Annotated in this window: 54 protein-coding genes and 2 tRNA genes (1 of these 56 running past the window's edge); 36 read left to right on the top strand and 20 right to left on the bottom strand. The window is 34.0% G+C overall.

All coding sequences use genetic code 11. The features are described 5' to 3' along the window. The 3 genes from Q4566_RS05635 to Q4566_RS05625 all read left to right on the top strand — a co-directional run. On the top strand, positions 1–1,241 hold the 3' portion of the coding sequence (locus Q4566_RS05635) for a family 16 glycosylhydrolase (RefSeq protein WP_303419431.1). 415 nt of this gene lie to the left of the window's left edge; only the last 1,241 of its 1,656 coding nucleotides appear in the window; the start codon falls outside the window, past its left edge; its stop codon occupies positions 1,239–1,241. Between the two features lie 4 nt (positions 1,242–1,245). Continuing rightward, positions 1,246–3,537 (top strand): beta-glucosidase BglX, encoded by a 2,292-nt coding sequence (gene bglX / locus Q4566_RS05630; RefSeq protein ID WP_303419428.1) that lies wholly within the window; start codon positions 1,246–1,248, stop codon positions 3,535–3,537. A 163-nt stretch (positions 3,538–3,700) separates the two neighbouring features. Then, positions 3,701–4,426 carry a LysE family translocator gene (locus Q4566_RS05625; protein WP_303419425.1) on the top strand — a complete coding sequence of 242 codons (726 nt, stop codon included), beginning with the start codon at positions 3,701–3,703 and terminating at the stop codon, positions 4,424–4,426. Between the two features lie 165 nt (positions 4,427–4,591). Here the strand turns inward: Q4566_RS05625 and Q4566_RS05620 are convergent. The 3 genes from Q4566_RS05620 to Q4566_RS05610 all read right to left on the bottom strand — a co-directional run bounded on the left by Q4566_RS05620 (position 4,592) and on the right by Q4566_RS05610 (position 5,312). Continuing rightward, positions 4,592–4,662 (bottom strand) — tRNA-Cys (locus Q4566_RS05620). Between the two features lie 77 nt (positions 4,663–4,739). Continuing rightward, entirely contained in the window at positions 4,740–5,102 is a 363-nt protein-coding gene (gene folB / locus Q4566_RS05615) for a dihydroneopterin aldolase (RefSeq protein WP_303419423.1), read from the bottom strand. Positions 5,103–5,105: 3 nt separating this feature from the next. Beyond that, complete coding sequence (locus Q4566_RS05610) at positions 5,106–5,312, bottom strand: zinc ribbon domain-containing protein (RefSeq protein WP_216066487.1); 207 nt, start codon at positions 5,310–5,312, stop codon at positions 5,106–5,108. Between the two features lie 275 nt (positions 5,313–5,587). Between Q4566_RS05610 and Q4566_RS05605 the strand changes: the two genes are divergently transcribed. Then, the gene (locus Q4566_RS05605) at positions 5,588–7,582 is read left to right on the top strand and encodes a glutamine--tRNA ligase/YqeY domain fusion protein (protein WP_303419416.1); all 1,995 of its coding nucleotides are present in this window, start codon (positions 5,588–5,590) and stop codon (positions 7,580–7,582) included. 104 nt (positions 7,583–7,686) lie between these two features. Further along, on the top strand, positions 7,687–8,796 hold the full coding sequence (locus Q4566_RS05600; protein ID WP_303419414.1) for a YgcG family protein: 1,110 nt from the start codon (positions 7,687–7,689) through the stop codon (positions 8,794–8,796). A 64-nt stretch (positions 8,797–8,860) separates the two neighbouring features. Here Q4566_RS05600 and Q4566_RS05595 read toward each other — a convergent pair whose 3' ends face one another. After that, positions 8,861–10,339 (bottom strand): T9SS type A sorting domain-containing protein, encoded by a 1,479-nt coding sequence (locus tag Q4566_RS05595; protein ID WP_303419412.1) that lies wholly within the window; start codon positions 10,337–10,339, stop codon positions 8,861–8,863. Between the two features lie 165 nt (positions 10,340–10,504). Between Q4566_RS05595 and Q4566_RS05590 the strand changes: the two genes are divergently transcribed. The 5 genes from Q4566_RS05590 to Q4566_RS05570 all read left to right on the top strand — a co-directional run bounded on the left by Q4566_RS05590 (position 10,505) and on the right by Q4566_RS05570 (position 14,977). Next, positions 10,505–10,633, top strand: a complete 129-nt coding sequence (locus Q4566_RS05590) for a hypothetical protein (protein ID WP_303419410.1) — start codon at positions 10,505–10,507, stop codon at positions 10,631–10,633. A gap of 40 nt (positions 10,634–10,673) precedes the next feature. Further along, a complete protein-coding gene (locus tag Q4566_RS05585) occupies positions 10,674–11,657 on the top strand; it encodes an acyltransferase family protein (protein ID WP_303419408.1) in 984 nt (327 codons plus the stop codon). Beyond that, positions 11,638–13,188, top strand: coding sequence for a phosphoethanolamine transferase (locus Q4566_RS05580; protein WP_303419406.1), 1,551 nt, complete (start codon positions 11,638–11,640; stop codon positions 13,186–13,188). Before Q4566_RS05585 ends, Q4566_RS05580 begins: the two co-directional genes overlap by 20 nt. Positions 13,189–13,246: 58 nt before the next feature. Beyond that, complete coding sequence (locus tag Q4566_RS05575) at positions 13,247–13,735, top strand: DUF1761 domain-containing protein (protein WP_303419403.1); 489 nt, start codon at positions 13,247–13,249, stop codon at positions 13,733–13,735. Positions 13,736–13,816: 81 nt separating this feature from the next. Further along, positions 13,817–14,977 (top strand): GNAT family N-acetyltransferase, encoded by a 1,161-nt coding sequence (locus tag Q4566_RS05570; RefSeq protein ID WP_303419400.1) that lies wholly within the window; start codon positions 13,817–13,819, stop codon positions 14,975–14,977. Between the two features lie 610 nt (positions 14,978–15,587). Here the strand turns inward: Q4566_RS05570 and Q4566_RS05565 are convergent. Then, positions 15,588–16,520, bottom strand: a complete 933-nt coding sequence (locus Q4566_RS05565) for an SPFH domain-containing protein (protein ID WP_303419398.1) — start codon at positions 16,518–16,520, stop codon at positions 15,588–15,590. Between the two features lie 73 nt (positions 16,521–16,593). Between Q4566_RS05565 and Q4566_RS05560 the strand changes: the two genes are divergently transcribed. After that, on the top strand, positions 16,594–17,277 hold the full coding sequence (locus Q4566_RS05560; RefSeq protein WP_303419395.1) for a hypothetical protein: 684 nt from the start codon (positions 16,594–16,596) through the stop codon (positions 17,275–17,277). Between the two features lie 74 nt (positions 17,278–17,351). Here the strand turns inward: Q4566_RS05560 and gltX are convergent, their stop codons facing one another. Beyond that, the gene (gene gltX, locus Q4566_RS05555; protein WP_303419392.1) at positions 17,352–18,869 is read right to left on the bottom strand and encodes a glutamate--tRNA ligase; all 1,518 of its coding nucleotides are present in this window, start codon (positions 18,867–18,869) and stop codon (positions 17,352–17,354) included. Positions 18,870–19,022: 153 nt separating this feature from the next. Here gltX and Q4566_RS05550 point away from each other — a divergent pair, with 153 nt between their 5' ends. From Q4566_RS05550 to Q4566_RS05515, 8 genes are all read left to right on the top strand, one after another. Then, complete coding sequence (locus Q4566_RS05550) at positions 19,023–22,490, top strand: DUF4175 family protein (RefSeq protein WP_303419389.1); 3,468 nt, start codon at positions 19,023–19,025, stop codon at positions 22,488–22,490. Beyond that, the gene (gene ybeY, locus Q4566_RS05545; protein ID WP_303419386.1) at positions 22,483–22,893 is read left to right on the top strand and encodes an rRNA maturation RNase YbeY; all 411 of its coding nucleotides are present in this window, start codon (positions 22,483–22,485) and stop codon (positions 22,891–22,893) included. The genes Q4566_RS05550 and ybeY overlap by 8 nt, the downstream gene beginning before the upstream one ends. Before the next feature lie 78 nt (positions 22,894–22,971). Next, on the top strand, positions 22,972–24,843 hold the full coding sequence (gene mnmG, locus Q4566_RS05540; RefSeq protein ID WP_303419383.1) for a tRNA uridine-5-carboxymethylaminomethyl(34) synthesis enzyme MnmG: 1,872 nt from the start codon (positions 22,972–22,974) through the stop codon (positions 24,841–24,843). A gap of 1,360 nt (positions 24,844–26,203) precedes the next feature. Further along, positions 26,204–27,052, top strand: a complete 849-nt coding sequence (locus Q4566_RS05535; RefSeq protein ID WP_303419381.1) for a class I SAM-dependent methyltransferase — start codon at positions 26,204–26,206, stop codon at positions 27,050–27,052. Positions 27,053–27,287: 235 nt separating this feature from the next. Beyond that, positions 27,288–27,800: an OmpH family outer membrane protein gene (locus tag Q4566_RS05530; RefSeq protein WP_303419378.1), complete on the top strand. Its 513-nt coding sequence runs from the start codon at positions 27,288–27,290 to the stop codon at positions 27,798–27,800. A 91-nt stretch (positions 27,801–27,891) separates the two neighbouring features. Next, on the top strand, positions 27,892–28,782 hold the full coding sequence (locus Q4566_RS05525; RefSeq protein ID WP_303419376.1) for a LytTR family DNA-binding domain-containing protein: 891 nt from the start codon (positions 27,892–27,894) through the stop codon (positions 28,780–28,782). Positions 28,783–28,894: 112 nt separating this feature from the next. Further along, positions 28,895–31,264 (top strand): TonB-dependent receptor, encoded by a 2,370-nt coding sequence (locus Q4566_RS05520; protein ID WP_303419374.1) that lies wholly within the window; start codon positions 28,895–28,897, stop codon positions 31,262–31,264. A 6-nt stretch (positions 31,265–31,270) separates the two neighbouring features. Further along, the gene (locus tag Q4566_RS05515; protein WP_303419372.1) at positions 31,271–32,116 is read left to right on the top strand and encodes a DUF4249 domain-containing protein; all 846 of its coding nucleotides are present in this window, start codon (positions 31,271–31,273) and stop codon (positions 32,114–32,116) included. A 48-nt stretch (positions 32,117–32,164) separates the two neighbouring features. Here the strand turns inward: Q4566_RS05515 and Q4566_RS05510 are convergent, their stop codons facing one another. The 4 genes from Q4566_RS05510 to rbfA all read right to left on the bottom strand — a co-directional run bounded on the left by Q4566_RS05510 (position 32,165) and on the right by rbfA (position 35,560). Next, a complete protein-coding gene (locus Q4566_RS05510; RefSeq protein ID WP_303419371.1) occupies positions 32,165–32,560 on the bottom strand; it encodes a DoxX family protein in 396 nt (131 codons plus the stop codon). A 9-nt stretch (positions 32,561–32,569) separates the two neighbouring features. Next, on the bottom strand, positions 32,570–33,724 hold the full coding sequence (locus Q4566_RS05505) for a DNA polymerase III subunit delta' (protein ID WP_303419368.1): 1,155 nt from the start codon (positions 33,722–33,724) through the stop codon (positions 32,570–32,572). Between the two features lie 173 nt (positions 33,725–33,897). Beyond that, positions 33,898–35,103 carry an FtsX-like permease family protein gene (locus Q4566_RS05500; RefSeq protein ID WP_303419365.1) on the bottom strand — a complete coding sequence of 402 codons (1,206 nt, stop codon included), beginning with the start codon at positions 35,101–35,103 and terminating at the stop codon, positions 33,898–33,900. 58 nt (positions 35,104–35,161) lie between these two features. Continuing rightward, positions 35,162–35,560, bottom strand: coding sequence for a 30S ribosome-binding factor RbfA (rbfA, locus tag Q4566_RS05495; protein WP_303419362.1), 399 nt, complete (start codon positions 35,558–35,560; stop codon positions 35,162–35,164). 145 nt (positions 35,561–35,705) lie between these two features. On the opposite strand from rbfA, the gene mce reads away from it, so the two are divergent. The 3 genes from mce (at position 35,706) to Q4566_RS05480 (ending at position 36,655) form a co-directional block, all read left to right on the top strand. Continuing rightward, positions 35,706–36,110, top strand: a complete 405-nt coding sequence (gene mce / locus Q4566_RS05490; RefSeq protein ID WP_303419359.1) for a methylmalonyl-CoA epimerase — start codon at positions 35,706–35,708, stop codon at positions 36,108–36,110. 48 nt (positions 36,111–36,158) lie between these two features. Then, positions 36,159–36,232, top strand: a tRNA-Ile gene (locus Q4566_RS05485). 201 nt (positions 36,233–36,433) lie between these two features. Next, positions 36,434–36,655 carry a hypothetical protein gene (locus Q4566_RS05480; protein WP_303419356.1) on the top strand — a complete coding sequence of 74 codons (222 nt, stop codon included), beginning with the start codon at positions 36,434–36,436 and terminating at the stop codon, positions 36,653–36,655. A 2-nt stretch (positions 36,656–36,657) separates the two neighbouring features. On the opposite strand, the gene Q4566_RS05475 is transcribed toward Q4566_RS05480, so the two are convergent. After that, positions 36,658–37,248: a riboflavin synthase gene (locus Q4566_RS05475; RefSeq protein WP_303419353.1), complete on the bottom strand. Its 591-nt coding sequence runs from the start codon at positions 37,246–37,248 to the stop codon at positions 36,658–36,660. A gap of 65 nt (positions 37,249–37,313) precedes the next feature. Between Q4566_RS05475 and pdxA the strand changes: the two genes are divergently transcribed. The 9 genes from pdxA (at position 37,314) to Q4566_RS05430 (ending at position 44,377) form a co-directional block, all read left to right on the top strand. After that, a complete protein-coding gene (gene pdxA / locus Q4566_RS05470; protein WP_303419350.1) occupies positions 37,314–38,366 on the top strand; it encodes a 4-hydroxythreonine-4-phosphate dehydrogenase PdxA in 1,053 nt (350 codons plus the stop codon). A gap of 124 nt (positions 38,367–38,490) precedes the next feature. Beyond that, a complete protein-coding gene (locus Q4566_RS05465) occupies positions 38,491–39,036 on the top strand; it encodes a DUF177 domain-containing protein (RefSeq protein WP_303419347.1) in 546 nt (181 codons plus the stop codon). Between the two features lie 9 nt (positions 39,037–39,045). Then, the gene (rpmF, locus tag Q4566_RS05460; RefSeq protein WP_067145427.1) at positions 39,046–39,249 is read left to right on the top strand and encodes a 50S ribosomal protein L32; all 204 of its coding nucleotides are present in this window, start codon (positions 39,046–39,048) and stop codon (positions 39,247–39,249) included. 181 nt (positions 39,250–39,430) lie between these two features. Next, positions 39,431–40,432 carry a beta-ketoacyl-ACP synthase III gene (locus tag Q4566_RS05455; protein WP_303419339.1) on the top strand — a complete coding sequence of 334 codons (1,002 nt, stop codon included), beginning with the start codon at positions 39,431–39,433 and terminating at the stop codon, positions 40,430–40,432. Between the two features lie 22 nt (positions 40,433–40,454). Next, positions 40,455–40,934: an acetyl-CoA carboxylase biotin carboxyl carrier protein gene (gene accB / locus Q4566_RS05450; protein ID WP_303419337.1), complete on the top strand. Its 480-nt coding sequence runs from the start codon at positions 40,455–40,457 to the stop codon at positions 40,932–40,934. A gap of 86 nt (positions 40,935–41,020) precedes the next feature. Further along, complete coding sequence (gene accC / locus Q4566_RS05445) at positions 41,021–42,364, top strand: acetyl-CoA carboxylase biotin carboxylase subunit (protein WP_303419334.1); 1,344 nt, start codon at positions 41,021–41,023, stop codon at positions 42,362–42,364. 91 nt (positions 42,365–42,455) lie between these two features. After that, entirely contained in the window at positions 42,456–43,154 is a 699-nt protein-coding gene (mtgA, locus tag Q4566_RS05440; protein WP_303419331.1) for a monofunctional biosynthetic peptidoglycan transglycosylase, read from the top strand. Further along, a complete protein-coding gene (locus Q4566_RS05435) occupies positions 43,135–43,593 on the top strand; it encodes a 3-oxoacyl-ACP synthase (protein ID WP_303419329.1) in 459 nt (152 codons plus the stop codon). The genes mtgA and Q4566_RS05435 overlap by 20 nt, the downstream gene beginning before the upstream one ends. Positions 43,594–43,768: 175 nt before the next feature. Continuing rightward, entirely contained in the window at positions 43,769–44,377 is a 609-nt protein-coding gene (locus Q4566_RS05430; RefSeq protein WP_303419327.1) for a superoxide dismutase family protein, read from the top strand. Between the two features lie 33 nt (positions 44,378–44,410). On the opposite strand, the gene Q4566_RS05425 is transcribed toward Q4566_RS05430, so the two are convergent. The 7 genes from Q4566_RS05425 to Q4566_RS05395 form a co-directional block, all read right to left on the bottom strand. Beyond that, complete coding sequence (locus Q4566_RS05425; protein ID WP_303419324.1) at positions 44,411–45,322, bottom strand: ABC transporter ATP-binding protein; 912 nt, start codon at positions 45,320–45,322, stop codon at positions 44,411–44,413. Between the two features lie 33 nt (positions 45,323–45,355). Then, positions 45,356–47,431 (bottom strand): HAD hydrolase-like protein, encoded by a 2,076-nt coding sequence (locus Q4566_RS05420; protein ID WP_303419321.1) that lies wholly within the window; start codon positions 47,429–47,431, stop codon positions 45,356–45,358. Positions 47,432–47,434: 3 nt separating this feature from the next. After that, on the bottom strand, positions 47,435–49,591 hold the full coding sequence (locus tag Q4566_RS05415) for a prolyl oligopeptidase family protein (RefSeq protein WP_303419318.1): 2,157 nt from the start codon (positions 49,589–49,591) through the stop codon (positions 47,435–47,437). Between the two features lie 17 nt (positions 49,592–49,608). Then, on the bottom strand, positions 49,609–50,433 hold the full coding sequence (locus Q4566_RS05410; protein ID WP_303419316.1) for a glycosyltransferase family 32 protein: 825 nt from the start codon (positions 50,431–50,433) through the stop codon (positions 49,609–49,611). Positions 50,434–50,535: 102 nt separating this feature from the next. Further along, positions 50,536–51,525 (bottom strand): aspartate-semialdehyde dehydrogenase, encoded by a 990-nt coding sequence (locus Q4566_RS05405; protein WP_303419313.1) that lies wholly within the window; start codon positions 51,523–51,525, stop codon positions 50,536–50,538. A gap of 246 nt (positions 51,526–51,771) precedes the next feature. Next, complete coding sequence (alr, locus tag Q4566_RS05400) at positions 51,772–52,878, bottom strand: alanine racemase (RefSeq protein ID WP_303419311.1); 1,107 nt, start codon at positions 52,876–52,878, stop codon at positions 51,772–51,774. After that, positions 52,871–53,515, bottom strand: coding sequence for a thymidine kinase (locus Q4566_RS05395; protein WP_303419308.1), 645 nt, complete (start codon positions 53,513–53,515; stop codon positions 52,871–52,873). The genes alr and Q4566_RS05395 overlap by 8 nt, the downstream gene beginning before the upstream one ends. 265 nt (positions 53,516–53,780) lie before the next feature. On the opposite strand from Q4566_RS05395, the gene Q4566_RS05390 reads away from it, so the two are divergent. The 5 genes from Q4566_RS05390 to Q4566_RS05370 all read left to right on the top strand — a co-directional run bounded on the left by Q4566_RS05390 (position 53,781) and on the right by Q4566_RS05370 (position 56,526). Then, positions 53,781–54,617, top strand: a complete 837-nt coding sequence (locus Q4566_RS05390; protein ID WP_303419306.1) for a hypothetical protein — start codon at positions 53,781–53,783, stop codon at positions 54,615–54,617. 26 nt (positions 54,618–54,643) lie between these two features. Next, positions 54,644–55,315 (top strand): 16S rRNA (cytidine(1402)-2'-O)-methyltransferase, encoded by a 672-nt coding sequence (rsmI, locus tag Q4566_RS05385; protein WP_303419303.1) that lies wholly within the window; start codon positions 54,644–54,646, stop codon positions 55,313–55,315. 117 nt (positions 55,316–55,432) lie between these two features. Further along, a complete protein-coding gene (locus Q4566_RS05380; RefSeq protein WP_303419301.1) occupies positions 55,433–55,675 on the top strand; it encodes a hypothetical protein in 243 nt (80 codons plus the stop codon). Continuing rightward, positions 55,666–55,983 (top strand): type II toxin-antitoxin system RelE/ParE family toxin, encoded by a 318-nt coding sequence (locus tag Q4566_RS05375; protein WP_303419299.1) that lies wholly within the window; start codon positions 55,666–55,668, stop codon positions 55,981–55,983. The genes Q4566_RS05380 and Q4566_RS05375 overlap by 10 nt, the downstream gene beginning before the upstream one ends. A 198-nt stretch (positions 55,984–56,181) precedes the next feature. Continuing rightward, positions 56,182–56,526, top strand: coding sequence for a HopJ type III effector protein (locus tag Q4566_RS05370; protein ID WP_303419296.1), 345 nt, complete (start codon positions 56,182–56,184; stop codon positions 56,524–56,526). Between the two features lie 8 nt (positions 56,527–56,534). Here the strand turns inward: Q4566_RS05370 and Q4566_RS05365 are convergent, their stop codons facing one another. Beyond that, on the bottom strand, positions 56,535–56,729 hold the full coding sequence (locus tag Q4566_RS05365; protein WP_303419293.1) for a helix-turn-helix transcriptional regulator: 195 nt from the start codon (positions 56,727–56,729) through the stop codon (positions 56,535–56,537). Next, positions 56,729–57,187 carry a hypothetical protein gene (locus tag Q4566_RS05360; RefSeq protein ID WP_303419290.1) on the bottom strand — a complete coding sequence of 153 codons (459 nt, stop codon included), beginning with the start codon at positions 57,185–57,187 and terminating at the stop codon, positions 56,729–56,731. The genes Q4566_RS05365 and Q4566_RS05360 overlap by 1 nt, the downstream gene beginning before the upstream one ends. Positions 57,188–57,671 lie beyond the last annotated feature (484 nt).

The following is a 57,671-nucleotide window of genomic DNA, read 5'->3' as shown; positions in this document are numbered from 1 at the left end:
GTAGTAGAATTTGGTATCTAGCCGCAGCAGAACCTGCTCATTTAGGCCTAGGTCCTGCAAATGCAAGTATTGATGGTGAAGGTTACTGGTATCCAAAGTGGTATACGGCAGGACCTTTTGAAAAGTGTGAAGCTGAAATAAGTGCTTGTTTTTGTGATGACGAATTAACCTTTACTTTAGAGGATAATGGAGATCTTACTTACCAATTAAATAATAACGGCTCAACATTCTTTAATGGTGGAAATCAAGCCATTGTAGGTGGAGATGGCAGTGAAGATGCCTGTTTTGAATTTGATACTTCAGGTACGAGTTTAGTGTCATTAGCGCCAACATCCAATGATTGGAGTACGGTGCCAGATCCAGATTTTTCGGCAAGAGGAACTTCGATGAGTTTTTCAGACGATGCATTTATGAGTTATTATTTGGGAACATCAGATTATGAAATTATCTCATTAACGGATACCGAGTTACTTGTGAGAACATTAGATGTTAATGACTCGGCTATAGCATGGTATTTAAAATTTCAAACTAGTCCAGCAGAAGACACTTTTGAAACGGTTTTTAATGACCTTGTTTGGTCTGATGAATTTGATACAGATGGCGCTCCTGACGCTACAAAATGGACCCATGAGCTAGGTGCTGGTGGTTGGGGAAACCAAGAATTACAAACGTATACAGATGATATTGAGAATTCATATGTTTCAGACGGAACACTTAAAATAACTGCAAAAGCAAATGGAAGTGGTTATACATCAGCTAGATTAATCACCAAAGGTTTACAAGAGTTCACTTATGGAAGGGTTGAGGTAAGAGCTAAGTTACCCGCTCAAGCTGGAACTTGGCCTGCTATTTGGATGCTAGGAGCTAATTTTGATACTGTAGGTTGGCCAGCTTCTGGTGAAATAGATATCATGGAACAAACGGGTTGGGCCAAAGAAGAAGTATCGGGTACTTTACATTATCCAGGGCACTCTGCTGGCGATGGTCCTACAGCATCTACAAGTGTTGAAACTTCAACGACTGCTTTTCATAATTATTCTGTAGAATGGACTACCGATGCCATTAAAATTATGGTTGATGATAAAGTTTATAACGCGTTCGATAATACAGCAAGTACACCGTTTAATCTTGACTTTTTTATGATTTTAAATGTGGCTATGGGCGGTACGTTAGGAGGCGATATTGATCCAGGTTTTATTGAAGATACCATGGAAGTTGAATATATAAGAATTTATCAATAAAATTATGAGAAACTATTTTTATATAACTGTTCTTAGTTTTGCAGTTTTGTTAACGTCATGTGGTAAAACTGATGAAAATATGGGTATTGCAAATACGGAAAACAGTTCAAATAACATAAATAGAAAAGTAGACAGCCTGCTTGGTATAATGACCATTGAAGAAAAAGTAGGTCAAATGAACCAATACAATGGCTTTTGGAATGTCACAGGACCTACACCGTCTGAAGGTGGTGCAGCTTATAAATATGACCATTTAAAAAAGGGTTATGTGGGGTCTATGTTGAATGTTAGAGGCGTTGAAGAAGTTAGAGCTGTGCAGAAAATTGCGGTTGAAGAAACCCGTTTAGGCATTCCTTTAATCATTGGTTTTGATGTCATTCATGGTTATAAAACGTTAAGCCCTATTCCATTGGCTGAATCTGCGAGTTGGGATTTAGAGGCCATAAAAAAGTCGGCAGCAATGGCAGCTAAAGAATCTGCTGCTGCTGGAATTAACTGGACTTTTGCACCTATGGTTGATGTCTCTAGGGATGCGCGTTGGGGGCGTGTTATGGAAGGTGCAGGTGAAGATCCTTATTTAGGGGCTAAAATCGCTGTAGCTCGTGTTAATGGTTTTCAGGGGGAGGATTTAGCTTCTCCTCATACCGTTGCAGCTTGTGCTAAGCATTTTGCAGGTTATGGTTTTGCTGAATCTGGTAGAGATTATAATACGGTAGATGTAGGAACGTCAACCTTAAATAATATTATTTTCCCACCGTTTAAAGCGGCCGCAGAAGCTGGTGTTAAGACGTTTATGAACGCGTTTAATGAACTCAATGGCGTTCCAGCAACTGGAAATGCTTATTTGCAACGCAATGTTTTAAAAGACCAATGGAATTATGATGGTTTTGTAGTATCAGATTGGGGCTCATTAAACGAAATGATTGCTCATGGTTATGCGGCAAACAAGAAAGAAGTCGCAGAACTTGCCGTAAAGGCTGGCTCTGATATGGATATGGAATCCTATGCCTATGTTGAAGAATTGGCAAATTTGGTGAAAGAAGGTAAAGTAGATGAAGCGTTAATTAATGATGCCGTAAAACGTATTTTAAAAGTAAAGTATGAGTTAGGGCTTTTTGATGACCCTTACAAATACTGTGATGAAAATCGTGAGAAGGAGGTTACAGGTAGTCAAGAAATTAATGAGGCTGTTTTAGATATGGCTAAAAAATCCATTGTTCTTCTTAAGAATGAAGGCCATTTATTACCATTAAAAAAGGAGGGTCAGAAAATCGCCTTAATTGGAGCTTTAGCAAACGATAAAACGAGCCCGTTAGGAAGCTGGCGTATTGCTGCTGAAGATAGCACAGCTGTTTCTGTATTGGAAGGACTTCAGAGTTATAAAGGAAATACCATTTCGTTTGCAAAAGGTGCTGATGTTGTTACTGGTAAAACGGAGTTTGCCATCGAATTAAATGTTAATACTACTGATAAAAGTGGGTTTAACGAAGCTATTGCAACAGCAAGAAAAGCAGATGTTGTGGTTATGGTTTTAGGTGAACACGGTTTTCAAACAGGAGAAGGTAGAAGCCGCACAGAATTAGGTTTACCAGGTGTTCAGCAAGATTTGTTAGAAGCAGTTTACAAAGTGAATAAAAACATTGTTTTAGTTTTAAATAACGGGAGACCTTTAACGATAAACTGGGCTGATGCGCATGTTCCTGCTATTGTTGAAGCTTGGCAGTTAGGTACACAAAGCGGGCATGCGATTGCGCAAGTTTTGTATGGCGACTATAACCCTAGTGGAAAACTACCTATGACCTTTCCTAAAAGTGTTGGTCAAGTGCCTATTTATTACAATTTTAAAAACACAGGAAGACCTGTTTTACCTTCCGCAGGAGAAGTATTCTGGTCGCATTACACTGACCAAAGCAACGATCCTCTGTATCCTTTTGGCTATGGTTTAAGTTATACATCTTTTGATTACAGTAATTTACAAGTAACTGTAGTTTCCGAAAAAGAAGTTGAAGTTTCAGTAGACTTAAAAAACACAGGGAAAGTTACCGGAAAGGAAGTCGTGCAATTATATGTTAGAGATTTGTTTGCAAGCGTAACGCGTCCGGTCAAAGAGCTTAAAGGCTTTGAGTTGGTCGAATTAGCGGCCGATGAATCTAAAACAATCCATTTTGTTTTAAAAGTAAATGAACTTGGTTTTTATGATAATGCCGGTAAATTTATAGTAGAACCTGGTGATTTTAATGTATTTGTTGGAGGAAGTTCTGAAGCCGAGCTTCATGCTTCTTTTGAATTGAAATAACTTTAAAATAGTTTAGTTAATTGGTTTTTTGGTAATTTGGTTAAGAAATGTGACTTACGGGTCACATTTTTTTTTGCTATATAAAATGATGCCAATTCAAAGTAATAGGTAAACCTAATGTTTTAAAAATATTCCTTTTCTTTGTATAAAGCTTCTCAGGTTTATGTTTGATGATATTTTAACAGCCATTCCTTTTGGGATTATACTTGCCTTTACCATTGGTCCCGTTTTTTTTGTATTACTAGAAACTAGTGCTACCAAAGGCTTTAGAGCAGCTATAATTTTTGATTTAGGAGTGATTCTTGCCGATATTATCTTTATTTTAATTGCTTTTTATAGTACCAATAATTTAAGAGGAAAAATAGGAAACGATCCCAGTTTTTTAATTTTTGGTGGTGTTTTACTCATCGTTTACGGTATTATTTCCTTTATAAAAACCTCAAAATCTTTTAGAACCATCGTTAAAGAATACTATAAAGTTGAAATTCATAAAGACTATGGAAAGTTATTTATTAAAGGTTTTTTACTTAACTTCATAAATATCGGAGTGCTTCTAGGTTGGTTGGGATTTATCGTTTTAGGTGATTCTTTAACCACTTCAGAACATGGTGGTGCTATTTTTATAGCTTCTATGTTAGGGGCTTATTTTGTTAGTGATTTGATTAAAATAGTTATCGCTAAGCGTTTAAAAGCCAAACTAACGCCACGACTTATCTTTAAAACAAAAAAAGTGGTTGCTATTGTCATATTGGCTTTCGGAATTTTGTTATTGGTTCAAGGTATATTTCCTAAAGCCTATGAGAGGAACAAGGAGAAACTAGAGCAGCAGATTTCTGTTGTTAGTAGTTACTCAGCAACAAGTCCCTTAAATTTAACTTCACACCAATAAAACACCAGAAAACCTATCCCCTTGAGGGGATTATAGGGGTGTGGGATCACAGGGGTGTCCGCAAAACACTTGAAATATTTGGTATAAAGTTGGTCACTATCCGCCACAATCAAACATCCCAAAAAACAAAAAAAGCTTCCAGAATAAACTGAAAGCTTTTTTTTGAGGCGTCGAGCGGATTCGAACCGCTGTACAAGGTTTTGCAGACCTCTGCCTAGCCACTCGGCCACGACGCCATTTTTATGTGCGATTTCAATGGTTTTTGAAATCTGCTGCAAATGTATAAAAAATTGTGACTTTTCTATATATAAAATTACTTTTTACGCTTTTTGCGCATTTTTATAGTTACTTTTTCCACATCACCACCAATAGGCGGGTTTAATTTACTTACCCAAACGGTTGCTTTTTTAATGGATTTATTCTCATTAAAAATACGGTTTAATATGCGTTTAGCCACCGTTTCCAAAAGTTGTGAAGGGATCTTCATTTCCTCTTTTATAATGCGGTTTAGAAATACGTAATCTACAGTATCACTAAGTTTATCGGTTTTTGAAGACTTTTGTAAATTTGCTTCAACTTCTAAATTAACTGAATAATCGCTACCTATTTTTGTTTCTTCTTTTAAACAGCCGTGGTTGGCAAAAATCCTAATATTTTCAACAGTTATAATTCCCATGTGTTATGTAAATAAATCGAAAACATTACTTAATGTGCTCGTTTTCGTTTTGTAAAATTCTGTATAAGTGCATTTTTTGCAGGTTACCGAAGTGAATTTTTGATTCTGAACATCAAAAATTTTAGATAATGTCCCGCCAGTTGCCCTCATTTGTCCGATGCTATAGGTTTTGTTTGCGCATTTCGGACAAGTATAATCTAAGTTTTTCATAATATTATTTCGTTTGGTTAATACAAGTTGGATGTATTAAGATACTGAAATAAATTTAATTCTATTGTCAGTTCGAGCGCAGTCGAGAACGTTTCAGTAACAAAAATACAATCTCGACTGCGCTCGATTTGACATGCTATTAAAGTTCAGTTTTATAGTATCTAATGAACTATAGGTGTTTTCTGAAATTTTATTACGCTTGCTTAGAGATATTGGGCAAAAATAACTTGAATTTCCGTAATTTTGACCCTTATTTAGTTGAAAAAGATCAGGAAATGTCTGAAGAAAGAAAATCACTCAATTTTATTGAGCAAATTATAGAGGAAGATTTATCAAACGGAATGCCTAAAGAAGCCTTACGTTTTAGATTTCCACCAGAGCCAAACGGTTATTTACATATTGGGCACACTAAAGCCATTGGTATTAGTTTCGGTTTGGGTGAAAAATACAATGCGCCAGTTAACTTAAGGTTTGATGATACCAATCCAGCAAAAGAAGAGCAGGAGTATGTAGATGCGATTAAGAAAGATGTCGCTTGGTTGGGCTATACTTGGGATAAAGAATTATTTTCTTCCGATTATTTTCAACAACTTTACGATTGGGCTGTACTTTTAATCAAAGAAGGCAAAGCTTATGTCGATTCTCAATCAAGTGAAGCCATGGCTGAACAAAAAGGAACGCCGACACAACCTGGTGTTGACGGACCTTTTAGAAATAGAACGGTTCAAGAAAACCTTGATTTATTCGAACGCATGAAACAAGGTGAATTCGATGAAGGAGAACATATTTTACGTGCCAAAATAGATATGCAGCATCCTAATATGTTGATGCGTGATCCTATTATTTACCGTGTTTTAAAGAAAGCCCACCACCGTACCAACAACGATTGGTGTATTTACCCAATGTATGATTGGACACACGGTGAAAGTGATTATTTAGAGCAAATTTCACACTCGCTATGTTCTTTAGAATTTAAGCCCCACAGAGAGCTTTACGATTGGTTTTTAGACCAAGTAGTAGTTGAAGATAAATTAAGGCCAAAACAACGCGAATTTGCACGTTTAAACCTCAGTTATACCATTATGAGTAAACGTAAGTTGCTTAAATTGGTAGAAGATGGTGTGGTTAATGGTTGGGACGACCCTAGAATGCCTACAATTTCTGGCTTACGCCGAAGAGGATATACCCCTGCAGCCATTAAAAAGTTTGTTGAAACCGTTGGTGTAGCCAAACGTGAAAACGTGATTGATGTATCGCTTTTAGAATTTTGTATTCGTGAAGATTTAAATAAAACTGCCCCACGTGTTATGGCTGTTTTAGATCCGGTTAAAGTGGTGATTACTAACTATCCTGAAGATAAAGTAGAATGGTTAGAAGCTGAAAATAATCAAGAAGATGACCGTGCCGGTTTTAGAAAAGTACCGTTTTCTCGAGAACTATATATTGAAAAAGATGATTTTAAAGAGGAAGCTGGTAATAAGTTTTTCCGTTTGAAATTAGGTGGCGAAGTGCGTTTGAAAAATGCTTACATCATTAAAGCTGAAAGCGTGGTTAAAGATGCTCATGGTGAAGTGACCGAAATCCATTGTACTTACTCGGAAGATACTGCTAAACGTATTAAAGGGACGCTACACTGGGTATCTATTCAACATGCTGTAAAAGCTGAAGTTCGTGAATACGACCGGTTGTTTAATGATGAGGCACCAGATAGTCACCAGGACAAAGACTTTATGGAATTTATTAATCCGAATTCCCTAAAACATATCACAGCTTTTGTAGAGCCAAGTTTAAAAGAGGCCCAAATTGGTGATCGTTTCCAATTTCAACGTTTGGGTTATTTTAATGTGGATGATGATTCAACAGCTGAAAACTTAGTGTTCAACAAAACAGTTGGTTTACGTGATTCTTGGGCTAAAGCACAACCAAAACCACAGCAAAATAATGCACCTAAAAAACAGAATATGCCGCAACGTAAGGCTATTGATGTGATTCAGCAATTAGGAAAAAAATACACGAATTTACCAGAAGCCAAACAAGAAAAGGTTAAGGCTGAAATTTTAGAATTAGCCAAACAAGTGTCTTATGAAGAATTAGCGCCATTGTTTAATACGGCTGTTAAAAAAGTAGGAACACGTATTGCTGTAGCTCTTGTTTTAAGTGTTTTATTAGCAAACGGACAAGCTAAAAACGAAGAAATAAACGAATTTATAGCAAAAGCGTTAGAAGATAAGCATGTACTTTTAGTTGCTGAAGTAAAAGCTATAAATTAATAATCTCAAGTGGCTGTTTAAAAAGTAAAATTTTCCTAATTCTGAAATTAATTCAGAATGTGGTGTTTTTAATACTTTTTAAACAGCTTTTTTATACCCAAAAAGTGACTAAACTTAAATTTATTTTTCTACTATTTTTTGTTTGTATTCAAACTCTATACGGACAAATAGACTATCCTTTTTTAACTGAATTTGTTACCGACCAGGCAAAAATATTTAGTGATGAACAAAGGGTTCAACTCAATCAAAAACTTCTAGATTACGAAACCGAAAAAGGACATCAAATTGTGGTGTTAACTATCGAGGATTTAGAAGGTGTTACCATTGAAACCTATGCTTTAAAAGTTTTTGAGCAAAATGGAATCGGGCAGGCGGAACTAGACAATGGTTTACTGGTATTATTTTCAAAAAACGATAGAGAAGTAAGAATTGAAGTGGGTTATGGCTTAGAACCTATAATTACCGATGCTATAAGTTCTAGGATTATTAGAGATATTATGATTCCTGAATTTAAATCTGGACATAATTTTGAAGGCATAGACTTAGCGATATCAAAAATAATAGAGATTATCAATGATCCTGCCTATGCTCAAGAGTTTGCGGCACAAGAAAAGGAGAGTAATGAATTTCCTTTATGGGGAAAAATTTTATTTGGTGTATTTGCCTTTCTATTTCTTGGGGTTTTCAGTTTTATGGGAATTTTGCTTTTTATTAAAGGTTATAAAGAATTAATAAACATTTTTAAAGGTTTGTTTATTGGAAAAGTAGGTTTGTTTTCTGTGCCTGGATTATTAATCTCAACCGTTTTTAAAATTGTTTTTAGCCTGCCATTTATTTTGATACCTCTAGGTATGTTATTTGTGTTTGGTGCTGCCATTTTATTTAATTTTGATGTGTTTAATAGCAATTTAGAAAACCATCCGGTTTTCATTGCTTTACCGCAATATTTAACTAAAAATAATCTGATTCTTTTTGTTGTAAGTGTCTTGATTATAATACCTATAATTATAGCCTTATTCAAAAAAACATTTTTTGAGGTAGAACCTTTTAAATTGGCGTTTAAAAGTGATAAAAAATACATGAGTACGAACTTTTCATCTCATGGTGTTAACCGATCTTCATCAGGGTCTTCATATTCTTCTTCATCGTCTAGCAGTAGTTTTTCTGGAGGAGGCGGTAGTTCAGGTGGTGGTGGATCTAGTGGAAGTTGGTAGTGATAATACCCAAGGTTATTTTAACCCTACTAGTTTGTAACTAGCAGGGCTATTGGTTTTTCTTTTATCTCTTTATCAATTTCCCTTGATAAACTTTATTATCAATTATAATTTTATAGACGTATTGTCCTGGTTTTACTTCAGTTAAATCTATGGTTTTACTGTTATGAATGTCATGATTATACACTTTTCTTCCAGCCATATCAAAGAGTTTGATATTCATTTCAGAAAAACTATCAGCCACATTGATATGGATATAATCTGTTGTAGGATTTGGGTAGAATGCCAGTTTAGGTAACGAAATACCTTCTGTGTTTAAGGAGTTATCTTCTTCGTAATAATAGAATATTTTACCAGTTAATTCAAAATCTTGAATCGTTGTATTCCACGAATAATTTGATGTTATTTCGTTATAATTATTATCATATAAATAAGTAGATTTTGAGCTGTTAATCCAGCTGTTACTTCCAGAATCTTTAACTTGTACATATTGTACACTTCTATTATTATTATTATTAGCATCATAGGAAACTGTTGTTTTATAATCTTTTCTCCAATCATTCAAATGATCTTCCCAAGTATAGAATGCTAATAAAATTATTTTACCATTTTGATTAAAATCAAATTCATTTTTTGAACGATATTTCCAAGCACCCGTTGTATTAGAATAAATGTAAGCAGTTTTTAAAATCAAATTATCAGTACCAGCATAGCTATATTCTGTTTTAGAATTAGGATCCCAATAGGTTAATTCCCAATTGTACTGTAATTCTTCAATAAGATTGTTGTTTTGGTCATAATTATATTCTGTTTTTTGTTCAATAGACCAATTATTCGTGCTAGAATTCCAATTGTAGAATGTGCCTAAAATTTGGTTTTGATTACTGTCATATTCGAATTCATCTTTAGAAGATAGAGCCCAATCATTTTTTGTATCATCCCAATCGCTCCATTCTTTGGATATTAAATTATTATCTTCATTGTAATTGTTATCTTGTTTAAAACCAATTATCCATTTATTTAAATTGGTATCCCAAAAAAGTAAACTTTCATAAATTAAATTTTCATTAGCGTCATATTTATATTCATTTTTTGAAGAGATTTCCCAATCTGTTATTGAAGAATTCCAATTATAATTCAGGTCTGAGGTTAAATTATTTTTATCATCATAAGTAATTTCTCGTTTATTCCTTTCAATCCAGGTATTTTTAGTTGTGTCCCATTGATAACCCATCCTTTCTGTTGTATTATCATTTTTATCATATCGATAAATAGTTTTAAAGCTACGTATTGAATCTATAGGGCTGTTATAACTAAACCCAACCGTAGAGTCTAACAAAATGGTAGCATTCGTTTTTAAATTGACGCTTTTCTCTTGCTGTAACTTTTGGTAAACCTTATCTTGATCTAATTTTCTTGAGTGCTCAATTTTTTCTTGAGGATCAAATTCGTACTCCGAAAAATTAGGGTTTAACAACTCTTTATTTTGACTAAATGTTAATACAGTAAATAATACTAGGGTTAAGGAGATGTGTTGTTTCATGTTTTATCTTAGTTGGTTTAGCTTTTTAGAATAATACCAGATTTAAAGGGTTTTACAAATAAAAGTAAATTTATAATAAATCAGGTTTCTTTGTTGTTGAATAGGTCTGACGATATTCCTGAGTATTTTAACTACCTTTATAATCTAACCACTAAACTTTATAATATGGAAGCTTATTTAAACCTTATTGCCATGCTTGTTGCTGCTTTTTCGGCCTTAGTAGTTGGTTTTATTGGGTATAACTTAAAAGTATTTGGAAATAAAGGAATTTATAGCGAAATATTTAGAAAATAAAAATGAGTTGCTCCAAGCAGTAGTAAAAGTATTATAAATAATGAATATTAGACATGAATGGGTAGATAGAGCTAGAGGATTAGGAATCTTTCTCGTTATTTATGGTCATAATTTTCCGTTTTTAGAATCATACATTTATAGTTTTCACGTACCGCTTTTTTTCTTTATAGCAGGGATATTTCATCCAAAAGAAAGAAGAAGTGAGCATATTGTAAAAAGAGCAAAAACTATCTTAATTCCATATTTTATTTGGAGCTTTTTATTGTATATTTTTTGGTTGATAATTGGCCGACATGTTGGTGAAAGTTCTCATATTGATTTAGACCCTTTTGATGGTTTAATTGGGGTTTTCTATGCCCAGGGCGATGTGTCTTTTATGGATTGGGGTATTCCCATGTGGTTTTTACCCTCAATTTTTTTAACGTTTGCAATATTTTATATTTGTCAATTTTTTAAAGAAATAAAGTCGCAGTTATTATTGGTAGGAATCTTAATTACTGTTGGATTTCTTTACCCTATTTACTTCGAATTTAAGTTACCTTGGAGTTTAGATGTATCGCTAGTTTCATTAATTTTTTATGTTCCAGGGTTTTTATTGAAAAGAAAATTATTAGAATTTAAACCAAAGAAAAAAACTGGAGTTGTAACCTTTTGTTTTTTTCTTTTAACGTTTATAGCATTCTTTAATACTAAAGTGGATATGTACAGATCCATTTATGGAAGCATTCCTTTGTTTATTTTTAATGGATTTATAGGTGTGTTTTTTGTAACTCTATTTTGTAAACAGATTAAATTTTTCGGTTTCTTTAGTTACTTAGGGAAATGTACAATTCCATTGCTAGCACTTCATTTAAGGGCAATGAGTATCATTAAATTGGGTTTACTAACCATTGGCGTGAGTGTATTTACTTTTAGTGAGCCTACTAAGTTTGTTTTGGTTTTTGTTCAAATAGCATTAATTTGGCCTGTTATTAGTTTAGCTAATAAATACATACCAATACTAAATGGAAAGATTAAGAAATAGTTTGACTTTATTTTTACATGCTCATAAAAAGGAGATTTATTTTTATTTGATTTTAAATGCAGCTGTTTTTTTTTTAATAACATTAGCATCATATATTCATACACCTGTATCTGGGGTTACGGATCGAACACTTTATTTAGGTCATGTTATTCTCCTACAGTTTTCTATTTCTGGTTACATATACTTTTTTACTTTAAATAAGTGGGTTTTTAAGTGTTTATTTCTTCCCTTATTTTTTATTTTATGCCTGTTCTCGTTTTGGGTTTATACTCAAGATATCTCTGTAACTAATGTATTAATTACATCTGTTTTAGAAACAAAACCATCTATAGCGATTGATTTATTTTCTGTTGAGTATGTTTGTTATATGTTGTTTATTGGGCTTGTTTTGTTTCTTTTGAACAGGTTGTATAACAAAATTAGTCCTAAAAAAGTAATTCCTTCTTTTGTTTTATTATCACTTATTTCAATCTATAGCTATAGTTTTATTGAGAATAGGAGAGGAGGAACTTTTAGGAGTAGATTACCTTATAATGTTTATTTTGGTTTGAAAGATTATTTTAATACTGAAAATTTTGTATTAACAGACCTATCTAACCAACAGATTGTTAGTGCCGTTGATAATTTAAAAATTGTTTTAGTTCTAGGAGAAACGGTTAGGGCAGATCATCTTGGGTTAAATGGTTATGACAGGGAAACTACACCCATGTTAAGTCAATTGTCAAATGTAGTTAGTTTTAAAAGCATTTATACTCCGCATACTTACACTGCTTCAAGTTTACCAAGAATAATTACTGATGCTGGTATTCATACTGAACAGCTTGATGAATTAACTTCTGTTTATGATGTGTTTAATGGGAGTAGATTTAGTACCACATGGATTGGAAATCAGGAGCTTGAACGAAGTTATGAAAGTATTGTAAGAACAAATCAGAAAGTCATTTTGGTAGATAGTCTGCGATCTGTTTATAGTTTTAATAAGGCACTTGATGAGGAACTTTTAAATGTTTTTAAAAAAGAAAATATGAATTCTAATCTTGAGTTATTTAGTCTTCATATGATGGGAAGTCATTGGTGGTATGAGAATAGATATAGTGAAAAATTTAGAAAGTTTAAACCGGTAATAGACTCTAAATATATCCCTTCTTTGGATGCCAAGCATATTATAAATTCTTACGATAATACATTAGTATATCTTGATTTTTTTTTAAATGATTTAATAGGTTTTATGAAGACAATAAATGAGCCTACTATTGTGATATATATAGCAGATCATGGAGAGGGGTTAGGTGAAAATGGAAAGTGGTTACACGCGCAAAATTTAGAAGCATGTAAGAATCCTGCAATGTTGATCTGGTATTCTAATAAGTTTAATAAATTATATCCCAATAAGGTAAATGCTTTATTAAATAATAGTTCTAAACCTTTTAGTACAGATATTATTTATCATAGTTTATTAGATCTCATTGAAGTGCAAAATATAGATTATAATAAAAGGTTAAGTGTTTTTAAAGAACAGATTATCAATTAATAAACCTGTTTTTTTAAATTTTAACTACCTTTATAATCTAACCACTAAACTTTATAAAATGGAAGCTTATTTAAACCTTATTGCCATGCTTGTTGCTGCTTTTTCGGCCTTAGTTATCGGGTTTATTTGGTATCACCCCAAAGTCTTTGGAAATGCTTGGATGCAAGCTGCAGGATTAACTGAAGCAGAATTAAAAGGAGGAAACATGGCTAAAATATTTGGTCTGGCCTTACTTTTTGCATTCATGTTATCTTCGGCACTTCCTGGAATCGTTATTCACCAAGTTGGTGCTTTAAGCTTGGTAGGAGGAGATCCAACGCAAGCCTTACCTTCATATGATGCTTTTATAGCCGATTATGCTAATAATTTTAGAACCTTTAAACATGGTGCTTTACATGGTATACTTACCGGTATATTTGTTGTTTTACCAATTTTAGGTACTAATGCCTTATTTGAACGTAAAGGCGCAAAGTATATTTTTATAAATAGTGGGTATTGGATTGTAACTTTAGCCATCATGGGCGGTATCATTTGCGCTTGGAAATAATATTATCTATCACATTATTTTTGTAATCTTTTAACTAAAATAAAGACTGAGAATTGTAATTTTCGGTCTTTATTATTTCTATTGAAAACCTATAAAATTTATGACAGTAGTGAAGCACTTCCAGAATCTTGGGATGCTCTAGCTAGTCATGATATTTTCCTTCAAAAGAAGTATTTATTTGCTTTAAAACAAGGGGCGCCAGATAATATTCAGTTGTATTATGTGGGTGTTTTTTTAGAGGATATACTTATCGGTGTCGCCGTTGTTCAGCATGTGAAATTGTATTTGGAAGATATGTTTAGAAAATCTGAAGTGTCTTGTGTCAAAGAGGTGTTTCAAAAAATGATTTCTAAAGTTTTAAAAGGAAATGTCTTGGTGGTTGGTAATTTAACCCATACAGGTCAACACGGGATGTTTTTTAACGAAAAAATGATTTCTTACGCATCATATTCAGATTTGGTTATGGAAGCTTTAAACGCGCTAAAAACACGTATTAAGGTGAATCATAAGAAAACGGTGCGTTTAATGATTTTCAAAGACTTTTTTACTGATGATGTTTTGTATAACCAAGCTTCAGTTTTTCAGAAACATAAATTGCATCAAGTTTCGGTACAACCTAACATGATTTTTAAAGTACCTTCAGAATGGCAAACAATAACGAATTACACTTCCGAATTAACAAAAAAATACAGAGACCGTTACAAGCGCGCTAAAAAGAAATTAGGTAAAATTACCTGTGTTGAATTGGATTTATCTGCTGTTGAAAGTCATAATAAAACACTTCATAAATTGTATTTAAATGTTTCTAATAATGCTAAATTTAACAGTTTTAGACTTCCAGAGAATCATTTTTTAAGCCTAAAACAGCATTTACAAGACCATTTTAAGATTTTCGGCTATTTCTTAGACGAAGAATTGGTTGGTTTTTATACCCTAATTTTAAACGGAAAACAGTTAGAAACATATTTTTTGGGTTATGATTCTGAACATCAGTACCCCAATCAACTCTATTTGAATATGCTTTATGATATGTTAGAATTTGGTATTGAAAATCGTTTTACGCAGATCGTTTATGCGCGAACAGCTATGACCATTAAAAGTTCTGTGGGCGCGATAGGGCTTCCTATGCAGATGTATATGAAACACACCAATCCGTCACTGAACTCCCTTTTAAAACCCGTTTTTAAGTTGATGAACCCGAAGCAGGAATGGGAGGAGAGACACCCTTTTAAGGTTGTTTAATTGTTTATTAAAATGTTTAACTGTTGAATCGTTTATTGGTTTATTGGTGTTTATACGTTTATAAAAATGTTTATTCGTTTAACCGGATTTCAATAATTTTATTCTTATAAATATTGCAAACGTACGTCACCCAGAACTTGTTTCAGGGTCGCATAAAGTGGCTCACGTTTGGTTTGATTATAGCTTAAATTTTATCGGTATATACATAAACTAGGACAACCTTATCTTGTTTTCTTGAACCTTTCTTTTCAGGTTTTACTAAAATTTATGCACCTAAAGTAGTAATGAGATGCTGAATCAAGTTCAGCATGACGAGATTGTTGATTTACGACACTAAACAGAAAAACATTGAATCTCCTTCAAATAAAAAGCCTCATGTTTCATAAACATAAGGCCTGTTAAAATTCTATAAATATGATTTTGTTTTTTTGAATCCGTTTAAACAATTAAACGAATAAACGATTATTGGTTTCGCAAGAGACACGGCTCAACGATTCAACAAATAAACGATTCAACAGTTTTCGAAATCAACATAAAACGTCAACATCTTTCGCTAGCGACACAGTTCAACAAATAAACAATTCAACGTCTTTATAAAAGAATAAAAATTTTACTCATTATCTTCTGCTTGTTTCTTCTTCTGTGCTTTCATTGCTTCACCAATCTGGTTACTCGCGGCAAAACTAGCGACCATATCATTTAACATGTTACTTCCGGCTTGTGGGGCGTTTGGTAATAAAATTAAGTTACTGTTGGTTTCTTCACCTAAAGATTGTAGGGTATCGTAGTGCTGCGTTACAACAATTAGGGCAGAGGCTTCTTGGCTGTTAATACCCACACGGTTTAATACTTCAACCGATTCTTCTAATCCGCGTGCTATTTCACGACGCTGATCGGCAATACCTTGTCCTTGTAAACGCTTACTTTCAGCTTCAGCTTTTGCTTTTTCAACAATTAAAATACGTTGGGCATCACCTTCATATTGGGCCGCTGTTTTTTCTCTATCGGAAGCGTTAATACGGTTCATCGCTGCTTTTACTTGTGCATCTGGATCAATATCTGTTACTAATGTTTTTATGATATCGAATCCGTAATCTAACATGGCATCGTTTAATTCCGCTTTTACAGCCAAAGCAATATCATCCTTTTTCACGAAAACATCATCTAATTTCATTTTAGGAACTTCTGCACGTACTACATCAAAAACGTAAGAGGTGATTTGTTCATGCGGGTAATCTAACTTGTAAAAAGCATCGTAAACTTTTTCGCTAATTACGCGGTATTGCACCGAAACTTTGAGGCGAACAAATACATCATCTAAGGTTTTTGTTTCTATAATCACGTCTAATTGCTGAATTTTTAAACTCAATCGGCCTGCTACACGATCAACTAAAGGAATTTTTAATTGAAGTCCAGAATGACGAATACTTTGGAATTTACCAAAGCGTTCTATAATGGCTGCAGTTTGTTGTTTTACGGTAAATAGTCCTGAAATTATTATAAAGATTATAAGGACGATAATTGGAATGGTAACGAAATTCATAAAATTGAGTTTAAAAAGTTAGAAGTTTTAAGATATGGAAAATATACTATTTTAGCATTTTAATGCAAAATGTATGAAATATAAGTCATTTTTATTATTAGTAGCAACAATACTATGTTTTGTTACAAAAAGTTTTTCTCAAAGCGGACGTTATCAAATTAGAAATGGTTTTGGAATTACTGGTGGTATTACACAGTTTGATATCATAACCGATAATTTTACTACCAAAGCTTCCAATGGTTATCTAGGTGGTTTACGTGCTTCCGTAGATATACCACATAGATGGTATAATTTAAGCTATGGCATGCAGTTTTCTGAAAATAAAATTGAAATTTTAGGAAGACCAAGTTTATTAAGTCTTGAAGAAAGTTATATCGATTACAAATTGTTAGTGGTTCAATTAGACTTTTCTTTACATGTTAAGTTGATAAAAAATTACCTTACTATCGATTTAGGCCCCATGTTACAGCACAATGGAAATTTAGAATTTCGTGATGAACGTCAGGAGGATTATTATATAAATAACTATGATAATCTAACAGCCGATGCCGTTAGAGAGTTATCTAAGTTTCATGTTAATGGTGTTGTTGGTGCTTCAGTTGGGATTAGAAATTTTATGATTAAAGGTCAATATATTTACGGTTTCACCAATAGTCTGGATAAGTTAAATAAGGAAAATGTAGATCATACTGGTGGTAAATCGAAGTTTGAAGGCCATCAACAAATGTTGGTTTTAGCGGCAACATTTACTTTTTAAAAAGAATTATCCTGAACTTATTTTTTAATTCTGAAGTAAGCTTCAGTTAAAATAAGTTCAGGATAATTAGAAAATTATAGTATTGAAATGACGTTTTCAATACGTTTTATGCTTTCGTTTTTGCCAATCATGTACATGATATCGAAAACATCTGGACCTTGTAAAGCTCCAACTAAAGCTAAACGTAATGGCATCATAACTTTTCCGAAACCAATTTCGTTGGTAGTAATCCAACCCTTAATTGCGGTTTGCATGTTTTCAACAGTGAAATCTTCAATGCTTCTCACAATAGTAATGACTTCAGATAAAATGTCTTTAGTTTCTTCTTTAAAAGCTTTTTTCGATGCTTTTTCATCATATGAAGTAGGCGCCATGAAGAAATAGTGGCTTAAATCCCAAAAATCGGATACAAAAGTAGCACGTTCCTTGATTAACCCAACCGCCATACTGATGTATTGTAAATCGATATCCGAAGCTGTTTTTTCATCAACAATTGGTTTAAAAGTTTCCGCAAGTATATCGTTATGTTGCTCTTGCATGTAATGGTGGTTAAACCATTTTGTTTTATCTGGATCAAAACGGGCACCAGATTTATTAACGCGTTCTAAATCGAAGGCATTTATAAGTGCTTCAAGACTAAATATCTCTTGTTCAGTACCTGGATTCCAACCTAAAAAGGCTAAGAAATTCACCATAGCTTCAGGGAAATAACCATCTTCCTTATAGCCTCTTGATACATCATTTGTTTTTGGGTCTTTCCATTCTAAAGGAAACACTGGAAATCCTAATTTATCACCATCACGCTTACTTAATTTTCCTTTTCCGGTAGGTTTTAAAATTAGAGGTAAATGTGCAAATTCTGGAGCTTCCCAACCAAATGCTTGGTACAATTGGTAGTGCAAAGCCAGAGAAGGTAACCATTCTTCACCACGAATAACATGAGTGATCTTCATTAAATGGTCGTCTACAATATTTGCCAAATGGTACGTTGGCATCCCATCACTTTTATATAAAACTTTATCGTCTAAAATATTCGTATCTATCTTAATATCACCACGAATAATGTCTTTAAGGTGTAAAGTTTCGTCTTGAGGTGATTTAAAACGGATCACATAATCTTCACCAGCATCTAATTTCTCTTGAGTTTCTTCCGCGCTAAGCGCTAATGAATTGCTTAATTTTAATCGGTTATGCCAGTTATAAATAAAGGTTTTTCCTTTAGCTTCATGGTCTTTTCGATGGAAATCTAAAGTTTCAGCAGTATCAAAAGCGTAATAAGCATTCCCAGATGCAATTAAGTCGTCTGCATACTGTTTGTATAAATCTTTACGTTCACTTTGTCTGTAAGGACCATATTCACCTTCCTTGCCAACACCCTCGTCGAATGGCATACCACACCATTTTAAGGCGTCTATAATGTATTGTTCGGCACCTTCTACATAGCGGTTTTGGTCGGTGTCTTCAATACGTAAGATGAAATCGCCACCGTGTTTTTTAGCAAACAAATAATTGAATAAAGCGGTTCTTACGCCACCAATATGTAAGGGTCCTGTTGGGCTAGGTGCAAAACGCACACGAACTTTTTTGGTCATGATATTTTAAATTTCTTGTGAAAATGGCTTCCAAAATATATTAATGGAAAGCGCTGCAAAGATACAATTAACAGCTAATTTTGAACCTTGTAAAAAATAAAATTGTAGTTTAGTAAGTTAAAAGTTTATATACGAAGCAGTTTCGATAAGTACATGAATAATTTCAAAATCATACAGCAAAAATTAGAAGTATTTATTAGGCGATTTTATACGAATGAATTGCTTAAAGGCGCCATTTTATTTTTCGCCATGGGCTTGTTATATTTTTTATTAACGCTGTTTATTGAATCTGTTTTATGGCTACGGCCGAGTTTTAGAACAGGATTGTTTTGGTTGTTTATTTTGGTAGAGTTTGGCTTATTAATCAAATTCATTTTTTTACCGCTGGCCAAATTATTAAAGCTTCAAAAAGGTATAAATTACGATGAGGCTTCTAATATTATTGGAAAGCATTTTCCGGAAGTGAACGATAAATTATTAAATGTTCTTCAATTACATCGGGATAAAACACAATCGGAATTACTTTTAGCAAGCATCGAACAAAAATCGTTAGAGTTACAACCCGTGCCTTTTAAGCTTGCTGTAAATTTTAAAGAGAATCTGGGGTATTTAAAATATGCTGCGATTCCTGTAATTATTTTAGGAGTTATCTATTTGTCAGGAAATATCAATTGGTTTAGTGATAGCTATAAACGTGTGGTCGATTATAAAACGGCTTATGAACCACCAGCACCGTTTCAGTTTTTTGTGATGAACGAAAATTTAAACGCTATTGAAAGCAATGATTTTAAATTGATTGTTAAAACCGCTGGTGATGTTGTTCCTGAAAATGTGCAAATCACTTATAATGATGAAAATTATTTTTTAGAGCAAAAGGGCGTAGGAGCTTTTGAATATGTTTTTTCACAACCTAAGGAAAATATCCAATTCCAATTGTCTTCTAATAATGTGTATTCGAAGTATTACGAACTTCATGTTATAGAAACGCCTTCGTTGGTAAGTTTCAATATGATTCTAGATTATCCTGATTATACAAAAAAAGCAGATGACGTTTTCAAAAGTACGGGAAACGCCCTAGTTCCTGAAGGGACAAAAGTGACTTGGAAACTATACACGAAATCTACTGAAGAAGTTCAAATTTTTGCAAAAGATACCACGAGTTTTAAGGTTTCTAATCCTGGTGTTTTTGAAACGACAAAACGCCTTTTTAATAATTATGCATATACGCTTAGTACTAGTAATAATGCCTTACGGAATTATGAAAATCTAGCCTTTAATATTGGGGTTGTAAAGGATGAATATCCAGAAATTAAATTAAAAGTTGAAAAGGATTCTGTTGATTTACAAAGTTTATATTTCTACGGCCAGGTTAGTGACGATTACGGATTTTCAAAACTTCAAATGGTATATTACCCTTCTAATAGTGAGAATGAAAAGGCTGTTGTTTCTATTCCTATTGCCAATGGAAATATTGCAGATTTCATTTCAGCTTTTCCTAATAATCTTGAAATTGAAGCAGCTGTTTCTTATGATTTATATTTTCAAGTAGTTGATAATGATCGTGTTAATAATTATAAAACCGCTAAAAGTCAGATATTTAGTTATAGAAAACGTACTTTAGATGAAGAAGAGCAAAGAAGTTTAGAAGAGCAGCGAGAATCTATTGATAATTTTAATAAATCCTTAGAAAAGTTCGATACACAAGAAAAGAAACTTGATGAATTAACCAAGACACAACGCGAAAAAAAGAATTTGAATTTTAATGATAAGAAGAAATTAGAATCGTTTTTAAAATATCAAAAGCAGCAAGATGAAATGATGAAAAATTTCAATAAAAAGCTCACTGATAATTTAGAGGAATTTCAGAAGGAAAACAAAAAAGAAGATCAGTTTAAGGAAGATTTGAAGGAACGTTTAAGGGAGAATGAAGAACAACTTAAAAAGGATGAAAAGTTACTTCGTGAATTGGAACGGCTTCAGGAGAAAATTAACAAAGAAGAGTTGATTGATAAACTTGAAGAATTATCCAAACAGAATAAAAGTAAGAAACGTGGTTTAGAACAAATGCTAGAATTGACTAAACGGTTTTATGTAGAAAAAAAATTAGAAAAACTCCAGGATGATTTACAAAAACTAGCTGAAGCACAAGAAGCCTTGTCAGAAAAATCTAAAGATGAAAATAATAAGAAAGCCCAGGATTCTTTAAATAGAAAATTCCACGACTATAAAAAGGAAATTGAAAACTTAGAAGAGGAGAGTAAGGCGCTTAAAAAACCTATTGATATTCCACGCGATAAATTAGATGAAAAGGAAGTTGATAATGAACAACAAAAAGCTACAGAAGCGCTTCAACAATTAGAAGAAAAGGAAACGCCAGAATCGAGACAAGATGCTGGGGGACAAGAAAACGATCAGCAACTAAAGAATGCTCAAAAGAGTCAGAAAAAGGCTGCTGAAAAAATGAAACAAATGAGCGCTAATATGAAAGGGGCCATGCAAGCTGGTGGTCAAGAAAAGATGCAAGAGGATATGGACATGCTGCGTCAAATTCTTGATAATCTGGTTTTGTTTTCATTTGAAGAAGAAGACTTAATGAATCGTTTTAAAAATATAGAAGGCAATCATAATAAATTTGCTAGTTATCTTAAAAAACAAAATAATTTGCGTGAGTATTTTGAGCATGTAGATGATAGTTTGTTTGCGCTTTCTTTGCGTCAGCCAAAATTATCTGAACAGGTGAATAAAGAAATTTCAGAAGTTTATTATAACATCGATAAAGCTTTAGAGTTGTTTGCAGATAATCATTTATTTCAAGCCATATCAAATCAACAATTCATCATTACAGCAACTAATAACTTATCTGATATGTTAAGTGATGTGCTGGATAATATGGAGGAGAGCATGAGCATGTCTGCTGGAAAAGGGGGGCAAGGGGAAATGCAGTTACCTGACATTATTATGGGGCAAGAAGAGCTTAATAAAATGATGGAAGAAGGCATGAAGTCTGGTGAAGAAGGAAAACCTAAAGAAGGTGAAGGAAAGCAAGAAGGCGAAGGTAAGGAGGGTAAAGCGGGTGAGTCTGGTAAGGCAGGCGAAAAGGGTGGAGACCAAGATGGAAATAAAGGGAGTTTAGGAAAGGATGGTAAAGGTTCTAAGACAGGTGAAAACGGAAAACAAAATGGTGGAGAAGGAGAAGATCATTCTGAAATGCAAGATGCCATGTTATTTGAAATTTATAAACAACAACAGGAATTAAGACAAGCTTTAGAGGAACGCTTAGCGAAGGAAGGTTTAGGTGGAAAAGGTGGTGGCTTAGTGAGGCAGATGGAACAGATTGAAATGGAATTATTGAATAAAGGGTTTACTAAACAGACGCTTCAAAAAATGATGAATTTAAAACATCAATTGTTGAAAATGGAAAATGCTACTTTAGAACAAGGCGAAGATGAGAAGCGTGAATCTGAAAGTAGTAAGCGCTTGTATAAAGATTCTAACATTAATCAAATTCCTCAGGCTAAACAATATTTTAAAACTACAGAAATATTAAACAGACAAGCTTTACCTTTGCAGCCAGTTTATAAAGAACGTGTAAAAGAATACTTTAAGGAAAGCCATGATTAATTTTAATTACGAAACCGATTTCAAGATTGCGTCTGAAGATAAAATCTCTAAATGGATTACAGGTATGATTGCTTCAGAGAAGCACAAGTTAGAAGAAATTAATTATGTGTTTTGTGACGATGATTATCTTCATAAATTAAATGTGGAATTTTTAAATCACGATACCTTAACGGATATTATTAGTTTCGATTATTCCATTGGGAAAATCATTCAAGGGGATATTTTTATTTCTGTCGAACGTGTTATTGATAATGCCAACGAATATAATGTCGCTTTCAATGAAGAAATTAACCGTGTTATCATTCATGGTGTTTTACACTATTGTGGCTATAAAGATAAAACTGATGAAGAAGCGAAACTAATGCGTGAGAAGGAGAATTACTACTTAAGTATATTGAAATAGAATTCTAGGATTCAGTGTATATTTGCAAACTTAAATTATTAGTGTTCCACGTGGAACATGTTATTGAAATTACAGATTATGTTTAACGAAGTTTATGATGTTATAGTTGTTGGTGCAGGGCACGCAGGAAGCGAAGCCGCTGCTGCTGCTGCTAATATGGGTAGTAAAACCTTATTGGTTACCATGAATCTGCAGAACATCGCTCAAATGTCCTGTAATCCAGCTATGGGTGGTATTGCTAAAGGACAAATTGTTCGAGAAATAGATGCCTTAGGTGGTTATAGCGGAATTGTTTCAGACACCTCTGCCATACAGTTTAAGATGTTAAACAAATCGAAGGGGCCTGCGATGTGGAGTCCGAGGGTTCAAAGTGATCGTATGCGTTTTGCAGAGGATTGGCGTATGTTGTTGGAAGGCACTCCTAATCTTGATTTTTATCAAGATATGGTTTCGGGGTTGCTTGTAGAGAATGATCAAGTGGTTGGTGTCAAAACTGGACTGGGTATTTCTATTAAAGCGAAATCTGTTGTGCTTACTAACGGTACTTTTTTAAATGGCTTAATTCATATTGGAGATAAAAACTTTGGTGGTGGTAGAGCAGGGGAACGCGCTGCAACTGGAATTACAGAACAGCTTGTTAGTTTAGGTTTTGAATCTGGTAGAATGAAAACAGGTACGCCTCCACGAGTGGATGGTAGAAGTTTGGATTATTCTAAAATGACCGAGCAACCAGGTGATGCTAATCCTGAAAAGTTTTCATATTTAGATATTACCAAACCTTTGGAAAAACAGCGTTCTTGTCATATGACTTATACGAGTTTAGAAGTGCATGATTTACTTCGTGAAGGGTTTGATCGTTCTCCAATGTTTAATGGGCGAATTAAAAGTTTAGGGCCGCGTTATTGTCCGTCGATTGAAGATAAGATTAACCGTTTCGCGGATAAGGATCGTCATCAATTATTTATAGAACCAGAGGGTTGGAATACCTGTGAGGTTTATGTAAATGGTTTTTCAACTTCGCTTCCAGAGGATGTTCAGTTCAAGGCTTTACGTTCTGTGGTTGGATTTGAAAATGTGAAGTTCTTCAGACCAGGATACGCGATTGAATATGATTATTTTCCGCCTACGCAATTGAAACATACTTTAGAAACTAAGTTGGTTAGTGGTTTGTATTTCGCTGGTCAAATTAATGGAACTACGGGTTATGAAGAGGCGGCTTCTCAAGGGTTGATGGCTGGTATAAATGCGAGTTTAAAAGTTCAAGAGAAGGAAGCGTTTACTCTAAAAAGAGATGAGGCTTATATTGGTGTTTTGATAGATGATTTAATAACGAAGGGTACGGAAGAGCCTTATCGCATGTTTACTTCTCGTGCAGAATATAGAACTTTATTGCGTCAGGATAATGCAGATTTAAGATTAACGCCTAAAGGTTATGAGCTTGGTTTGGCTTCTGAAAAACGTTTAAAACGTATGGAGGAGAAGCATGAAGCAGCAGAAAAATTCGTTAATTTTTTCGAGACAACTAGTGTTAAGCCAGAAGAAATAAACCCGATTTTAGAACGTAAAAACTCTGCTCCTGTGAAGCAATCTGGAAAGATATTTAAGGTATTTGCACGCCCTAATATTGAGATGGACGATGTTAGGGGTGTTGAAAGTATTGAGCGTTATATTCAAGCGAATAATTTGGATCGTGAGGTTATTGAGCAAACCGAAATTCAAGTTAAATATGCAGGGTATATTGCCAAAGAAAAGTCTAATGCCGACAAGTTAAGCAGACTTGAGTACGTAAAAATACCTGCTAATTTTGACTATTCTCAGATCAAATCCATGAGTTTTGAAGCTCGTGAAAAGCTTAAAAAAATACAACCAGCAACGGTTTCTCAAGCATCAAGGATTAGTGGTGTATCGCCAAATGACATCTCTGTATTGTTAGTTTATATGGGTAGATAATCTGTTTATTTTATACTTTTTTTGAAACGTTCCACGTGGAACATGTGTGTTTTTTTTCGTTTTTAGAGCGTAAATTTTAGCATAAATCAGGTTTTGTAGCGGATGAAAATCCAAGATTTTAATCTAAATTCAGAGTGCTTTTTGGTAGATTTAAATTCATAAAATAGAATTAGCAGCTATTTTTTTCATCGATTTTTAAGTTAATTCACTCTTGTTAATCTGCTTTTTTACGATGAATTTTTAGTCTTAAGCGTTCGTTTTTGAGCGCTTTTTTTATGTCTGAAACAGAAAAACACAAGGATTAAAACGCCGAAAAGCTTCTGTAAATTTCGAAAAATGACTTCGTAATTTGTATAATAATGGTGGTTGGTTTGAGTCTGAAAAGTGTTTTTTTTAGATTTTTAAATCTGTTTTATGAATAGAATTCTTAATCGTTTTTTGTTTAAAATAGATCTTCAGGTTGCTTTTGTTGACTCTTTTTTGAGGCAAAATGTTTCTCTTTTTAATATGAAAAACACGTAAATTTTAATTCTACTTCTAAATTTAGAGTCGGTTTTTAATTAGTTTTTGAGTTTTATGAGATGCTTCGTTGCAGTAAATCCTGCTGAAATTTCTCGTTTTTTTGAATGCTTCGATAATCTTTTTGAGATAGAATAGCTGTTTGAAAACTTCATTTTTTTGCTTTATGTATCCTTTTGGTGGTCTTTTTAGTTTCCATTTTTTATGAGAATCGTTTTAAAATAGAGTGAAAAACGCATTGTGTTTGTGTTCTATTTTGAAGTTTCTAGATTGTTTTTAGTTGTTTTTTGTGTTTAGTTAAGGGTTCTTTTTTATCTAAAAGACGTTTGATTTTTATTTTTTTTCAAATTTCCTATAAACTTATAACTATGAAATGGGGAATTGAATACGCATGATTTATAATAATGAAAGCATCATTAATTGTGTTTTGGAAGTTTTTTTTCAAATGAATCATTAAAATTTAAACTTAAAACGATCAGCTTTTAATCTCTGTTTTTTGATTTGCTGTTCATTTTTAATGTCAAATAAGCGTTTAAAAGTTATCGTTTTTATGTTCTTTTTAAACTTCATAGGGATAGAGTAGGGCTGAATTATTTCAAATCTTATAAAATCTTTAGCATCTCAACCATGATTTTATTATCGATTTTTAATGTGTTTGGATCCAAATAATAGGTTTTGTTGTTTTAAGTTTACACAAAAAATGAAGATCTAATTATTTAAATGATCATGGTTGTGTCATTAGTTTTTCACTTTTATTTTCCCCTGTTCAGTTTATAATATTACATTTAGAACTTAATAGTTGGATTAAAATATACCATTAAATAGCTTAAATTTTCACAAAGTGACGCAGCCAAATCAATTAAAAGTTATAGATCATACCGTTTCTGGGGAAGAATTTACATTAGTAGAAAACCAAGAATTTGGATTTTTAGAAACCACTCCGAAGCCTAGTTTAGATAAATTACCGGAATATTATGAGAGTAAAGATTATATTTCTCATACCGATTCTAATCGAAATTTGTTCGAAATAGCTTATCATTTAGTAAGAGGTATTGCGCTTAAAAGAAAAATAAAGCTGATTAATAACTATGCTTCCGAAGGTAAAATTCTGCTAGATATTGGTTGTGGTACTGGTGATTTTTTAAAGGTTGCCAAGAGTCATGATTGGTATGGGTACGGTATTGAGCCTAATCAACACGCACGAGAAATGGCTAATAAAAAGACAAACGATGGTGTTTTTGATACTGATGAACTTTATAAATTTAAAGAACACCGTTTCGATGTTATTACGCTTTGGCATGTTTTAGAGCATCTTCCAGATCTCGAAAATCAGATAGAAACTTATAAAAAACTCCTAAAACCAACAGGGACTTTAATTGTTGCCGTTCCAAACCATAAAAGTTATGATGCCGAATATTATCAAGAATTTTGGGCGGCCTACGACGTGCCAAGACATCTTTGGCATTTTAGTAAAAAATCTATGCAGCGTTTATTATCCAAACATCTTTTAAAAATTGTAGATGTAAAACCAATGACTTTTGATGCTTATTATGTGAGTTTGCTTTCAGAGAAATATAAAAATGGAAGAATGAAATTGATAAAAGGTTTTCTTACTGGATTAAAGTCAAACTTCAAAGCAAGGTCTTCAAAAGAGTCTTCTTCGCTAATTTTTGTCATAAAAAACGAGTAAAACTTAATTTTAAGCAATTTTTCGTGCTTTTTAACTATCATTCATCCAAACACCAATTGGTTTTTTAAAACGCGCTTAAAACGTCTTATATAAAGCTGTTTTTGATAGAGTTTAGTTATTTAAAAATAATTTAATATAGTTTTGTTCTATATGTTAAAATCATTTGAAATCATGATTTGATTTTACTTTACTTTCCTACATTTGTTTGAATCTTAAACCAAACAAATAAATTATAATGAAGAACATATTTTACGTCGTTTTATTAGCAATTGCATTTACATCTTGTCAGCAACAAAAAATTGGTTTCGTTGATAACGGAACTGTTATTAATGAATTCCAAGAGAAGAAAGATATTGAAGCAAATTTTCAAGTTAAAGATGAAGCTTTTAAAAAACGTGCAGATAGTATCGGACAAGCATTTCAAGCTGAAGTTCAAGAAGCTCAAGCTGTAGCCCAAAAAACACCTCAAAAAGCACAAGAAATTATGGGTGGCTTACAGCAAAAACAGCAAATGTTGCAACAACAAATGCAAATTGAGCAACAAGCGATTACACAAGAATTTCAAACGCAAATTGATTCTGTTATCGTAAAAGTTAAAGATTTCGTAAATGATTACGGTAAGAAAAACGGATACACTTTTGTATTAGGAACTAGCGATGCGTCTGCCTCTGTTCTTTATGGTGCTGAGGAAAGTGATTTAACACAAACCGTATTAGAGGCTTTAAACGCCGATTATACTAAAGAATAAATTATTCAGTTATAATATAAATTTTAAAGCCAAGTGATCTCATTTGGCTTTTTTTATATCTTAATTTTTAATACGCTATTTAGCCTTAAAAATGGTTTTTAAAACTCTAAATATTCATCTTAAAAACACCGCGTGCTATTTAGATTCTAATTCATTTAAGTGGTTTTACATTTGCTGTTCCATTGGTTTTACGGTGCTTTTTTTATTGATTTTTCAACCTTTTGGAATTTCAGATGAACTCAATAATCACTCTAAATCTTACCTTGATTTTGCTGCTTTGCTCCTCGGGGTTTCTATTGCGGTTTTTTGCGGATTATACCTCTCTCAGTTTATATTACGAAGCTTTTTTAAAATTTATGAGAAACCTTTAAAAGTTTATCTCTTTTGGTTTGTCATTGAAGCCATCATTTTAGTGGCGCTTTATTTTGTGGTTAGCTTGTTTATTCCTGATTTAGGGCAGGCGAGTCGGGCGGAAGAATGGACTTTACAATTTCAGCTTAAAAATGTTTTACAAGCCTTAGCGATTTTAATTTTTCCGTTTAGTATGAGCCTGTTATTGATGATTTATAAGCATCAAAAAAGTCTTATTAATCAAATGGAAACGAAGGTGCAATTGGCTAGCAAACCAATGTTTGAAAACCCTGAAATTATTGCTATAAAAAACGAAAAAAATGCCGTGGCTTTAAAGATTAATCTTAATGATTTGGTGTTTATAAAATCGGATAACCAGTATGTCGAAATAAATTATTTCAATAGTGGAAAATTAGAAACACAACTGGTTCGTGCACGTCTGAAATCTATTTTAGATGCTTACCCTGATAAAGGGCTTGTTCGTACGCACCGCTCCTTTATTGTGAATACGCGATTTATTAAAGATTTAGAAAAAATAGGGCCAAAATATCAACAGCAATTAACTGTGGAAGGCTTAAGTACACCTGTTTCAAATTCATATTTAACATCAATTGAACCATATACTCCGTAAGGTTTTATATTTTCACTCCATAAAATTCAAAATTCACTCCAAAGTGTGTGAAAGCTATTTGTTTTTTCAAAAATTGTGTCATTTTTGTAACCCATTTTAATCGAACCATTTTATGAAACTTAAACTGAGTGCCTGCTTGATGTTGTTCAGCCTGCTGGTTTTTTCACAAGAAAATTTTACTATTAGTGGTACAGTAAAAGATGATGCCAATGGCGAATTGGTTTTCGGAGCGTCTGTATTTTTAGAGAACACTTCTGTTGGTGGTATCACCAATGCGTATGGCTTCTATTCCTTAACAGCGCCCAAGGGAACCTATAATATTGTGGTTTCTTATTTGGGTTATACTACGATTAAACAAGAGGTGGTCTTAGATGCCAATCAAAGTTTAGTTTTTGAACTCAAGGAAGATACCACGTCTCTTGATGAAGTGGTGATTACTGCGGAAGAAAGCGAAAAAGCAAACATTAGAGACCCACAAATGGGGGTTTCTTTAATCAAAAGTGCGACGATAAAACAAATTCCAGCGGTTTTAGGGGAAGTTGATGTGGTAAAATCTATTCAAATGCTGCCAGGGGTGACCAATAATGGTGAAGGGTCTAACGGATTTAATGTACGTGGTGGCGCTGTTGACCAAAACCTAGTGCTTTTAGATGAAGCCATTATCTTTAATGAATCGCATTTATTTGGCTTCTTTTCTGTTTTTAATGCCGATGTGATTAAAGATGTGAAATTGTATAAAGGAAATATTCCGGCGAATTATGGCGGGCGCGTGTCTTCGGTGTTAGATATCAGGCAAAAAGACGGTAATAGTAAAGATTTTGAAATGAATGGTGGTATTGGTTTGATATCGAGTCGATTATCTGCTGAAGGGCCGCTGTTTAAAAGTAAAGGGTCCTTTATTCTTGCTGGACGTTCTTCCTACGCCCATTTATTTTTAAAACTGGCCGATCAAGATAATACGGCTTACTTTTACGATTTTAATGCCAAAGGAAGTTATGAGATTAATCAGAATAATAGGCTCTACTTATCGGGTTATTTTGGAAGGGATGTGCTCAATTTTGATGATGCTTTTGCTAATTCTTATGGAAATACCACCTTTAACTTACGCTGGAGTCATGTTTTTAACGATAAATTATTCTCCAATTTGTCCTTCATCTATGGCAATTATAACTATCAAATCGAAATTGGTTTTATAGGTTTAGATTGGACCTCGAGTATTAAAAACATGAATGCTAAATACGATTTTAAGTATTATTTAAGCAACAAAACCACCATCGATTTTGGAGCGAGTGCTATTCGTTATAACTTTAACCCTGGTGACGTACAGCCTATTGATGAAGATTCTTCAATTAATGAATTCATTTTAGATAAAAAACGTGCGCTTGAAGCAGGGCTTTATGCCAACGTGGAACATAAGTTAAGTGATAAACTAAACGTACAAGCAGGTTTACGTTTTAGTATGTTTAACCGTTTGGGCGGACAACCTATAGCCGCCTATACGAACGACCAGCCTGTGGTTTATAATGCCGATTTAGGGATTTATGAGGAAGGCACCAAAACCGGGGAAATCGATTATGATAAAAGTGAAAGCATTGCTAATTTTTCCAATTTTGAACCACGATTAGGTTTGGCCTATCAGCTTTCTGAAAACTCTTCTGTAAAACTGGGGTATTCTAGGGTAGCACAATATTTACATTTATTATCAAACACAGCTAACGCCACGCCACTTGATGTGTGGACGCCTAGTGGATCGTTTATAGATCCGCAAATGGCAAACCAGTATTCGGCGGGCTATTTTAAAGAATTGGTAGATGGCAAATTTTCAATTGAAACCGAGGTGTATTATAAAACCGTTGATAACCGTATTGATTACATAGACGGTTCAAACTTAATTGCTAATAATAACATTGAAACCCAAATTTTACAAGGCGAGTCTCGAGCTTATGGTTTAGAGTTTTTATTCCGAAAAAATAAAGGAAAGTTTACAGGTTGGTTGGCCTATACGCTTTCTAAATCTGAACAAAAAACACCTGGAGGCACTGCGGGCGGACCAGGAATTAACAAAGGCGATTGGTATAACACGCCTTTTGATAGAACACATGATATTTCATTAACCGGAAGCTATAAACTGACCAATAAATGGAGTTTTAGCGGGAATTTCATCTTTCAAACTGGGCGCCCCGTAACGTATCCTGTTGGGCAGTATGAGTATGAAGGCCTTTCTATTGCGGTTTATGACCAAAGAAATGCCAACAGATTACCTTCCTATAACCGTTTAGATTTGGCTGCGACTTTTAAACCCAACCGTAAACCAGAGGCTCGTTGGAAAGGGGAGTGGGTGTTTAGTATTTACAATGCTTATAACCGTAAAAATGCGGCTTCTATTTCGTTTGGTCAAAACCTTGAAACAGGCGTTAATGAAGCGACGCGAACTGCTATTTTTGGTATCGTGCCTTCGGTAACTTATAATTTTAAATTTTAACAGGCTATGAAAAAATATATATACTTCAGCGTAGTTTTAGTAACACAGTTTTTGGTGTCTTGTACCGATGTCATTGATGTTGATGTACCTACCGCCGATCCGCGTTTGGTGATTGAGGCTTCTCTAGATTGGGAGATGGGCACTTTAGGAAATAACCAAACCGTAAAATTGAGTACCACTTCGGCGTATTTTGATAATAATAGTAACGATGCCGTAACAAACGCTGTAGTTTCTGTGACGCGATTAAGTGATGATATGGTTTTTAATTTCACCAATAACAATGATGGCACGTATACAACTACAAATTTTGAAGTCGATTTAAATGAAACCTATCAATTGGAGGTTTTATATGAAAATGAAGTTTATACCGCTACAGAAACTCTATTAGCGACCACTCCGATTAAAGCCGTGACTCAATCTGAAGAAGGTGGTATTCTTCCTGATGCTATAGAAGTCAATGTGTTTTTTGATGACCCAGGTGACGAAACGAATTTTTATGTGCTACGATTTAAAACCGAAGGTGACCCTTATCCTGAATTAAGAGATGTCTCTGATGAGTTTTTAAACGGTAATGAAATTAGTATCTTTTATGAAAAACGTGGTGATGATGAAGCCGATGAATTGCAACCAGGAGATGTTGTAGATATTAATTTGTTTAATGTTTCAGAGCGTTATTATAAATTCATCCAATTACTCAACAGTCAGTCGGGGTCTGGAAATCCGTTTGCACCTACGCCAGTAGAATTACGAGGAAACTGTGTGAACACCACCAATGCCGATAATTATGCTTACGGTTACTTTAGAGTGACGCAAACCAATAAACGCAGTGTCACACTCATTGATATGGACTAAAGCGGCTTAAGAAGGCTTATTTTGAGTGAATTTCGTATTTTAAGATGTTTACTGAAGCAAATACACGCCAAAAACAGCTAGAATAAAGTAAATGGCCATATTTCTAGCGCCGTCAAAATCTTTGGCAATACGTTGACCAAATAAGAATATTAGAAGAATAACACAACAAACGATGCAGCCCACTAAGGCGTAAAACGTTTCTTGATTAGCTATAATTTGGTAGATGCCTAAACTGCAAAATATCGTAGCGAAAGCTTCTAAAATGACAATGAAAACCAAAATAGCAGGTATAAAAGGCGGTACAAAAGTTTTAGAAAAATAATCTTTTAAAAAGAAAACTTGTCCTTTCCAATCACTTACTTTATCGTAAAAACTCCAGAAAAAAGTGATCACTAAAAAGCTTAAAATCAGTAATTCAGCGCTATAACTTAAAATGGTTTTCATAGTGAAATATTAAGCCTTTTTAGCATGTAATAACCGGGTGAGTTTGATGGATAAATCGGTTAGTATAATTTTAGAATTTCCGTTGCGTTCAATGTGGTAAATGGCATCTTGAAGTTCGTTACTAATGTCCATAATATTATTGCCATGAACAAAAGGGGCAAAGTTTTCAAGTTTAAATTTATCGGTTTTTGGTTCGAAAAAAACCAAATCTGTAGCATTGTAATTTAAGAGTAGCGCCTGACGGAAAAAATCTAAACAGAAGTTTAAAAACTGTTTTTGAGTTTCACGTCCGGTTTTGGCAATGTCTTCACTCCAAGAAATTAAATCGTGAATGGCTGCTTTATTACCTTTCGCTTTAAAGGCGCTTCGAATCCAGAATATAAACCAGGTTTCAAATTGAATGTCTTCAGAATCTTTAAAAGCCAAGTCACAGGCTTTATTGTAGTTTCCATTAGATTGATGTGCTATTTTGGTGGCCTTAGCGGGTTCTACCTGGTATTGGGCTATTAAAGCGTCTTTAATCACGTTCTCGGCTAGCGGCGGGAAATGTAATATTTGGCAGCGCGAACGAATCGTATTTATAATTTGCTCTTCGTCTTCGGCTATTAAAAGGAAAACCGTGTCTTTTGGTGGCTCTTCTATTAGTTTTAAAAGCTTATTGGCACAGGCAGAATTCATTTTTTCGGCCATCCAGATAAGCATTACTTTGTGTCCGCCTTCATACGATTTTAGCGTGAGTGCTTTTACGATTTCAACGGCTTCGTCAACACCAATTTGACCTTGCTTGTTGTCTACACCAAGAAGTTTGTACCAATCGAAAAGGTTGCCATAGGGCTGCTCGTTAAGCAATTGGCGCCATTCTTCTAAATAAAAACCAGATACGGGTTTACTCTTTACCTTATCACTAGTGGTTACAGGAAAAGCAAAGTGTAAATCGGGATGTGAAAAGTTTTTAAATTTTAGGTTACAACTTTCGTTTCCAGTATTGTTTTCTCCGCCAGAATTTGAACATAAAATGTATTGCGCATAGGCTAATGCCATGGGTAAAGTACCGCAGCCTTCATTTCCAACAAAAAGTTGGGCATGTGGTATGCGCCCGTTATCCACACTCTGGGTGAGGTGTTTTTTTATGTGTTCTTGGCCTAAAATATTGGAGAATAACATGAAGCAAACTTACACATTTTTTTAGTTTTTAGGTACGGATTTTAACTTGTCAGAACCAAAAGTTGCAAAAGAAGTACTTAGCCCCGCAAGAAGGATTGAGCAATTTGTTTGAGCTCCTCGCAGAGAGCGAGTTGTGAAAGCCTGGTTGCCATTTTTCTTGGCAACTTGCCCTATTAAATATTATTAATAAGAGATTCTGTGATGCGTACCGAGGCTATTTTAGAGGCGATTATACCTAGAATAGAAATGGTGAAAAAGACAATAAAAAAGTTTTCAACCTCTATGGCAATAGGATAGGCCAGTGTTGGAGTGATCATAAGCAAGCTAAAATGTTGCTGTAATAATGTAACGATAAACGCGATAATAATACCTATTATACCGCCAATTATACTCATTAAACTGCCTTGAAGGAAGAAAATTTGCCGGATGTCTTTTTGAGTCACACCTATGTTATATAATGTTGATAGACTTTCTTTCTTGTCTAACATCATCATGATTAAGGAGCCAATAACATTGAAAAATGCGATAATTAAAACGAGTGTAAAAATGAGGTAAACGACTAAATTTTCGGTGTTTAGCATTTTATATAGCGCATCGTTTAGTTGTGCTCGGTTTTTTAAAATGACTTTATTGCCTAGTGTTGCTTGAATTTTGGCGCGTGCATTTTCAACATCTACTCCGTCTTTTAATTTAAACTCAAGTCCTGAAATTTGGTTGGTTTCGTAATTTAAAAGTTTTTTTGCGAGGTCGATAGATGAAAATACATAGGTTTCGTTTAAACTTTCGTTTATAAAAAAAACACCAACATTGATCACTTTTACCGTATTAAATGCGTTTTTAGATGATGTTATTTGTCCGGTTCCAGGCTTAGGAACATACAAGTTTATGTTTTTTGTAAAATTTAAAACGCCCAGTGATAAGTCGTTTGAAATACCCCAACCTACTACAATTTGATTGCTTTTTTGGTCTAACCAATCGCCGTGATCAATAACCGAATCGATGCTAACTACATTTCGATAATTTTCATCTACACCTTTTATAACCGCAAGTGCATTTTTATCTTGAGATTCAATTATAATGCGCTCTTCTATAGTTTTAGAATAGGAGGCGATGTCTTCAATTTTATTTAAATTTTCAACATCAAAAGGGTAGAGCATGAAGGATTTTCCAACGGCCGATTCAGCTTTTAAATCGGGGTCGACCACACTTGTAAATTCAAGTGTAAAATCTTTTAGACCAGAAAATCCAGAAAGTACAATAAACAAAGATCCAGCACCTACAATAACGCCTGCAATGGCGATGTAAGTGATGAAATTAATGGCATTATTAGAGCTTTTGGAGCGTAAATAACGTTTTGCGATGTACAAAGAAACATTCATGAGGTTAATATTATGAAAAAATAATGACTAAATGAATGTTGGAATGGTGCTAAAATAATTATGATTTTTTTCTTTGGTCTAAGATTGTAGGATCTTTAATAGGGTTTTCTTCACCTTTTAAAGATTTTTCTATTTTATCGATATACTCTAAAGAATCGTCTATAAAGAATTCTAAATGGGGCATACGTCTCAATTGATTTCTAGTGCGCTGCGCCAATTCATGACGAATTAACGGCGTGTTCGATTTTATACCTTCAAGAAGTTCTTTGGCTTTGTCGTTAGGAAAAATGCTTAAATACACTTTGGCAACCGATAAATCTACCGTTACTTTTACCTTGGAAACCGATATTAAAACGCCGCGCATACCGCCTTCGGTAGCAGCACGTTGTAACACATCTACTAAATCGTTTTGTAAAACCGTTCCTATTTTTTTTTGTCTTTGACTTTCTTCTTCCACAGTATATAAATTATAACCCTTTAGAGGTTTAGATTGCAAAAATACGTATAATTCGAGATTATGCTGTATTTAGAATGCTATTTTCGTATTTTGATATGTGAAATATGAGGTTTTCGCTTTCGCGGAAATGTAAAATCTATAGTTTATGAATAAAATTGAGCACATAGGCATCGCCGTTAAAAACCTTGAAGACTCCAATAACTTGTTTGCTAAGCTTTTTGGAAAGTCACATTATAAAATTGAAGCAGTAGCCACTGAAGGCGTAAAAACATCTTTTTTTCAAGTTGGTGAAAATAAAATTGAACTGCTGGAGGCCACAACAAATGATAGTGCCATCGCTAAATTTATAGCTAAAAATGGGGAAGGGATTCATCATATTGCATTCGCAGTGGACGACATTTTAGCTGAAATTGAGCGACTTAAAAAAGAAGGGTTTAAGGTACTTCATGAAACACCTAAAAAAGGTGCTGACAATAAACTAGTGGCCTTTTTGCATCCGAAATCTTCCAATGGTGTTTTAATTGAATTATGTCAAGAGATAAAGGAATGATTTTCTTGGTAGATATTAAAATAAGTAGTAATATTGCACTCCAATTTCGGTCCTATAACTCAGTTGGTTAGAGTATCTGACTCATAATCAGAAAGTCCATGGTTCGAGCCCATGTGGGACCACTTTTAGAAATTGCAAAGCCTTACAGAAATGTGAGGCTTTTTTTGTACTCAATATTTTTTAATTATTTGCAATTTTAAAATAATGTAGTGAGTAATAGTGGGTCATGCATTAGTAAGATGTTTTTTAGGGAATTGTCTTTTAATAAAAATAATTTTAAGTTAATATTAATTAGTCAGTTTTTTTTATAAATTTGCCGCTGTATGATGACCCAAATTAAAAAAATCATTTTTTTAAGCTTATTTGTTTTAGTAAGCTTTTCTGCTGTAGCGAATGCAGATGATCCACCTACGCCTGCAGGGGGAGGTGTAGCTCCACCACCACCACCACCAGGTCTTCCTATTGATGGTGGCATATTAGCAGGAGTTTGTTTAGCATTAGTTTATGGTGCTAAAAAAACACTATTGAGTAAAGATAAAGAGTAACCTTATTGGTTTAAAGCGGTAAGACGCGCTACATATTTCCCTAAAACATCAAATTCTAAGTTTACAACTGTCCCTTTTTTAAAGGTGTTAAAGTTTGTATGCTCGTAGGTATACGGTATAATAGCTACGCTAAAACAGTCTTTTTTAGAGTTTACAACGGTTAAACTCGTGCCGTTTACAGTGATAGAACCTTTTTCAATGGTGATATTATTTAAACTTGAATCGTATTCAAAGGTAAATACCCAACTACCATTTTCTTCTTTAACTTCTGTACAAACACCAGTTTGGTCTACATGACCCTGAACAATATGGCCATCCAAGCGATCACCGAGTTTCATAGCGCGTTCTAAATTTACGCGATCATTAATTTTTAAAGCGCCTAAACTTGTTTTTTCTAAGGTTTCTTTAATTGCGGTTACGGTGTATTCATCGTGATTAATATTTACCACAGTCAAGCATACCCCGTTATGGGCAACACTTTGGTCTATTTTTAACTCTGAAGTAATTTGGCTTTTTATGGTAATATGAAGATTGTCTAATTCATTTTTCAAATTAGAAACCGTACCAATCGTTTCAATAATTCCCGTAAACATAATATTATGCGTTTATTTAGTTAAATTTGCAACATCAAAATTACGAACAATAGTTATCATTTTTAATGAAGCAAACAGAAAATATAGTAGTAGGAATTTCAATAGGTGATTTAAATGGCATCGGAGGAGAAATTGTTTTAAAAACATTTGAAGATGCAAGAATATTAGATTTTTGTACCCCTGTCATTTTTGCTTCCATTAAAGTGATGTCCTTTTTTAAGACACACTTTAATTCCGAAATCAATTTCCATAGTATAAAAGACATGAGTCAAGTTGTGCTTGGGAAGGTAAATGTTTTGAACTGCTGGAACGAGCCCGTTAAAATTGAATTTGGTAAAGAAGACACTAATATTGGTGCATTTGCCATAAAGTCTTTAGAGGCTGCAACAAAAGCGTTGAAGGAAGGCACAATTGATGTTTTAGTTACGGCACCTATCAATAAGTTTAATATTCAGTCTGAAGATTTTAAATTCCCCGGTCACACCGATTATTTAGCGCAGGAATTAGAAGGTGATAGTTTAATGTTTATGGTTAACGACACCTTGAGGGTGGGCTTGTTCACCGATCATGTGCCTGTAAAGGACATTGCCACGCATATTACACCTGAGTTAATTGAAAAGAAAATCGCAACGGTTTACGAATCGCTTCAAAAGGATTTTAAAATTCAAAAACCTAAAATAGCCGTTTTGGGTATTAATCCGCATACGGGAGATAATGGGGTTATTGGAAGTGAAGACGATACCGTTTTAAGGCCAACCCTTCAAAAAATTAAGGAAAGCGGCAAATTGGTTTACGGACCTTATGCTGCCGATAGTTTTTTTGGATCAAATAATTATAAGAATTTCGATGCCATTATTGCGTCGTATCACGATCAAGGCTTAATTCCGTTTAAAACGTTATCATTCGGGCAGGGCGTTAATTTCACGGCAGGATTAAATAAAGTACGTACATCTCCAGATCATGGTACGGCCTATGAAATAGCAGGAAAAGGAACTGCTGATGAAAATTCGTTTAAAGAAGCGGTATATAGTGCCATGAAAATCTTTAAAAATCGTTCGGAGCATGAGGAACTCACAGCAAATCCTTTAAAAAAGGCTTCACGAAATGAGCGCCGTTAAGCCCTTGATTCCTAGATTTTTCGGGCAAAGCGAAAGATATTTAAGATATAAACAAAAAAATGTTAATAAGTAATGCTGCGTAAATAAAAATTTATATATTTGCGGGCTCAAAATAGATGTGATTATGAAGTCGTTAAAAGAGTTTACAATTCCATTTGTAGGGTTAAAAATAGGCAAACATCATTTTGAGTATGAAGTTGAACAGCCGTTCTTTGAACATTTTGAGTATGAAGATTTTAACAGTGTAAAGGTTAATGTTGATCTTGTTTTAGAAAAGAAATCAACATTATTAGAGTTACATTTTAAAATTTCAGGATGGGTTAACGTGAATTGCGATTTAACCAACGAACCTTATAATCAAGACATCGAAAATGAGTTTGATTTGGTGGTGAAGTTTGGTGATGAGTATAACGATGAAAATATTGACTTATTAATTGTTCCTCACGGAACGTATGAAATTAATATTCAGCAATATATTTATGAGTTAATTATACTTGCAGTTCCTATTAAACGTATACACCCAGGAGTTGAAGATGGTACGCTAGATTCAGAGATACTCAAAAAATTAGAAGAGTTAAGCCCGAAGCTTAAGGAAGATAAAGAGAAAGACAAGTCAGAGGAGATCGATCCTCGTTGGAATACATTAAAGAAATTATTAACGGATAAATAAAAACATAAAATGGCACATCCTAAGAGAAAAATCTCGAAAACAAGAAGAGATAAAAGAAGAACACACTACAAAGCAACTGCGCCACAGATTGCGACTTGCCCAACAACAGGTGAGGCTCACTTATACCATAGAGCACACTGGCATGAAGGAAAATTATACTACAGAGGTCAAGTATTGATTGATAATTCTGCAGAAATAGAAAATGTGGCATAATTAGTTATGCACGCATATTAAAAAACGCTCATTTATGAGCGTTTTTTTTATGAATTAATTTTTATGATTAACAAAAACGCGTAATTTGCGGAATATTACTTCAAGATTTAGTAGTTTTCGCCAAATTTTGAACGTTTTTGTCCATTTTTAATAAATTTTTGGTCAAATTAACTATAAAGTTATGAGTAAAATCTCAGCGGCAATTACAGCTGTAGGTGCATATGTGCCAGAATACGTATTAACCAATCAGATCTTAGAGACGATGGTTGATACAAATGATGAATGGATTACTTCCAGAACAGGTATCAAAGAACGTCGTATTTTAAAGGATGATGGTAAAGGGACGTCTTACCTTGCTATAAAAGCAGCACAGAATTTAATTGATAAGAACAATTTAGATCCTAAGGATATCGAATTGGTTATTGTGGCTACCGCTACGCCAGATATGAAGGCCGCATCGACAGCGTCATATACAGCGTCTGAAATTGGTGCAACCAATGCCTTTTCATTCGATATGGATGCCGCTTGTTCTAGTTTCTTATTTGGTATGTCTGTTGCCGCCAGTTATATAGAGTCTGGGAGGTATAAAAATGTCTTACTTATTGGAGCCGATAAAATGTCTTCAATAATTAATTATAAAGATAGAGCAACGTGTATCATCTTTGGTGATGGTGCAGGGGCTGTTTTATTTGAAGCTAATGATGAAGGTCTTGGTCTTCAGGATGAATATTTAAGAAGTGACGGTACCGGACGTGAGTTTTTACAAGCCACTTATGGTGGTTCTTCACATGCTTTAACTGCTGAAATTTTAGCTGAAGGAGGTCATTACGCGTTTCAAGAAGGAAGAACTGTATTTAAAAATGCTGTATTTAATATGGCAGATGCAGCTGAAAAAATCTTAGAACGTAATAATCTTACCAAAGAAAACGTTGATTGGTTAGCAGCGCATCAAGCTAATAAGAGAATCATCGATGCTACAGCGCAACGCATTGATTTGGAGGAAGAAAAAGTGATGATAAATATTCACAAGTATGGGAATACAACATCAGCTACCTTACCTTTGTTAATAAATGATTATGAATCACAATTAAAAAAGGGAGATAATGTTATATTTGCCGCTTTTGGAGGCGGATTCAATTGGGGGTCTATATATTTGAAATGGGCGTACAACTCTAAAAACTAACCACTAAATAATTAGCAATATTATGGATATAAAAGAAATTCAGAACTTAATTAAATTTGTTGCCAAATCGGGGGCGAGTGAAGTTAAATTAGAAATGGACGATATCAAAATCACGATTAGAACAGGATCAGAATCTGATACAACTATCGTGCATCAAGTTCCAGCACAAGTAGCGCAACCACTTCCTACAGCACCAGTTGCAGAAGCTGCAGCTCAAGCCGCAACACCAGCAGCGCCAGCTCCAGCAGCAGAAGATTCAAAATATATTACAATCAAATCACCAATTATCGGTACTTTCTACAGAAAGCCATCTCCAGATAAGCCATTATTTGTTGAGGTAGGTCAGACCATTGGAGAAGGTGATGTACTTTGTATTATTGAAGCGATGAAGCTTTTCAATGAAATTGAATCTGAAGTTTCAGGAAAGATTGTTAAAATTTTAGTTGATGATTCTTCTCCAGTGGAGTTTGATCAACCATTATTTTTAGTAGACCCATCTTAAATTTTAGATTATTAGGGTTTAGTGATTGGGTGAAAATATCTAATTATTGAATATTCCGATTTTCTATTTAATCTAATTCAAACAAGATGTTTAAAAAAATATTAATAGCCAATAGAGGAGAGATAGCACTTCGTGTTATTAGAACCTGTAAGGAAATGGGCATTAAAACTGTCGCTGTATATTCTACAGTCGATGAAGAAAGTCTACACGTAAAATTTGCTGATGAAGCGGTTTGTATAGGGCCAGCGGCAAGTAGCGAGTCTTATTTAAAAATGTCTAATATTATATCTGCAGCAGAAATTACTAATGCAGATGCCATTCATCCAGGTTACGGATTCTTATCTGAAAACGCAAAATTCTCAAAAATTTGTGAAGAGCACGGTATTAAATTTATCGGAGCTTCTCCAGAAATGATTGATAGAATGGGAGATAAGGCCAATGCCAAAGCCACCATGAAAGCTGCTGGTGTACCTTGTGTACCAGGAAGTGAGGGGGTTATCGAGTCATTTGAAGAATGTGAAAAAATAGCCGAAGAAACCGGTTATCCAGTGATGCTTAAAGCTTCAGCTGGAGGTGGTGGAAAAGGGATGCGTGGTGTTTTTAAGAAAGAAGATCTTAGAGATGCTTGGGATTCTGCGAGACAGGAATCTAAAGCGGCCTTTGGAAATGACGATATGTACATGGAGAAACTTATTGAAGAACCAAGACATATTGAAATTCAAATTGTTGGGGACTCTACAGGAAAAGCATGTCATTTATCAGAAAGAGATTGCTCTGTTCAACGTCGTCATCAAAAATTAACAGAAGAAGTACCTTCGCCATTTATGACCGCTGCATTGCGTAAAAAAATGGGTGAAGCCGCTGTAAAAGCAGCAGAATATATTAAGTACGAAGGTGCTGGAACTATCGAATTTTTAGTAGATAAACACAGAAACTTCTACTTCATGGAAATGAATACGCGTATTCAAGTAGAGCACCCAATTACTGAACAAGTAATTGATTTCGATTTAATTCGTGAGCAGATTTTAGTGGCTGCCGGTGTGCCAATTTCAGGTAAAAACTACTTACCAAAATTACACTCTATTGAATGTCGAATTAATGCTGAAGATCCTTTTAATGGTTTTAGACCATCACCAGGATTGATTACAACGTTACATGCGCCAGGAGGTCATGGCGTGCGTTTAGACACCCACGTTTACGCTGGTTACGCTATTCCACCAAATTACGATTCTATGATTGCTAAGTTGATTACAACCGCGCAAACTAGAGAAGAAGCGATCAATAAAATGAAACGTGCTCTAGATGAATTCGTAATTGAAGGTATTAAAACCACAATTCCTTTCCACAGACAATTAATGGATCATCCAGATTATTTGGCTGGTAATTATACCACCAAGTTCATGGAAGATTTTGTTATGGAAAAAGAATAAGAAATAAAATCATTTAAAAAACTCCGAAAGCAATTTCGGAGTTTTTTTATGCTCTAATTTTAGTATTATTGCTGAAAATTATACGTATTTGATGAAGGGATTATTGCGGTTTTTATTAAAAATTTGTTTTTGGTTTGTCGTGTTATCATTAGGCTTGGTACTCCTTTTTAAATGGGTTCCTGTGCCTTTTACGCCCTTAATGGCTATTCGTTATTTTGAAAAGGATAGCAAGAAAATATTAAAACACGATTGGGTTTCAATGGACGCTATTTCTAAAAACCTACAACTCGCCGTTATTTGTAGTGAAGATCAAAATTTTTTGAAGCATAATGGTTTTGATTATAAAGCCATTGAAAAAGCCATAACTTCGAATAATAAAGGCAAGCGATTAAAAGGTGGGAGTACAATAAGTCAGCAAACTGCTAAAAATGTATTTCTGTGGCCAGATCGTAGTTGGGTAAGAAAAGGTTTCGAAGCGTATTTTACCTTTTTAATAGAGCTTTGTTGGTCTAAAGAGCGCACTCTAGAAGTGTATCTAAACAGTATTGAAATGGGCAATGGCATTTATGGCGCAGAAGCGGCATCACAATATTGGTTTAAAAAGCCAGCCAAGAACTTAACTAAATATGAAGCAGCAGCAATAGCAGCTATTTTGCCTAGCCCTAGAAAATATAAAGCATCACCAGCAACAGCCTATATCCAATCAAGAAAAGCGTGGATTGTTAAGCAAATGAGTTATTTTGGAACCCTAAAGTTTGAAAAGAAAGATCATGGAAAAGGAAAACATTAAGGAACAGTTATACCATTTGTGTCAGGCTTTTGTTGAAACTAGGCTTGAAACCATTCAAAATACGATTATAGAAATTCAAGAATCATTAACCTCTGAAACCAAAAGTAGTGCAGGAGATAAGCATGAAACCGGTCGCGCTATGCTTCAGTTGGAACGCGAAAAGGCCGGAAATCAATTGGCTGAAATTCAAAAAACAAAAGCAATTCTCACGAAGGTTAATGTCACAAAAACTTCTGAATACATTGGCTTAGGGAGTTTAATTTACACGACTCAAGCGAACTATTTTATTGCTATAAGCGCCGGGAGCATGTCATTAAATAATGAAAGCTTTTACACAATTTCTCCAGATACACCTATTGGAAAACTGTTAATGGGTAAAACAATTGACAGTCAGATAATTTTTAGAGACCAGATGTTTACTGTTGTTGATGTCTTTTAATAGGTATCCATTTTCTGTTTTATTTCAAAAGGCCCATGTATAAAAGCGCCTTTATTTTTTAGAGTTAACTTTTCATGTATTTCGATTAATCATCAGGCTATTGATTTTGTAATTTCACATTTATAGGTTCTTAATGGACTTACGAGCTAGATGTTAAATTTAATAAAGGAATACCATGAAGATTAAAAATATATTATTTACTGCTGTGTTGGTGATAAGTTTTGTGTCTTGTCAAGACAAAAAGAAAGACGGTAATACGGCACCAGATGCTACATATTCGTTAGAAACTGATGCTACTATTGAAAATAGTAAAAAAGAAAAAGAGATAGAAGCACCACAAATAAAAGTAGAGGTAAAGTCTAAAAGTGGGAGTCAAGTTTCCGGTACTGTAGTATTTACAGAAATTAATAATGTGGTTAAAATGATGGCTGAATTTGAAAATTTGAAACCACGTACAGTACACGCCATTCATTTACATGATACCGCCGATTGTTCTACCCATGATGCTAAATCTACAGGGGGGCATTGGAATCCGACTAGTAATAAGCACGGAAAATGGGGTGATGATCAAGGTTACCATCGTGGCGATATTGGTAACTTCACTGCTGATGAAAACGGAAAAGCTACGGTTAATTTTGAAACAGACGAATGGTGTATATCTTGTCAAGATACCACGAGAACCATTAATGGACGTGGCATCATAATTCACCAAGGTCAAGATGATTATAAAACACAACCAACCGGTGATGCAGGTATTCGAATAGCTTGTGGAGCTATATTGTAAATAGAAAGAAGCTTAAATCATCAATTCAAGCGCTCATTTAATCATAGCAATATGAACCTCTTCATATGGGTTTAAAGCGTTGTCGTGCTCAAAAAATACAGTTTGATTATTTAGTACGGCTTCAACCAAATAAAAATGGCCTTTAAAGTAAACATGCTTAACAGTAGCTTGCCATTTAGAACTTTCAACGACTTTTAATTGGTGCGCATAAATTATTTCACCATTGATAGTATTGAATTCTCCAAAAAAAGAAGCGATTAAAGACGTTTTAGGACTTTTAAATAACTTTTCAGGGGAATTGCTCTCTACAATTTTATTGTTGTTTAAAACGATCATATGATCGGCAAAACCAAGAACATCTTCTTTATCATGCGTCGCGACCACACAGCTAATGTTTTTTTCTTTAAGATATTTAAATACATTGCGTCGTAAACTTTGCTTTTTAAAATTATCAATATGGCTAAAAGGTTCATCTAAAAGCATGATTTCAGGTTGCTTTGCCAAAGCACGTGCTAAAGCTACACGCTGTTTTTGTCCGCCACTTAATATTTTAACTTTCGTTTTAGCAAAGGCTGTGAGTTCTACCACTTCTAGTAATTCGGCTGTGCGTGCTTTCTTTTCTTCAGGGTAGAAGTTAGATAGGAACTTGCCAATGTTTTCTTCCACCGAAATAAAAGGCATCAAATCAAATTCTTGAGCCACATATTTCATGAAATCGTAACCTACAACTAAATTAAATTTCGGACCAAGAATTTCTTGATCTTTCCAGTAGATATGTCCGCCGTTTAAATCATATTCGCCATAGAGTAATTTTAGCAGTGTACTTTTTCCGCAACCACTTTCTCCAATTATGGCAAGATGTTCTCCTGCTTTTAGTTTAAATGAAATATCATTTAAAACAGGTTTTTTATCGTATGAAAAAGTAAGCTGTTCTACGCTAAGCATATAAAGATAGTCCTATAAAAATAGGTTGAGATTTTAGGCGTTTTTAAAATAGGTGGATTTAAGTAAAAAGAACGATTTTAAAACTTTAAATCGCGCAAATTTATTCAATAAATAATAAAAGTAGATCAGATAACTTGGAAATAAAAAGGCTGCTACTTTATTTTTTTGATATAATATGGGTTTGAACTTAGTGACATATCTAAAAACGACCTCGGGTGTTAAAATGAAAGTTTTTAAAAGTTTTAGAGCGCTATCACCTTCTTTTTTCTCATAGGTGATCCCTACTTGATTGGTGCCTATATTTTGATAAAAACCAGAATTTAAAGTCTCTATAAATTTTAAAGTTCTGTTCTTATAAAACAGACCTGTTTTTAAAGCAATTTTTGAAATGATTTGCTGAATCATCTCTTGGTCATAACAAATGCTTTCAAGTTTTTTAAGTAACTCTTGATGAAAGCCGAACATTTGTGTTTGGTGTTTCTCGATATAATTATCGTATAACCATTTTTCTTCTGCGTTGTGTTTTACGATGACAAAATCATTTTCGGCATTGGTGTAACCCACAGCACTGCCGTGGTTTGCTGCCGAAAATTGCTCATAATATTGGTTGTTCGCCATGAGCATATAATCGTTATAAGTTGTAAATGGTAAGATAGAGAAAATTAGGCCGTCGCGAGGTGTTTTCTCTTTAATGTTATAGATGTAACGTAGTCCTAGGTAATGTCCGGTTACCTTAATTTTTTCTTCGAAGAAGCCAAAAATAGATTCTTGCATGGTGCCGCCCCAACCAATATCTACAAGGTGCATGCCTTCTTTTTCAATGTTGGCATCAAAAGCATTTATGTAATTGTTGAAGTTCGAAACATTCGCTTTTCTGTGGTTTTCATAATATGAAATAAAGCCGTCGTTTCGCTTTAAAGCTTCAAAAATTTCCGAATTAAAAAAGTCTTCAATGATTAGGTTTTCATCGGTATTTAAGGCTTTTGAAATGTGCTTAATTTCAGTTTTTGGGCAATCAAAAAAGGTTAAAAAATCATATATAGAAAGCTGTGGATATTCTTTTTTAAGGTATTTGAAAGCTTCTTCATTTATCGCTTTCAAATTAATTTGCATAGAGGCTTGGCGCGAAATTTTTAAATAATGCGTTTTAATGTTTGAAGCGGTATCCATGCTATGAAAACTTTGATAAGAATCGAATATTTTTTTTAAGTATTGCCCTTCTCGAGATAGAAAAAATAGGTTTTTAATATTTTCTTTTTTACACTTTTGGTAAAGTCTTTCAACAAGAAAATGGTAATAAATGATGTATTGCGTAAAAGGTAAAACATCACTTTTTTTACAGTTTTTAAAGATACTATTGACTTCGTGTTTTACTTTTTTATAATCGTTACCAAGGGCATTTCGTTTGTTTTTTTTGATGTAATGGCTGTGTGGTAATTGATAGGCCTGAAGTTTGTTTTTAAGCGCATGGTCGTAATCACTACGTTTGTTATCGCCTATCATCATGACTTCGTTTGCAGGAATCACTAAAGTATCAAGAACCTTTTTATAGATGTTCCCACGATGTTTGCTAGATTCTAATTCGGCAGAGCTAAAAACGTCATCGAAAAGGTCTAAGATTTTATGATGGTTTAGAAGCTTTTGAAATAGAGTTTTAGAGCCATAAAAATCTGAAACCAAATACACTTTTCCACCTTGAGCTTTGAAATCGTTAAGGAGTTGTACAACGTCTTGGTTGCCGTATTGAACGCTAGCTTCAGCTTTAAAATCGATGCTCTCAAAGGCTTTAAAAAACGCTGGTTTTAGCTCAGGATCTAGTAGTTGATTATTTACTAACCTGATGTAAATAGCCTCCATTAAAGTGTGATACGGAATCTCAACGTTATTTTTTTCTAAGCTGTCACAAAGTTGCTTTACCGTTTCTTGCCTTATAAAGTAAAGCGCATCTATAGAAATATTTAGGCCAAATTCAATAATCATGAATTTGGCCCATAGTTTTAAGGTGTAATTAGGATGCACAGTTCTGTGAACTATGGTATCGTAATAATCAGTAAAAAGAACTTTAGTGTTATGCTTTTTAAGGCTGTCCTTTAGTTGATTTAAATACATATTTTATTCGCTTACTTCTGTTTTAGCGTTATTTGGAAGGGTTTTAAACTTCATATTATAAAGGGTAAAACCAAAAATATCAGCGTATTGATCAATAATTTTACTTACAGGTGTTCCTGCGCCGTGTCCGGCATCGGTTTCTATTCGGATTAAGACAGGATGATCCCCTATTTGATTGGCTTGTAATGCAGCGGCAAATTTAAAACTATGTGCAGGAACCACACGGTCGTCATGGTCGCCCGTAGTTACTAAAGTCGCTGGATATTGTGTGCCTGGTTTTACATTATGTACTGGTGAATACCCCTTTAGATATTCAAACATTTCTTTACTGTCTTCAGAAGTTCCATAATCGTAGGCCCAACCTGCTCCAGAGGTAAATGTATGGTAACGTAGCATATCTAAAACACCCACGGCTGGTAAGGCCACACGCATTAAATCAGGACGCTGTGTTAGTGTTGCTCCAACTAGTAACCCGCCATTAGATCCGCCACGAACAGCTAAGAATTTAGAAGACGTATAGTTGTTTTTAATTAAATATTCTCCTGCAGCTATAAAATCGTCGAATACATTTTGTTTTTGCATTTTGGTACCTGCATCATGCCATGATTTACCATATTCGCCACCACCACGTAAATTTGGAACAGCGTAAACACCACCTTGTTCCATCCAAACCGCATTGGCGATGCTAAATGAAGGAGTTAAACTGATATTGAAACCACCATAGGCATATAGAATTGTTGGGTTTTTTCCGTTTAATTCTAAACCTTTTTTATGAGTAATCATCATAGGTACTTTGGTGCCATCTTTTGAGGTATAAAAAACTTGATGACTTTCGTAATCATTAGTATTAAAACCTATGGATGGTTTCCAGTATGATTTTACCTCACCGGTTTCAGTATTTAAACTATAATTACTTCCTGGTGTGTAATAATTAGTGAATTGAAAGTAATCGATTTTTTCTTCTTTTTTACTCCCGAAACCACTTGCTGTTCCTAGTCCTGGTAATTCAATTTCCCTAACTAAAGTGCCGTCAAAATTATATTGTTTTACTTTAGAAATGGCATCAACCATATAGTGTGCTAGGATATAGTTTCCACTTGTTGAGGGCGATAAAACTTGTTCCGTTTCTGGTATTAAATCTACCCAATTTTCTGGTGTTGGGTTAGATGCATCAACCGTTACAATTTTTTTGTTCGGAGCATTTAAGTTTGTTACTAAAAACAACTTACTGTCCTGGTTGGTTAAAACATGTGTGTCACTATTATCATGATCTAAAATTGCAATAAAAGGGCTGTTTGGCTTGCTAAGATCTTTTAATAAAAGTTTGTTTCCTGAAGTAGAAATACTAAGTGATAAGAGTAGGTATTTATCATCTTCGGTAACTTCTGCACTAGTATATCTGTGTTTTTGTTCTGGAGTCCCACCGTAAATTAAAAGGTCTTCATTTTGAGGCGTTCCTAACTTATGGTAATACACTTTATGTTGATCGGTTTTAGCAGAAAGTTCGCTGCCTTTTGGTTTGTCGTAACTTGAATAATAGAAACCTTCATTTTTAAACCAAGAAAGTCCAGAGAATTTAATGTCGACAAGCGTATCTTCTGTTATTTCTTTAGTTTCAGTATCCATGATGATTACTTTACGCCAATCACTTCCACCTTCTGAAATAGAATAGGCTAAAATTTTACCATTTTTAGAAAAACTCAATGCGCCTAAAGAAACCGTGCCATCTTCTGAAAATGTATTTGGATCTAAGAAAACTTCTGTTTCATTATCCTGCTTTTTTCTATAAATAACATTTTGGTTTTGTAAACCATCGTTTTTATAAAAATAGGTATAATCACCTTCAACAAAAGGAGCACCTACTTTTTCGTAGTTCCATAGTTCGGAAAGTCTTTGTTTTAGGGTGTCCCTATACGGTATTTGTTTTAAGTAATCGTTAGTTGTTTTGTTTTCTGCAACCACCCATGCTTCCGTTTCTGGGCTTCTATCATCTTCTAGCCAACGGTAGGGGTCTTTAACTTTAACGCCAAAATAAGTATCAACGGTGTCTACTTTTTTGGTTTCTGGATAAGAGGCGATGATGTTGTGTTTTTTACTCTCGTTTTGTTTGCAGGCCATAAAAACAGTTAGGACTAATACTGAACATAGGGTTTTATTCATAATTAAACGTTTTAGCCTCAAAAATAAAGAAAAATAACAGTTATGTCATAGGTTTCATATAACATAATACCTGCATTAATAGAGCTTAATCGCTTAATTATTTTTCTAATAGCAAAGAATGATAGTATGTTTTCAGCTGTATTTTCACCAATTAAGCTAACTAGTTGAAGTCGTTTTTTATTCATGAAAGAGAGCCAACCCGCATTGTAATGATGAATAGTGTAGCTTTTTTTAGTTTTGGGTATTTTTTTAGTATGAATATTTTTTGGGCTAAAATATTCTGAAGGGAAGAGGTATAATACGTTCTTATTAAGTATAACTTTAGGTAGATTTTTAATCTCTGTATTATTTAAAATGGATATTTCTTTCTCTTTTTTGATTATCATTTCCATTGTACGGGGTAGGGTATTTGTATCTAAAGTACCATCTTCTTGAATAAACGGACGGTTTTCAAAATACCTTAAAGATCCTAATAGCCAATCGGTATTTTTTTCAGCCCCGAAAATAGCAGCTTCTAAAACATCATCAAATTGAGTGCCAGCAAAATAGGGAAGGTTTAATAGGTCGTTAAAACTTTTTAATACCTCAACATCGGTATCTAAATAAATTCCACCATAGTTGTAAACAGCATAAAGTCTAATATAATCTGAAGCAAAAGCATATTTCTTGGCTTCAAAGGCTTGTTTGGTCCAAATAGTAGAATTTATATCAAATCGTTTGGTGTCCCAAAGCATAAATTCATAATCTGGAAGTTTCTTTTTCCAAGATTGAATACATTTTTCAATAAGTTCCGGATAAGGATCTCCGCTAAGCCAACAAAAATGAATGATTTTAGGAATCATCGAGAGTGCGAGTTTATATATTAATCAGTTTGGCTGACTAAATTAAACAAAAAAACTCCTGCACAGTTATGCAGGAGTTGAACGGTATAAATTTACGATGAATTAAACTAATTCATTTTTAATAAGGTATTCAGCGATTTGAATGGTGTTTGTTGCAGCGCCTTTTCTAAGGTTGTCGGCAACAATCCACATGTTTAAGGTATTTGGTTGTGTTTCATCACGTCTAATACGACCAACAAAAACATCATCTTTATCATGTGCATAAATTGGCATTGGGTAAGTGTTTGTAGCAGTATTATCTTGAACCACAACTCCAGGAGTTTCGCTTAATATTTTACGAACTTCAGCCAAATCGAAATCATTTTCAAACTGTACGTTTACAGATTCAGAATGCCCACCAGCAGTAGGTATTCTTACCGCTGTAGCGGAAACAGAAAACGTACTATCGCTTAATATTTTTTGAGGTTCTTTAGCTAACTTCATTTCCTCTTTTGTGTATCCGTTTTCTAAGAAAACATCACAGTGTGGTAATGCATTTCTTCCAATAGGGTAAGGGTACGCCATTTCACCATCAATACCTGCGATTTCATTTTCTAATTGTTTCACAGCTTTTACACCTGTTCCTGAAACGGATTGGTATGTTGAAACCACCACGCGTTTCATGGTGTAAGCTTTATGCAACGGCGCTAATGCCATAACCAGTTGAATGGTTGAGCAGTTAGGGTTTGCGATAATTTTATCTTCTTTAGTTAATTCATTCGCGTTAATTTCTGGAACTACTAATTTTTTAGTAGGATCCATACGCCATGCAGAAGAGTTGTCTACTACAGTGGTCCCTGCTTCAGCAAATTTAGGAGCCCATTCCACAGAGGTGTCTCCACCAGCTGAAAATAAAGCAATATCAGGACGCATTGAAACAGCTGTTTCTAATCCAACCACTTTATAATCGGTTCCTTTATAGGTTATTGTTTTTCCAACAGAGCGTTCTGAGGCAACAGGAATTAATTCTGTTACTGGGAAATTACGTTCTGCAAGAACTTTTAACATCACTTCGCCAACCATACCTGTGGCTCCAACAACTGCAACTTTCATAATGAATATTTTTTCTAATTATAATAATTTTCTGAAAGGCAAAACTAAGTATTAATTCTATTTTTGAATCTAAAAAAAGCCCTCATTTTCAGAAAACAAGGGCTTTTTAACAACAATTAACACGTTGTTATATATTTAACAGTTGTTTATTTTTTTAACAAACTTCTAATTATAATGGTTTAAATCTATCTAATCTGGCTCTTTTTAAACATATTGTTGAGGTAAGCTATCTTGATAAATTTGCTGTTACTCAATGATAACCCGCATCACCCTCTGAGAAATGTGGGTAATAAGTTCGTAAGAAATGGTATTTGCAGTTTCAGCTAATGTTTCAGCGCTTGACGATTCTCCAAAAATAATAACTTCGTCTCCTTCTTCGCAATCAATATCGGTAACGTTTACCATGATCATATCCATACACACATTGCCTATTATGGGCGCTCTTTTTCCGTTAATGGTTACAAAACCTTTACCGTGTCCGTACTGTCTGCCAATACCATCGGCATGACCAATGGGTAGGGTTGCCGAGCGTAAAGTTTCTGTAGCTTTATAGCCGCGATTGTATCCTATAGATTCGCCTTCAATAATCGTGTGAATTTGAGAAATTACCGTTTTTAGGGTGCCTATAGGTCTGAAAAACTGATTTTCCTTTTCGGAATTCCCAAAACCATAGAGGCCGATGCCAGATCTTACCAAATCAAAATGCGCATCAGGATAGTTCAAAATACCCGAAGTATTACAAATATGATGAAGTGGTTTATAGCCTACTTGTTTGGTGAAATTTTCAGCGATAGATTTAAAATCTTTAATCTGGTTTAGGGTGAATTCCTTTTCATTCAAATCTTCACTCGCTGCCAAATGAGAAAGCAGTGATTTTACTTTAATAGTTTTGGTTTCAGCTAATACATTTGCTATCATTTCTACATCAGTATGCCAAAATCCTAGTCTGTTTAAACCCGTATTAAACTTGAGGTGAACAGGGTAATCTATAATATTTTTTTTGGAAAGTGCTGTTATAAATTCTTTTAATGTTTTTTCATTGTACAAACTCGGCTCCAACCGGTTCTCTAATAAAATATCAAAGTTTACAATTTGTGGATGTAAAACCATAATAGGTGCAGTAACACCACCTTTTCTAAGGGCAAGACCTTCTTCAATATAAGCCACAGCAAAGTAGTCCACTTTCAATTTCTCTAAATAAAGTGCAATTTCACAAGAATCACTGCCGTAGGCATAAGCTTTTACTACGGCCATAAACTTGGTTTCTGGCTTTAATTTCGATTTTAAATAATCAAAATTATGTTTCAGTGCTTTTAAATTAATTTCAAGCACGGTTTCTTGTGCTTTAGGCATCTTGATCCTCCTTATCGTTTAGTTGTTCAGCATCATTCACTTTCATGTTTCTAACTTTATCACGTGTCATCGCCTTGTAATACGCGGCACGACTTAACGGTTCGTATTCATTCACTTCACCTAATAAAACCAAACTATCATTTTTATTTTTCCGGTAACTATACTGCGCTAAATTTCCAGTTCTTGTACAAACAGCATGTACTTTAGTGACGTATTCTGCAGTGGCCATTAAATTTGGCATGGGACCAAAAGGATTACCCTTAAAATCCATGTCTAAACCAGCGACAATAACGCGAACCCCTTTGTTGGCTAAATCGTTGCAAACGCGTACAATTTCATCATCAAAAAACTGGGCTTCATCTATACCTACGACATCACAACCATCTGCCAAAATAGGAATGTTGGCAGCTGCAGGAACTGGAGTAGAGCGAATTTCATTGGCGTCGTGTGAAACCACCATATCTTCGTCATAACGAACATCGAGTGCTGGTTTAAAGATTTCAACTTTTTGCCTTGCGATTTGTGCGCGTTTTAATCGGCGTATAAGTTCTTCCGTTTTACCAGAAAACATCGAGCCGCAGATCACTTCAATCCAGCCAAATTGTTCTTTATGATTTACTGTATTTTCAAGAAACATTTTGTAATTTTAACAAGGAACTTTTTTTAACTTTTAATTGAAGCGAAAATAAGTTATTTTGCGACTAGTAATATGTTTTTATAACTTACATAGCTTGGCTACGGAAAATAAAAAAGACAAAAAACTTGAGCAAAAGTGCCGTTTTAGCCAATAAAAAAAGTTGAAACGAGTTCATTAAACAAAGGAAATATTCGTTTGCATAAAGGTGGCGCAAATTTATTAAAAATCAAAAGCCCACGCTGCAATAATTAAAATTTTATAAACAATGAAGAAGAAGTTAGAATCGGATCTTGTTAGTATTGCGCACAGAATTCTTAAACTTAAAGGAAGGGAGGATGTGGTAAAATTGCAAGCAGAAGCTGGAGCACTTTATGAAGCGCTTACTGTTTTAAAATTTGCTGAAGAAAATTTTGATGGTAAGTTACCAAAAATTGGCAATGATTCTTCATTTTTTGGTATGTTAGACAGTGCTTTTAATAATAAAGTGAGTGATAATTTAGAAATTGAAGATAAAATTTACGTCAATTTTGATGATGCAAATCGAGAAGTTATTACCGAGCCTGCCATGTCTAAAATAAAAGATATGCTTGAATTTATGCCGAAAAATCATGAAGATGATAAACCGGCACATGAAGCATTCATTCCAAAAGAAACTGCTTCTGAGGAGATTGTTTCAGAAGATAAGGTTATAGAAGAAAAAATTATAGAAGAAGTCGTTCCAAAAGAAGCTTTGCCTAAAGAAGAGCCGGCTAAAAAAGATCCACTAGAAGATTTTACTGAAGCTTATAAGGAGATGCCTATTTTTGATCCGGTACCAAAAAATCAAAATGGTGTTTCAAACCAAAAGAAATCACTAAATGATAAATTAAAATTTGGCGGATTCAACATAGGTCTTAATGATAAAATAGCGTTTATAAAGCATTTGTTTGATGGTAAAAATGAAGATTACGACCGCGTGATTTCACAATTAAATACCATTGATTCTTGGGATAATGCGAGAAATTTTATTGAGAATATGGTAAAGCCAGATTACAATAACTGGAGCGGAAAAGAAGAATTTGAAGAACGATTTATTGAAATTATAGAAGGCAAGTTTAATTAAAACGAACACCTTTTCTACCTGTGCCCATGAGCAAACTTTACATTGTACCCACTCCCATTGGGAATTTAAAAGATATGACTTTTAGAGCTATTGAAGTTTTAAAAGACGTAGATTTAATATTAGCTGAAGACACCAGGACTTCGGGAAAACTCCTTAAGCATTTTGAAATTTCAACGCATATGCAATCGCATCACATGCATAATGAGCATAAAACCGTTGAAAATATCATCCAAAAGTTAAAGGGCGGTACCACAGTCGCTTTAATTAGTGATGCGGGAACGCCTGCGATTTCAGATCCGGGATTTTTGTTGTCACGGGCTTGTATTGAAAATGATATTCCAATTGACTGTTTACCTGGGGCTACGGCTTTTGTGCCTGCTTTGGTGAATTCAGGGTTGCCTAACGATAAGTTTGTGTTTGAAGGTTTTTTACCAGTTAAAAAAGGGCGCCAAACACGTTTACTACTTTTAGCTGAAGAAACAAGAACCATCATTTTTTATGAGAGTCCGCATAAATTAGTAAAAACCTTAGGACATTTTTGTGAATATTTTGGAGAAGAAAGAACGGTTTCTGTTTCCAGAGAGTTAACCAAAATGTTTGAAGAAACCATAAGAGGAACTGCTAAAGAAGTTTTAGAACATTACACCAATAAGCCTCCAAAAGGGGAGATTGTTATTGTTGTTGACGGTAAGAAATAGGGTTTTTAGATTAAGGTTTGCTTTTAAATAGAGTGAGAACATGCTAAGGGAATTCGATACTAAGAAACAAACAACAAAAATTGATAATTTTGTATCTTTGATAAAAAGACAAAAGAAATGGATTTAGAAGCAAGAAAAATATCATTTGTTCAGGAGTTTTTAAGACTTCAAAACGAGGAAATTGTTAACGGTCTTGAAAAATTATTGCGTAAAAAAAAAGCTGAATTGATAGAAAAAAACTTCAAACCAATGGCAATGGAGCAGTATGATGCCGAAATTGATCAAGCCATGGAAGATTCTAAAAATGGACGCATGATAAAAGCAGCTGATTTAAAGTCTAAAATCCAAAAATGGGGTTAGAAGTTTATTGGTTAGAGTTAGCAGAAAATAAACTAGAAGATATTTTTGGTTACCATTTAGTAAAAGCAAATAAAAAGGTTGCCGAAAAATTAGTTCATGGAATTGTTGATACCACTATTGGTATTGAAAATCAACCCGAAATCGGACAAATAGAAATTAACTTAAACCATCGAAAACAAGAATTTAGGTATTTGGTGTTTAAAAACTACAAAATTATTTATTGGGTTAATTACAAATATAATCGAATAGAAATAGCTAATGTTTTTGACACAAGACAAAACCCTAAAAAAATAAATGAAACACAATAATACCCAGTTTCCAATAATGACTATAGTAACTTGTTTTCTTTCTCTTATTTCCAATAAGACTTACAATTTAAGCAATATACCACAGAAATGACGGCTCCTAGCTAAATCATTTTTGTGCTTCAGAGCAAGTAAAGAATCTGTTATAACACTATATATTCCGCGTTACCCCGGAATGACATAAGTAAAAAAAATATTAAAATGAATATAGAAACTTTTAAAAATAAATTACAAAGTAAACCAAAGTCTATTGCGTTTTCTGAAACGATGAGTACTATAGAAGCGCATTACAAGTTTACACCAACAGCCTTTATAAACGGAGCTTTGAAAAATGGAGCTGGTGAAAATTCAGGATCTTGTAAGTTGTTTGCTTTTGCAAAAAAGCAAGGTTTTACAAAGGAGGAAACTTTAGCCTGTTTTGGTAGATTTTATTTTGAAGATGTTTTAGAAGACCCTAACGGCTCGGGACACCAAAACATTAGAAACTTTATGAAAACGGGTTTTGAAGGTTTGGTTTTTGAAGGTGAAGCCTTGTTGGAAAAATAAGGTTTAAATTATTCTTCAATATCAAATAAATACTCTACGGTAACATTAAAATAACGTGCCATTTTAATGGCTAATGTTACCGAAGGGTTGAATTTATTGTTTTCTATGGCGTGTATGGTTTGCCTAGAAACGCTGAGTTTTTCGGCTAAATCTGCTTGGGTTAAACTGTGTCTTGCCCGTTCTACTTTTATGAGATTTTTCATTAATAAATACGTTTTTTAAAGAAAAATATAACCAGATATAGCGTTAAGAATATACTTAATATTAAATCGAGATGAACATTTATATTTCCGGAAAAAATATAAACCATTAAAGATATACATAATAGGATTAAAACGGTTAGAACATACGAGTCTAAGCGTAATTTGTTTATATAATCATCTTCAATCTTTTCTTTAGAAATGATGTAAATAATCATGCCGAAAAGTGCTATGATATCAGATATATGAAGTAAATTATCGTTAATGTATTTGGTTTCTTTAATTGTAGTGTGTTCTTTCTCTGTCTCAGGATTTGTCTGAAAGATTGTGTTGTATTCTTGGGTATTAGCGCCAGCTTTTAGTCCATCATGAAAACCTGCTATGAAACTTGGAACTGCGCTTAATAAGAAGATAATTAAGCCTAATTTTTTACACCAATTGGGTAGTATTTGAATGTTCATTTTTTGATGATTTATTGAAATAGATAAAGAGAATGACTAAGGATTAAAAACATAAAATAGAACTTTAGCTTAGTTATTATTCCTAGAAAAGCAGCCAAAACGATATAAAACGCCGCTTCCATTTTTTTACGCCAACTAAGTTCTAATATTAAATTCATAATTCTATTATTTTTATATAAATGTATATAATACTTTACATTATATCAATAATAATAGAAAAATATTTCAATAATAGTATTAGAATTAATATTCTAAACTTTAATAATTTGTTGAAAATTAGCTGTTTGTGACTTCTTTGAAGTGTCTTAATTTTCTTAGCTTTAAGCTTTCTCTTATGAAGCAGTTACTAGAAAACATAAAGCAATGCCGTATTTGTGAAGACCATTTACCGCTAGGGCCTCGGCCTGATTTTCTTAGCTTTAAGCTTTCTCTTATGAAGCAGTTACTAGAAAACATAAAGCAATGCCGTATTTGTGAAGACCAT

The sequence above is a fragment of the Tamlana sp. 2_MG-2023 genome (assembly GCF_030548465.1).
Classification (GTDB): Bacteria; Bacteroidota; Bacteroidia; order Flavobacteriales; family Flavobacteriaceae; genus Pseudotamlana.
Note: the sequence above shows the minus strand (reverse complement) of the source record. Positions and strands in the feature narration are given on the sequence as shown.

Coding starts and splice junctions, on each gene's coding strand:
- bglX (WP_303419428.1), top strand. CDS start 1,246: ATGAGAAACTATTTTTATATAACTGTTCTTAGTTTTGCAGTTTTGTTA.
- Q4566_RS05625 (WP_303419425.1), top strand. CDS start 3,701: ATGTTTGATGATATTTTAACAGCCATTCCTTTTGGGATTATACTTGCC.
- folB (WP_303419423.1), bottom strand. CDS start 5,102: ATGGGAATTATAACTGTTGAAAATATTAGGATTTTTGCCAACCACGGC.
- Q4566_RS05610 (WP_216066487.1), bottom strand. CDS start 5,312: ATGAAAAACTTAGATTATACTTGTCCGAAATGCGCAAACAAAACCTAT.
- Q4566_RS05605 (WP_303419416.1), top strand. CDS start 5,588: ATGTCTGAAGAAAGAAAATCACTCAATTTTATTGAGCAAATTATAGAG.
- Q4566_RS05595 (WP_303419412.1), bottom strand. CDS start 10,339: ATGAAACAACACATCTCCTTAACCCTAGTATTATTTACTGTATTAACA.
- Q4566_RS05590 (WP_303419410.1), top strand. CDS start 10,505: ATGGAAGCTTATTTAAACCTTATTGCCATGCTTGTTGCTGCTTTTTCG.
- Q4566_RS05585 (WP_303419408.1), top strand. CDS start 10,674: ATGAATATTAGACATGAATGGGTAGATAGAGCTAGAGGATTAGGAATC.
- Q4566_RS05580 (WP_303419406.1), top strand. CDS start 11,638: ATGGAAAGATTAAGAAATAGTTTGACTTTATTTTTACATGCTCATAAA.
- Q4566_RS05575 (WP_303419403.1), top strand. CDS start 13,247: ATGGAAGCTTATTTAAACCTTATTGCCATGCTTGTTGCTGCTTTTTCG.
- Q4566_RS05565 (WP_303419398.1), bottom strand. CDS start 16,520: ATGAATTTCGTTACCATTCCAATTATCGTCCTTATAATCTTTATAATA.
- Q4566_RS05560 (WP_303419395.1), top strand. CDS start 16,594: ATGAAATATAAGTCATTTTTATTATTAGTAGCAACAATACTATGTTTT.
- gltX (WP_303419392.1), bottom strand. CDS start 18,869: ATGACCAAAAAAGTTCGTGTGCGTTTTGCACCTAGCCCAACAGGACCC.
- Q4566_RS05550 (WP_303419389.1), top strand. CDS start 19,023: ATGAATAATTTCAAAATCATACAGCAAAAATTAGAAGTATTTATTAGG.
- ybeY (WP_303419386.1), top strand. CDS start 22,483: ATGATTAATTTTAATTACGAAACCGATTTCAAGATTGCGTCTGAAGAT.
- mnmG (WP_303419383.1), top strand. CDS start 22,972: ATGTTTAACGAAGTTTATGATGTTATAGTTGTTGGTGCAGGGCACGCA.
- Q4566_RS05530 (WP_303419378.1), top strand. CDS start 27,288: ATGAAGAACATATTTTACGTCGTTTTATTAGCAATTGCATTTACATCT.
- Q4566_RS05525 (WP_303419376.1), top strand. CDS start 27,892: ATGGTTTTTAAAACTCTAAATATTCATCTTAAAAACACCGCGTGCTAT.
- Q4566_RS05520 (WP_303419374.1), top strand. CDS start 28,895: ATGAAACTTAAACTGAGTGCCTGCTTGATGTTGTTCAGCCTGCTGGTT.
- Q4566_RS05515 (WP_303419372.1), top strand. CDS start 31,271: ATGAAAAAATATATATACTTCAGCGTAGTTTTAGTAACACAGTTTTTG.
- Q4566_RS05510 (WP_303419371.1), bottom strand. CDS start 32,560: ATGAAAACCATTTTAAGTTATAGCGCTGAATTACTGATTTTAAGCTTT.
- Q4566_RS05505 (WP_303419368.1), bottom strand. CDS start 33,724: ATGTTATTCTCCAATATTTTAGGCCAAGAACACATAAAAAAACACCTC.
- Q4566_RS05500 (WP_303419365.1), bottom strand. CDS start 35,103: ATGAATGTTTCTTTGTACATCGCAAAACGTTATTTACGCTCCAAAAGC.
- mce (WP_303419359.1), top strand. CDS start 35,706: ATGAATAAAATTGAGCACATAGGCATCGCCGTTAAAAACCTTGAAGAC.
- Q4566_RS05480 (WP_303419356.1), top strand. CDS start 36,434: ATGATGACCCAAATTAAAAAAATCATTTTTTTAAGCTTATTTGTTTTA.
- Q4566_RS05475 (WP_303419353.1), bottom strand. CDS start 37,248: ATGTTTACGGGAATTATTGAAACGATTGGTACGGTTTCTAATTTGAAA.
- pdxA (WP_303419350.1), top strand. CDS start 37,314: ATGAAGCAAACAGAAAATATAGTAGTAGGAATTTCAATAGGTGATTTA.
- Q4566_RS05465 (WP_303419347.1), top strand. CDS start 38,491: ATGAAGTCGTTAAAAGAGTTTACAATTCCATTTGTAGGGTTAAAAATA.
- rpmF (WP_067145427.1), top strand. CDS start 39,046: ATGGCACATCCTAAGAGAAAAATCTCGAAAACAAGAAGAGATAAAAGA.
- Q4566_RS05455 (WP_303419339.1), top strand. CDS start 39,431: ATGAGTAAAATCTCAGCGGCAATTACAGCTGTAGGTGCATATGTGCCA.
- accB (WP_303419337.1), top strand. CDS start 40,455: ATGGATATAAAAGAAATTCAGAACTTAATTAAATTTGTTGCCAAATCG.
- accC (WP_303419334.1), top strand. CDS start 41,021: ATGTTTAAAAAAATATTAATAGCCAATAGAGGAGAGATAGCACTTCGT.
- mtgA (WP_303419331.1), top strand. CDS start 42,456: ATGAAGGGATTATTGCGGTTTTTATTAAAAATTTGTTTTTGGTTTGTC.
- Q4566_RS05435 (WP_303419329.1), top strand. CDS start 43,135: ATGGAAAAGGAAAACATTAAGGAACAGTTATACCATTTGTGTCAGGCT.
- Q4566_RS05430 (WP_303419327.1), top strand. CDS start 43,769: ATGAAGATTAAAAATATATTATTTACTGCTGTGTTGGTGATAAGTTTT.
- Q4566_RS05425 (WP_303419324.1), bottom strand. CDS start 45,322: ATGCTTAGCGTAGAACAGCTTACTTTTTCATACGATAAAAAACCTGTT.
- Q4566_RS05420 (WP_303419321.1), bottom strand. CDS start 47,431: ATGTATTTAAATCAACTAAAGGACAGCCTTAAAAAGCATAACACTAAA.
- Q4566_RS05415 (WP_303419318.1), bottom strand. CDS start 49,591: ATGAATAAAACCCTATGTTCAGTATTAGTCCTAACTGTTTTTATGGCC.
- Q4566_RS05410 (WP_303419316.1), bottom strand. CDS start 50,433: ATGATTCCTAAAATCATTCATTTTTGTTGGCTTAGCGGAGATCCTTAT.
- Q4566_RS05405 (WP_303419313.1), bottom strand. CDS start 51,525: ATGAAAGTTGCAGTTGTTGGAGCCACAGGTATGGTTGGCGAAGTGATG.
- alr (WP_303419311.1), bottom strand. CDS start 52,878: ATGCCTAAAGCACAAGAAACCGTGCTTGAAATTAATTTAAAAGCACTG.
- Q4566_RS05395 (WP_303419308.1), bottom strand. CDS start 53,515: ATGTTTCTTGAAAATACAGTAAATCATAAAGAACAATTTGGCTGGATT.
- Q4566_RS05390 (WP_303419306.1), top strand. CDS start 53,781: ATGAAGAAGAAGTTAGAATCGGATCTTGTTAGTATTGCGCACAGAATT.
- rsmI (WP_303419303.1), top strand. CDS start 54,644: ATGAGCAAACTTTACATTGTACCCACTCCCATTGGGAATTTAAAAGAT.
- Q4566_RS05380 (WP_303419301.1), top strand. CDS start 55,433: ATGGATTTAGAAGCAAGAAAAATATCATTTGTTCAGGAGTTTTTAAGA.
- Q4566_RS05375 (WP_303419299.1), top strand. CDS start 55,666: ATGGGGTTAGAAGTTTATTGGTTAGAGTTAGCAGAAAATAAACTAGAA.
- Q4566_RS05370 (WP_303419296.1), top strand. CDS start 56,182: ATGAATATAGAAACTTTTAAAAATAAATTACAAAGTAAACCAAAGTCT.
- Q4566_RS05365 (WP_303419293.1), bottom strand. CDS start 56,729: ATGAAAAATCTCATAAAAGTAGAACGGGCAAGACACAGTTTAACCCAA.
- Q4566_RS05360 (WP_303419290.1), bottom strand. CDS start 57,187: ATGAACATTCAAATACTACCCAATTGGTGTAAAAAATTAGGCTTAATT.